Origin of the sequence: Cryobacterium sp. 10C3 (assembly GCF_034314285.1) — a bacterium.
GTDB classification, from domain to species: domain Bacteria; phylum Actinomycetota; class Actinomycetes; order Actinomycetales; family Microbacteriaceae; genus Cryobacterium; species Cryobacterium glucosi.
In genome coordinates, this window is record NZ_JAVIWF010000002.1 from 1,378,517 (window position 1) to 1,434,998 (window position 56,482).

Below are 56,482 nucleotides of genomic sequence, written 5' to 3' on the forward strand. Positions count from 1 at the left end.
CTGCGAGACCGCGAGGCCCGTCGCACCGACGAACCCGGTCGCGACGAGTTCGACGTCACCGGAGTCCGGATCGACCCGGTACACCGAGCCGCGCGCGCCGAGGCTCGCGTCCTCCGGCCCGCCTGGGAGCGACGTGACGTAGAGCCAACCGTCCGGGCCGAGCTCGACATCCGTCGGAACCGGTTCGAAGCGGTAGTCGTGCCCGGCTGCACAGGCGGGGAAACCGATATCCGCGATCATCGCCGCATCGATCGTGATCGGGTCGCTCGGCGGAAGAACCGCGGTGGTGGACACCGTGCCGTCCCAGTCGACGTGCAGGATCGCGTTCCCGCCGGCATCCGCGACGTACACCCCGTTCCAGAGGGCGAGCGACGCGTACGGGTGCGTGTCGACGACCCCCGTGTACGCCGCCGGAATGAACGGCGGCTGGGCGGGATCGAACTGGGCGGCACACGCCGGGTCGAGGTCGACGAACCCGTAGCTGTTGTCCTGGTCCGGGTTCGCCGAATTCTCGTAGGCCCAGATGTCGGCGAGCTGAGCGTCGGTGCCGTCCGGCGCGATGGACCTGAGCGTGGCCGCGCTGTGGTCCTGGGCCACCCGGGCGTAGTAGACGGTGCCCTTCCGCGCGGTGACCGCGGAGATCTCGTCGCCCGGGGCGCTCGCGATGGTCGCTGTCGTTCCGTCGCGGGCCACCCTCGTGAGTTCGCCGGCGAAGTTCTGGCTGACGTAGACGGTGTTGTGCCGGCCGACCTCGAGGCTGAGCGGGCCGAGCAGGCCCTCCGCGAGCGTCACCGGCGCGCCTGTTCCTTCCCCGTCGCCGTCGCCGTGTCCGGATCCCTGTCCGGCCGATGCCGGGGTGGCGCCGAAGAACGCCACCGCGAGGGAGGCGCACGCCACCCCCGCGAGGAGCCGCCTGCGTAGTCCTGTTCCGTGCCGTGCTGTTCCGTGCCGTGCCGTTCCGTGCAGTCCTGTTCCGTGCAGTGTCCTGGTCATGATCTCTGTTCTCTTCACGATCGGCTCTCGCCACGACCGCTGGGACAGAAGCACCGGAAGACAAGCGCTGCGCAGGTACGCCGAGAGCAGATGACGGTTGCATGTTGTCAAGCACCGCGGAGAGAACGTGTGATGCACAGCGTCTCCCGGGGAGGCCGGCACACACACGGGTGCCGACGCTGGCAGATTAATCCGAAGCCTGTGCGTTGTCTAGGTCTTTGCCATGAACCGAAAGGAAATGCCCGATCGGCGGGTCATTGACTTCGCTGGGGCCCGGGGCCACTATGTGTGGTATCCAGTGCCCCCCATTCCGCAGGGCATGCCTCAATGGGGAGGGTCCGTGCAAATTCCGGCACCATTCGAATACGCCCGCGCCGACACGGTCGACGACGCCATCGCACTGCTCTCCCGGTACGGCCCCGAGGCCCGCATCATCGCGGGCGGTCACAGCCTGTTGCCGATGATGAAGCTCCGGCTGGCCAGGCCGGAATGGCTCATCGACATCAACGACCTGTTCGAACTCGACTTCGTGCTGCGGGACGGAGACCGGTTGCGGATCGGCGCCCTCACCCGGCACACGACCCTCCTCGAGTCCGCTGAGATCGCCGCGCTCTTCCCGATCGTCGGCGACGCCGAGCGAGTGATCGCAGACCCGATCGTCCGCAATCGCGGCACGATCGGAGGTTCGCTCTGCCAGGCCGATCCTGCGGAGGACCTCGCGACCGTCTGCGATGTGCTCGGTGCCGAGGCGATCGTTCGCGGTCCCCTCGGCGAGCGGATGCTGACCATGACCGAGTTCCATCGCGGAGCCTACGAGACGGCGGTCGCCGCGGATGAGCTGCTCTGCGAAGTGCGCATCCCGATCCGGCCGCGCTCAGGAAGCGCATACGAAAAGGTCGAGCGCAGGGTCGGCGACTGGGCCGTCGCCGCGGCAGGAGCCGCGCTCTCGTTCGCGGAGGACGGCACGATCGCGGAGGCATCCGTCGGCCTGACCGCCGTGGGGCTCGACGGCACCGTCGGCGCGGTCACGGAGCTGCTCCGCGGTGAACGCCCCGGCGAGCAGCTCTTCATCGAGGCCGGCCGCCTCGCAGCACTCGCGGCCGACCCGGTCGCCGACCAGCGCGGACCGGTCGACTACAAGCGGCACCTCGCCGACGAGCTCACCCGCCGCGTCCTTCGCCGCGCGACAGATCGTGTCGCGGAGTTCGCCGGCCCGACCGGGCACCCCACCACACCGCAGGAAGGCTGAATCCATGCAGATCACCATGACGGTGAACGGGACCGACGTGACCAACGAGGTCGAACCGCGCGTCCTGCTCGTGCACTACATCCGCGACGTGTTGAGGCTCACCGGAACCCACTGGGGCTGCGACACCTCCAACTGCGGTACCTGCGTCGTGCTCATGGACGGGCAGCCGGTGAAGTCGTGCACCGTGCTCGCGGCGATGGCCGATGGTCATGCGATCACGACGGTCGAAGGCCTCGCCACCGGTGGCACCCTCGACCCCGTGCAGCAGGGCTTCATGGAGGAACACGGGCTGCAGTGCGGGTTCTGCACCCCCGGCATGATGCTCACCGCCCGCGCTCTCCTCGACGTGAACCCGCACCCAGACGACACCGAGATCCGCCGGGCGATCTCGGGGCAGATCTGCCGCTGCACCGGCTACGCGACGATCGTCCGTTCGGTGCACTGGGCAGCAGACCACCCGGCGGGCATGACCGAAGCGGATGCCGCAGGTGGCGACCCCGCAGCGCTCGACGACTCGGCGGGCACGACCACGGAACCGGGCGCCGCCGCCGCGGAAGCGGCCAGGGCGATCCCGGCCTCGCAGACGGAACCGGAAGAGGTGACCGCATGACCATCCTGCAGGAACACGCACCCAACCCGGCGGCGGACGACGAGGGCCGCCCGATCGGCTACGGCCGGCTGCAACGCAAGGAAGACCCCCGTTTCGTGCGCGGCCGCGGCCACTACGTCGACGACATCACGCTGCCCGGAATGCTCCACGGCGCGATCCTGCGCTCACCGGTCGCGCACGCCCGGCTCGTCTCGATCGACACGACCGCAGCCCTCGCCCACCCGGGCGTCGTCGCCGTCATCACGGGGGCCGACCTGCTCGCCCTCGGCCTCGCGTGGGCGCCGACCCTCTCCGCCGACGTGCAGGCGGTGCTCGTGACCGACAAGGTGCGCTTCCAGGGCCAGGAGGTCGCCTTCGTCGTCGCGGAGGACCGCTACGCCGCCCGGGACGCACTCGAACTCATCGAGGTCGACTACGACGTGCTCCCGCCTGTCGTCGACGCCAGGAAGGCGCTCGACGCAGACGCACCGGTCGTGCGCGACGAGATGGAAGGGCGCACCGACAACCATATCTTCGACTGGGAGGCAGGCAACAAGGCCGAGACGGATGCCGTCTTCGCCGCAGCAGACGTCGTCGTCAGCCAGGAGATCGTCTACCCGCGATCGCACCCGGCTCCCATGGAGACCTGCGGCGCCGTCGCAGACTTCGACGCGGTGACCGGCAAGCTCACACTCTACGAGACGAGCCAGGCCCCGCACGCCCACCGGACCCTGTTCGCCATGGTCGCGGGCATCCCGGAGCACAAGATCCGGATCGTCTCCCCCGACATCGGCGGCGGCTTCGGCAACAAGGTCGGAATCTACCCGGGCTACATCCTCGCCGTCGTCGGCTCGATCGTGACCGGCAAACCGGTGAAATGGATGGAGGACCGCTCGGAGAACCTGATGTCGACCTCCTTTGCCCGCGACTACATCATGCAGGGCGAGATCGCCGCGACGAAAGACGGCAGGATCCTCGCCGTGCGCACCAACGTCCTCGCAGACCACGGTGCCTTCAACGCCACGGCGCAGCCCACGAAATACCCCGCCGGCTTCTTCCACATCTTCACCGGAAGCTACGACCTCCAGGCCGCGCACTGCTCGGTAACCGGCGTCTACACGAACAAGGCGCCCGGCGGTGTCGCATATGCGTGCTCCTTCCGGGTCACAGAGGCCGTCTACCTCGTGGAGCGGCTCGTCGACATCCTCGCCGCGAAGCTCGAGATGGACCCGGCGGAACTGCGCCTGAAGAACCTGATCAAGCCGGAGCAGTTCCCCTATCCGAACAAGACCGGCTGGGAGTACGACTCCGGCGACTACGAGCGTGCACTGCGGCTCTCGATGAAGATGGCCGGGTACGACGACCTGCGCCGGGAGCAGCAAGCCAAACGCGACCGCGGCGAACTGATGGGCATCGGTATCTCGTTCTTCACCGAAACGGTCGGTGCCGGCCCGCGCAAGCACATGGACATCGTCGGCCTCGGCATGAACGACGGCGCGGAACTGCGCGTGCACCCGACCGGCAAGGCGGTGGTACGCATCTCGGTGCAGAGCCAGGGCCAGGGCCACGAGACGACCTTCGCCCAGATCGTCGCCGAGGAGATCGGCATCCCGCCGGAGGACATCGACGTCGTGCACGGCGACACCGACCAGACGCCGTTCGGCCTCGGCACCTACGGCAGCCGGTCGACCCCGGTCAGTGGCGCCGCCGTGGCCCTCGTCGCCCGCAAGGTGCGCGAGAAGGCCCGGTTCATCGCCGCCGCCATGCTCGAGACCCGCCCGGAAGACCTCGAATGGGAGAAGGGCCGCTGGTTCGTCAAGGGCGACCCGAGTGTCGGCAAGACCATCGCCGAGATCGCGATGGGCGCATACGGCACCGTAGCCCTGCCGGAGGGGATCGACGGCAACCTCGACGCCGAAGTGACCTACGACCCGCCGAACCTGACCTTCCCCTTCGGCGCCTACATCTGCGTCGTCGACGTCGACCCCGGCACCGGGCACGTCACGGTGCGCCGGTTCGTCGCCGTCGACGACTGCGGTACCCGGATCAACCCGATGATCATCGAGGGGCAGGTGCACGGGGGCCTGACCGACGGCGTCGGCATGGCGCTCATGCAGTTCATCGAATTCGACGAGTCGGGCAACAACCTCGGCGGCTCCTTCATGGACTACCTCATCCCGACGGCGATGGAGGTGCCGGACTGGGAGACCGGGTACACCGTGACCCCCTCGCCGCACCACCCGATCGGAGCGAAGGGCATCGGAGAGTCCGCGACGGTCGGTTCACCCCCGCGATCGTCAACGCGGTCGTCGACGCCCTCGCCCCGTTCGGGATCACGCACATGGACATGCCGTGCACGCCGGCACGGGTGTGGGCGGCCATCCAGGGTCGTCCCCGCCCGCCGATCTGATTGCCGTGCCGATGCCACCGATTCCGGACGCCCTCGCCCGCAGGGCGCACGAACTCACCGAACGCCGCGAGCCGTTCGTCCGCGCCACCGTCGTACGCGCCCAGCGTCCGACGAGCGCGCACGCCGGCGACACCGCCGTTGTGGATGCCGCCGGCCGGATCGACGGGTTCGTCGGCGGTGCCTGCGTCGAGGCATCCGTTCGGTACTACGGGCTCAGGCAACTCGCCGCACGCGAGCCCGTCCTGCTCCGGGTCGTGCCAGGGGACCCGTCCGGCGTGGCGGAGGACGGCGCTGTCGAGGTGCGGAACCCGTGCCTCAGCGGGGGCGCTGTCGAGATCTTCCTCGAGCCGTGGCATCCGGCACCGCGGGTCATCGTCGTCGGCGCGACACCGGTCGCGCGGGCCCTCGCCACGATCGGGGTCGACCTCGGCTTCGACGTCGAGCTCACCGAGACGATCGGCGCCCCCGGCACGGCCACGACACCGCGCCGGGACGACGCCGCACTCATCGTCGCGTCCCATGGCCGGGAAGAGGAACCCGCCCTCGAGGCGGCCCTCCGCGCGGGGGTGCCCTATGTCGCGCTCGTCGCGAGCCCCACCCGGGGCTCCGCAGTGCTCGCCTCCCTCAACGTCGACGCCGAGCAACGCGCCAGGGTGTTCAACCCTGCGGGACTCGACCTCGGCGGCCGGACCCCCGGCGAGATCGCGGTCTCGGTCTTCGCGCAACTCGTCGCCGAACGTTTCAGGCTCCGGTCGGCGGGGCTCGCCGGGGCCGCGGGGGCCCTGCCGCTCCCGGTGTCCCCCGGGGAGGCCGACGCGACGTTGGAGCCTCCGAGCGCCATCGATCCGGTCTGCGGGATGACGGTTGCCGCCCTGCCCACGAGCCTGCACTACGAGCACGCGGGGGCAACACACTACTTCTGCTCCCCCGGCTGTCGCGCGGCCTTCGTCGCAGATCCAGAGCGCTTCGCCCTCACGAAGACCCACGTCCACACCTCGACCGTGGAGCACTGACCATGGCACCGAGCGTTGAGGGAATCCCCTCGAGCCCGGCCAGGGGCGGGGCGACGTCCGCGGTCCGGGCACTGGTCCCTGACGTGCCTGCACTGCAGGCTGCGCTCGCCGCGGAGGACTACCTCGCAGACGAAGGCCTCGCGACGGCCCTCTTCCTCGCGGTACGCCTGCCGCAGCCGATCCTGCTCGAGGGCGAACCGGGTGTCGGTAAGACCGAGGCGGCCAAGGCGCTCGCGAGGGCTCTCGACACGCCCCTGTTCCGGCTCCAGTGTTACGAGGGCATCGACGCGGGCGAGGCCCTCTACGAGTGGAACTACCCGCGCCAGCTCCTCGCGATCCGGCTCGCGGAGGCCAGCGGATCAGGGATCGACGAGGATGCGCTGTTCGGGCCGGAGTACCTGCTGCGACGCCCCCTCCTGCAGGCCATCGAACACCCCGGTCCCCGGCCCGCCGTGCTGCTGCTCGACGAGATCGATCGTGCGGACGCCGAGTTCGAAGCCTTCACCCTCGAACTCCTCGCCGAGGCCGCCGTGACGATCCCCGAGCTCGGCACGATCAGGGCCGCGGTGCCGCCGATCGTGATCCTGACTTCGAACCGCACCCGCGACCTGCACGACGCCCTCACCCGGCGGTGTCTGTACCACTGGATCGACTACCCGAGCCCGGAACGGATCGCCGAGATCGTGCGCCGCCGGGTGCCCGGCAGTACCGAACGCCTCGCCCTCGACGCCGCGACCGCGATCACCCGGTTGCGCTCCCTCGACCTCGTCAAACCACCCGGCATCGCCGAGGCCATCGACTGGGCGGCTGCGCTCGCCGTTCTCGGGGCCGACCGTCTTGATCCGCAGTACGTCGCCCAGACCTGGGGTTCCCTGATCAAGAACAGGGACGACCTCGATCTCGCGCTCGTGCGCGGGGCCGACTGGATGGCCGGGAGCTGACATGGCAGAGATCACCGAGCGCGCACCGGCGGATGCCGCCCCGCGGGTTGAACCGGCCGCATTCGCCGCGGGGTTCGTCACCGCGCTCCGCCGCGCGGGCCTGCCGGTTTCGGTCGACGGGGCTGCCCGGCTCGCTGACGCGGTCCAGGTGGTGCCGCCGACCCATCGCTCGGCACTCTATTGGACGTGCCGCATCGTGCTCCTCTCGTCGAGAGACCAGTTGCCGGTGTTCGACGCGGTCTTCTCTGCCGTCTTCGACGGCCTGCTCGACCCGGCGGACCAGCGCGGTGACCCGAACGCGCCGCCGGCCATCGGCTCGGAGGCCAGGACCCGCCCGGCGCCACACGACGACCTCGCCGCAAGACGGCAGGAACCGCGCGAAGGACCAGAGACCCGGGCTCCGACGCCTGCTCCCGCAGCAGGGCCCTCAGATCCGGGCGCCGTCGAACGCGAGACGATCCTGATGCTCGCCTCGCTCGAACGCCGCCTGCACGAGACCTCGTTTTCGCTCCTGAGCGCTGAGGAGACAGAGCAGGTTCGGAACCTCGTGCGCCGGATCTCGCTCTCGACCCCGCTTCGGCGCAGCAGGCGGGTTCGGCCGACCCGAGCGGACGGTGCCCGGCTCGACCTGAGGCGCACCGTCCGGGCCGCACACCGCACCGGCGAGGAGCCGATCCTTCTGGTCTCCTCCCGCCGCAGGGAACAACCGCGCAGGCTCGTCCTGCTCTGCGACGTGTCGGCGTCGATGGAACCGTACACCCGGGTGTTCCTCACCCTGCTCCAGGGCGCCGTTGCGGGCGCGCACGCGGAGGCCTTCGTCTTCTCGACCGGGCTGACCCGGCTGACCCGCCAACTCGCCGTCCGGGATGCGGACGCCGCGCTCGCGAACGCCGCGGCGAGCTCCTCGGACTGGGCCGGCGGCACCCGGCTCGGCGACAGCATCCGCCGGTTCATCGACGACCACGGTCGGCGCGGACTGGCCAGGGGCGCTGTGATCGTGGTGCTCTCCGACGGTTGGGCCCTCGACGACCCCGCTTTCGTTGCCGACCAGATGGCCCGTCTGCGCCGCCTCGCGTACCGGATCGTCTGGGTCAACCCGCGTACGGTCGCTCCCGGATTCCAGCCGCTCGTCGGAGGGATGAACGCCGCCCTGCCCTACATCGACGCCATCGTGAGCGGCCACAGTTACGCGGCGCTCGGCGAACTCGCCGACCTGATCCGCGCAGAACGGCTCGACCCCCGCACCCGTCCCTGCACCGCATCCAGCACCGATCCCCGTACTCGACCCCACCCGACGACCAGAGGACATGACCATGCAGCTTGACAGCACCTTTTCCGTCACCGCGCCGATCGAGGAGGTCTGGGCGACCCTGATGGACTTCGAACGTGTCGCCGGTTGCGTACCGGGAGCGCAGATCCTGAACCGTCTCTCCGACGACGCCTATCAGGTCGGCATGAAGGTGAAGCTCGGACCTGTGGCAATGCAGTACAAAGGAATGATGAACGTGATCGAGCGGGATGCAGATGCCCACCGGGCGGTCTTCGAGGGGCGCGCCCAGGAGGCGCGCGGCCAGGGCACCGCGCAGGGCACGGCGACGCTTGTCCTCACCGAGGCGGACGGGACGACCCACGGCACCGTGAACGCCGACGTCGACCTTTCCGGGAAGGTCGCCGTGATGGGCAAGAGCATCATCGGCAGTGTCACCGACCAGATGATGGCGCTCTTCGCCGAGAACCTCCAGGCGATGCTGAGCGAGGCGCCCGCGCCGGCGGACACCGTGCCTGCGAACGCAGTGCCTGCGAACACCGTGCCCGTGGACGCCGAGCCGGGCGCGACGGCACCGATCGGCATCGTGCACCCGGCGGACGTTCCCGCCCGGCCGGTTCCCAGGACTCCGCCGCCTCCGGCCGCCGGATCGAGCCTCGACGCCTTCAGCTTCGCCAGGGCGATGATCATGGAGCGCCTCAGCAACCCGGCCACACTCCTCGGCCTGCTCGCCGTCGTCGGCTTCGTCGGCTACCGGCTCGGCCGGCACGGTGCAGCCCGCTCGGCCGCAGACATCCGCCAGGGGCGCCGACCGTGAGACTCCGCAATGCGTGACGTCATCGAAGAACTGGTTCCCGCCTGGGAACGCGGGCGGACGGCGGCGCTCGCCACGGTCGTACGCACGTTCCACTCCGCGCCCCGGCCCGCAGGAGCATCGATGCTCGTCACGAGCGACGGCGCCGTCGTCGGCTCGGTATCGGGAGGCTGCGTCGAGGGCGCCGTCTACGAACTCGCGCAGGAGGTGATCCGCACCGGACGGCCGGCCCTCGCGCGCTACGGCATCAGCGACGACGACGCCTTCGCGGTCGGCCTGACCTGCGGCGGCATCCTCGACGTCTTCGTCGAACCGGTCTCCCGCGAGACCTTCGCGGAGCTCGACACAGTCCTGCGCGACCTTGCGACGTCCGTTCCGGTCGGTATCGTGACCGTCATCGAGCACCCCGACCCCCGCATCCTCGGCCGTCACCTCATCGTGCGCGGCGACGGGGTGACCGGAGACCTCGGTTCCGAACGGCTCACCCACGTCGTGGGCGACGATGCCCGCGGCCTCCTGGCGGCGGGACGCACCTCGACGATCGGCTACGGGCCGGACGGAGAACGCGATGGCGCTGAACTACGCGTCTTCGTCACGAGCTTCGCCCCGCGGCCACGGATGCTCGTGTTCGGCGCTGTCGACTTCGCCGCGGCCCTGACCCGGCTGGCCGACTTCCTCGGGTACCGGGTCACCGTGTGCGATGCCCGCGCCGTGTTCGCGACTCCTGCACGGTTCCCCGGAGCCGACGAGGTCGTCGTGGCCTGGCCGCACAGCTACTTCGCCGAGCAGAGTGCTGCCGGCCTCCTCGACGCGCGCACCGTCGTCTGCGTACTCACCCACGATCCGAAGTTCGACGTCCCTCTCCTCGAGCTGGCCCTCGCCGACGACAACCTCGCCTATGTCGGCGCCATGGGTTCCCTGCGCACCCACGACGACCGCCTGGACCGGCTGCGCGCGGCAGCCGTGCCCGAGGTCGCACTGGCGCGGCTGCACAGCCCGATCGGCCTCGATCTCGGCGCCCGCACGCCGGAGGAGACCGCGGTCTCGATCATGGCCGAGGTCATCTCCGGAATGTGGGGTGGCACCGGTGAACCGCTCGGCGACCGCCGGACACCGATCCACCACGACCTGGCCGCCCACGACATCGTCGACGTGCGCGACGAGGATGACGCCCGAAAGCTCGTGTGACCATGGACCAGACTCCGGGCCGTGCCGTTCGTCCCGAGATCCCCGCGAGCGTTCCGAGTCCGATCCGCACGAAGGCAGCATACGGGCCCCTGGGCCGGTGGCTCCTGGCCAACCGGGTGCAACCGGTGGGCCTCGAGAGCGCAGAGGGGACGGCATCCACCCACCCCTGGTGGCAGGTGATGTGCCTCACCGGCGTCGACTACTTCTCGACCCTCTCCTACCTGCCCGGTATCGCGGCCCTCGCCGCCGGCGCGCTCTCACCCGTTGCGACCCTGCTCATCGTCGCGCTCACCCTCCTCGGCATGCTGCCGATGTATCGCCGCGTCGCGAAGGAGAGCCCGCACGGGCAAGGGTCCGTCGCGATGCTCGAGCGGCTGCTGCCGTTCTGGCGCGGCAAGGTGTTCGTGCTCATCCTGCTCGGCTTCGTCGCGACCAGCTGGATCATCACGATCACGCTGTCCTCGGCGGATGCGACGGTGCACATCCTTGAGAACCCGTTTGCGCCGAGCTTCCTCGCGGGCCAGGCCGTGCCGATCACGGTCGTGCTGCTGCTCATCCTCGGCGGAGTCTTCCTGCTCGGTTTCAGCGAGGCCGTCTCCGTCGCCATTCCCCTCGTCGCGGTGTATCTGCTGCTCAATGGAGTCGTGATCGGCGTCGGACTCCACGACGCCTTCACCGAACCCGGGGTGATCGCGAACTGGACGGACGCACTCACCGCACGGGGAAGCGGTTTCGGCGATATCCTCGGGCCCGCCGTGATCGCGTTCCCGCTCCTCGTCCTCGGTCTCTCGGGTTTCGAGACCGGGGTCAGCATGATGCCGCTCGTCGCCGCGGACGGCAGGAGCCCCGAGGAACGACTCGCCTCGCGGATCCGCAACACCCGCAGGCTCCTCACGACCGCGGCCCTCATCATGAGCGTCTACCTGCTCTCGAGCAGCTTCGTGACGACCGTGCTCATCCCACCGGCCGAGTTCGAGGCGGGCGGCGCGGCGAGCGGGCGCGCGCTCGCCTTCCTCGCCCACGAGCGCGTCGGCGAGGTCTTCGGGACCGTCTATGACGTGAGCAGTATCCTGATCCTCTGGTTCGCGGGTGCGTCCGCGATGGCCGGACTGATCAATATCGTGCCGCGGTATCTGCCGTCGTACGGGATGGCGCCGGACTGGAGCCGCGCCATCCGCCCGGTCGTACTCGTGTACACCGGGGTGAGTGTGCTGATCACGATCGGTTTCCGGGCGGATGTGAACGCGCAGGCCGGCGCGTACGCGACCGGGATCCTCGCCATGATGGTGTCCGGCGCCGTCGCCGTGACCATCTCTGCCGTCCGCCGCAGGCAACGCCGCGCGAGCATCGGCTTCAGTGTCCTGTCGCTCGCGCTCCTCTACGCCCTCGGCGCGAACATCGTCGAGAAACCGGACGGGATCACGATTTCAGTGTTCTTCATCGCGGCGATCATCGCCGTGTCCCTGATCTCACGCGTGACACGGACGACCGAGCTCCGGGTGGACAGCGTCGAATTCGACGGGATGGCCCGGCAGTTCGTCGCCGATTCCCTCGTCTATGACGGCGCCCTGAACATCATCGCGAACAAGCCCCAGAGCGGCGACCGCGCCGAGTACGCGGCGAAGGAGGCCGACCAGCGTGGGATGAATCCGGTTCCCGGAACCGCGGACGTGCTCTTCCTCGAGATCGAGGTCATCGACCCCTCCGGCTTCAGCAAGATCGTGCACGTCCGGGGAGTTGAGATCGAAGGCTACCGGGTGCTGCGCGCGCAGAGCCCGGCGGCGCCGAACGCCATCGCTGCGATCCTGCTCGCCCTGCGGGATGCCTCCGGGGTACGCCCGCACGTCTACTTCGAATGGTCGGAGGGGAACCCGCTCTTCCATCTGATGCGCTACCTCCTGCTCGGCCAGGGCGACACCGCCCCCGTCGTGCGGGAGATCATGCGCGAGGTCGAACCCGACCCGCTCCGCCGTCCGGGCACCCACGTCGGCGGCGGCTGAGGGGTTCGCCGTCGACTAGGTGGCGGCGAGGATGTCGATCAGGCTGATGTCGGGGTCCCTCACGAGCAGGGTCGGACCATGTTCGGCGAGCGCTGCCGGGATGGCCCCCGTGAGGTGTGCCTGGCGATCCTCCTCGGTGTCGAAGGTATCGAAGATGCCGAACGTATCGTCATTGACCCGGAAGGCGTACCAGGTCCGGGTGCCCGGCTCGGCGGCCGCCAGTGCCTGTGCACCGGCGAGGAAATCCGCGACGGCCTGTTCCTGCCCGGCCCGGGCCTCAACGACAGCCAGCACACCGTATTTGAGCGTCATCGCATTCTCCTCTGTACGTCGGCCCGCCTGGGCGGCGGTCCCGTCGTGAGCATAGGAAGAGACGCCCGAACCGGCAAGGGGGCACCCGTCAGGAGTCAGTGTGTGAAGCCCGGATGCTGCCCCTCGACGGGCATCGGACCTTCGAGCCGGTCGAGATACGCCGTCTCCTCCTCGATCACTGTGAGCAGGCGCGCAGCGAGGTCCATGCTGAGCCCATTCCGTACGACGATCCGCTGGACGGTCATCTCGGACAGGTTGTCGGGCATCCAGTACGCGGGAACGAGCCAGCCGTGGGAGCGCAGCCGGTCCGACAGGTGGAAGAGGTTCCAGTTCCGGGTGTGGCCGGGGGTGAGGCGCCAGGCGAAGACCGGGATGTCCGACCCGTCATTCCACAGTGTGAAGGCACCGATCTTCTCGATGCCGCGCGCGAGGTACCGCGCAACGTCCTGGGCGGACTGCTGCACGGCACGGTAGCCGTCGAATCCGAGCCGAAGGAAGAGGTAGTACTGCAGGAGCACCTGCGCGCCGGGACGCGAGAAGTTGAGCGCGAACGTGGGCATGCTCCCGCCGAGGTAGCTGACATGGAAGACCAGGTCCTCTGGCAGTGAATCCTTCGACCGCCAGACGATCCAGCCCAGTCCCGGGTAGACAAGGCCGTACTTGTGCGCGGAGGTGTTGATCGAGTGCACCCGTACCAATCGGAAGTCCCACTCGAGCTCCGGCTGCAGGAAGGGTGCGATCATCCCGCCGGAGGCCGCGTCAACATGGATGGGAACGGACACTCCGGTTCGCGCCTCGATCTCGTCGAGGGCGGCGCTGATCGCCGCGACCGGCTCATAGACCCCGGTGTACGTCACACCCATGATCGCCACGACGCCGATGGTATTTTCGTCGACGTAGCTCGCCAGGTCGTGCCCGTCCAGGCTCGGATGCTCTTCGCTGATGGGCACGAATCGAGGCTCGACGTCCCAGTAGTTGCAGAATTTCTCCCAGCACACCTGTACCGCGGAACTCATCACGAGGTTCGGCTGCGCGGTCGGCTTCCCGGCCGCTCGCCTGGCCTGCTGCCAGCGGCGTTTCAGGGCGAGTCCGCCGAGCATGCAGGCCTCCGAGGAGCCGATCGTCGACGTGCCGATGGTCTCCATCGGCTCGGGCGCGTGCCAGAGGCCGGCGATCATCCGCCAGCAATACTCCTCGATCGCGGCGGTCTGCGGATATTCGTCCTTGTCGACGATGTTCTTGTCGAAGGACTCCGCGTAGAGCCGCCCGGCGTGCTCGTCCATCCAGGTTCCGACGAACGTGGCGAGGTTCAGCCGGGCGTTTCCATCGAGCATGATCTCGTCGTGGATGATCTGGTATGCCGTCTCCGGTTCCATCGGGCCCGCGCCGAGGACGTACCGCGGCGCAACGCTGTCCTCCCCCGGGCGAGAGAAGAGTGGGTTGATCTCGAAGAACTCCGGATTGAACTCTGGGTCGGCCTGCATGTGGTCCATGCTGCCGCACTCACCGCGCATCACGCTCGACCTCCCGGCTGCGTATTCACTGAGAGTCATTGCTCAGGACTATTCACCGATATATCTTTAAACCATCGCCGATCCTCTCGACCGTCGACCACCCGCTTCCCGATTGGACACCACCATGCACAACGATTTTCGCGAACCCCATACCCACGACTCCGGCGACCGGCACGAGCGCCGCGGCTTCGGCCGGGGCGCCGGGCCCGGTTTCGGAGCCGGTTTCGGCCCGGGCTTCGGCCCGGGCTTCGGCGGCTTCGGCCCGCGCGGCTTCATGCCGCCGGGTGCCCAGCGCAAGCTCAAGGGGGATGTCCGCCTCGCCATCCTCTCGCTGCTCTCTGAAGCGCCCTTCAACGGCTACGGACTGATCAAGGAGATCACCGAGCGCTCGGGAGGCACATGGCGCCCGAGCCCCGGATCGGTGTACCCGACGCTGCAGCAGCTCGTCGACGAGGGCCTCATCGCCCCGACCGGTGACGGCACCGGCACCGAATTCCAGCTCAGCGAGCCCGGCCGCGCCTACGTCACCGAGAACGCGGACGCCCTTGCCCGCGTCTGGGACAGTTCGACGGCACGCGTCGAAGCCGAAGCGAATCTCCACGAGAGCGTCGCCAAGCTCATGGGCGTCATCCACCAACTCCGCTTCGCCGCGACCCCGGAGCAGCGCGCGAAGGCCGTCACCCAGATCGACGACCTCCGACGTTCCCTCTACGGAATCCTCGCCGACTGACGGCAAGGTCCCTGCCGGCAGTGGTTGGTGGCGACAGGGTTCAGTCGAGGTGCTCCGCGGCCGCGGCCCGGATCGTCTCGTAAATCGTCGCGAGGACGGGCGTGTGCAGCGTCCACTGCTGCCAGTAGAGCACCACATCGATGTGCCGGCCCGGCGCGAGATCGACGAGCACACCGTCGGCCTCGCCGCTGAGGATCTGCTGGTTGGGCACCATGCCCCAGCCCAGCCCGAGGCGGACGGCCTCCGCGAAGTCCGCGGACCCCGGGATCGAGTGCCGGGGAGGCGTGAGCGGCCGACGGCTCCGCCCCCGGAGGAAGCGGTCCTGCAGGTCGTCCTTGGCGTCGAACACGACCATGGGCGCGCGGGACAGCGCATCCGCTGTGGGCCCCGCGGCGAACCATCGAGCGGCGAAGCGCGGGTGCGCCATCGGCCGGTAACGCATGCTGCCGAGCCGGGTGACGGAGCAACCGTGCACCGGACGCGCGTCGGTCGTGATCGCGGCCATCACCGTTCCCGCGCGCAGCAGTTCGGCCGAGTGATCCTCGTCCTCACGGCGTACGTCGAAGGTGATCGAGTCGGGCAGGCCGGCGAGTGCCGGAAGCACCCAGGTCGCGAGCGAGTCGCTGTTGACGGCGAGCGGAACGCCCGCGCGCGCTTCCGACTCCGACCCGGAGACGACGTCCTGGACGAGAGCGTCGATCTGCCGGGCCAGCCTCAGGTACGGCAGGCCGGCATCCGTGATCTCTGTCGGTTTCGTCCGCCGCACCAGCACCCGGCCCGCGGAGGTCTCGAGGGCCTTGATCCGCTGGCTGACCGCGGACGGCGTGATGTGCAGGGTCGCGGCGGCGAGGTCGAAGGAGCCACAATCGATCGTCGCCGCGAGGGCCCTGAGCTGCGCATTGTCAATCGTCATGATTAGCCAGACTAATGCCTGCTAAGAAAGTTTCGTTGTACTCATCCTTCGCCGCCGAGGTACGGTCGGAGAATGATCCTCACCACCCTCGCCGGCCTCGGCTTCGGCCTGTCCCTCATCGTTGCGATCGGCGCCCAGAACGCCTACGTGCTGCGGCAGGGACTGCGCCGGGAACATGTGCTCGCCGTGGTGATCGTCTGCGCAGCCTCCGACGCGGTCCTGATCCTGGTCGGTGTCGCCGGATTCGGGGCGCTGATCCGCACGGTGCCGTGGTTGCTCGTCGTGGTCCGGATCGTCGGTGCCGCATTCCTGCTCGGCTACGCGGCGCTCGCCGCACGTCGGGCCGTTCTCCCTCGGCCGCTCGACACCTCGGTCGTCGGCACTGCCGCGAGCCTCACCCAGGTCCTCGCGACGACCGCGGCGCTCACCTGGCTCAACCCGCACGTCTACCTCGACACCGTTGTCTTCCTCGGCTCCGTCGCCGCCGCCCACGGCGACGAACGCTGGTACTTCGGTCTCGGGGCGGTGCTCGGCAGCGTCATCTGGTTCACAGCGCTCGGTTTCGGCGCCCGGCTGCTGCGCCCGGTCTTCGGCCGGCCGGTGTCGTGGCGGATTCTCGACATCGGAATCGCGGTGATCATGACCGTGATCGCGGTGAGCCTGCTGCTCGGGATCGGAACCTGAGTCCCGGATCGGAGTGTGCCGGGCCTCATCGGCTTCACATCGGGCCCCAAGGCAACCGATAGGAACCGAACCTACGGTCGGTTCATGTCGAGGAAAGGACCCACCATGATCGCCGCCGCACTTCAGTCCCGTTCGCCCAGCGACGTCCAGGTGCGCGCGCTCTCGAGACGGGAGTGGCGGGTCAGCGACTCCCGGATCGCGAAGGACAACGCGCTGAGCGTGATCGGCTTCATCGCCAGGAACCGCGACGGCTACGAGGTCATCGAATTCGGCACCCCGGTCGCCCGGATGGTCCGGCCGGACCTCGCGAGTGCAATCTCCTGCTTCGTGAGTGAGGCCCCGCCCGCATAGGCCGACACCTCGCTCAGCGGCCACAGCAGCCTCGAAAGCGCGACAGGATAGGGAGATGACTCCTTCCCGCGCGGACCCGGAACCGCCGGTGGAGGACGAACGCACCGGTAACGGCCGATCCGAGGTGGAATCCGGTGCCCTGATCGCCGCTGCGGTCGGCGCGCTCGCGGGGCTCCTCGCTGCCGTGATCGTGTTCGGTGGCCGTGCCGTCGGCCTCGCCGGCGAAAATTCCGTCGGCGGGCTCTCGGCCCAGATCGCCGGACTGATCGGACTGCTGGTCTTCGGATGGTCCTATGTCCGTTTCACCCGGCACTCTCCGCGATGGCGCAGTCGTGCCCGCATCCGACGCATCCTCGACACCATCGGGCTGTCGGTGACCGGTGCCGCAATGGCCGGCCTCCTGATCAGCTCGGTCTACGCGGTGTTCCAGCTGGCCTTCCGCGAACTGCTGCTCGACCCGTTCGCGGCGACCCTGTTCGTCACGCTGACGGTCGCAGCGAGCACCTTCGCGCTGTTCCTCCTCGCCGCGGAGATCACGACGACCCGCCTCGCCTCACTCCTGGGCCTCTTCCTCGCCGCCGGGGTATTCTCGAGCATGCTCACGGCGGCCGACCCGCGCTGGTGGCAGGCGAACTTTAGCGCACTCGGAATGGGGGACGCAACCTCCGCATACGCGTTCAACCTGACGATCCTCCTCGCCGGACTCGTGATGACGACCCTCGCGGACTACCTGACCCTCGACCTGCGTTCGCGGCGGAGCGCCGCAGGCAGCGACCTCCGCGGCGTCCCGCTCGTGCGGATCATCATCATCATCGTCGGCGTTGCGCTCATCGGAGTCGGCCTCGTGCCCGTCGACGTCAGTTTCGTCGTGCACAACACCTTCGCGACCTCTGCCGTCGTCGGCTTCGTCGCGCTCATCGTGCTGGTCCCGCTCGTCCTGAAGGACCTCCCCGGAGCTTCGTCGTCACGACGACGGTCTTCGTACTCGCGATCGGCGGTGCGGTGCTGCTCTGGTACCCGATCGGGTACTACAACCTCACCGCCCTCGAACTCGTCGCCGTGCTGATCGTGTTCGCGTGGTTCGTGCTGTTCGTGCGCAACGCGTCCGTCGTCGCCCCGGCAGCGGATGCCGCGGTGCCGCTGGCAGAGGCGGCTTCCGTGGCCATTGTCGGGGCGGGGGCGACGGAGGCCGCGTCGCCGCATCCGGTACCGGACGCGGCAAGAGGGCCGCGCCGCGGGCTGGGTCGCCCTCGGCGGGCTCATCGGCGTCGTCGGGTTCGCCATCGGTCGGCTGGGCCGCCGCTGAGGCAGTGCAGCCATCGGTGCCGAGAGCGGCGCCGCGAGCACGGCGGCACCCCGACCGTCCTGTGCTCGGAATCCGCGGACCGGTTGTCAGATCGCTTTCGCGTCAGTGGTGGCTCAGGTGGTCGTTGTCCTTCCAGATGCCGTCGCCGGGCATGTCGAGGCGGTCGGTCAGCGGCACTCGCCAGAGAGGCGTGTCGGTGGGTTCGCCCCAGTAGTCCGTGACGCGCACGGCTTCCCCGTTCTCGAGTTCGCCGATGGTCACGTTGCGGTAGAGGCGTCCGTCGCCGTAGTTGCAGGTCCACTCGACCACCAGGACATCCCCGAGGCGCAGGCGTCTGCCGACTTCCAGTGTCAGTTCCGCGAAGTTGCCCTCGACGCTGCCGATGAGTGTGCTGGTGCGCACGATTTCGCCCATTTGCGGCCATTGGCGCACGACATTCTCGGCCAGGGGTACGCCGAGAATGTAGGCCAGGCGGGTCTCGCCATTGGACTCCTGATTCGCATTCATGCAGATCACGTTCCTTCCGTGGTTCAGTTCAGTCGGCGCCTCTCACCGCGCCACATTCCGGTTGTCCGATTAAAACTCGTCCGGGGCGTTGAGGGAACGCCAGAGCAGCGCTGCAGCCTAGGTGCGGAGTGGCCGCCAGTGTCAACGGAACGGTCCTTGTCAATCGGTCAACGCGAGGTTGCGCGGATAAGGGGTGTGAGTGATCTCCCGGACCGGAAGAACCTGGCCGGCCACGAGGCGTTGCAGGGTGAAGCGAGCAATGCGGCCTGTATGTCCGTCATCTCCGGGCCGACCGGGTTCACCCCATTCGATCTGGGTCGTGCCGGATAGCTGCAGCGACTTACCGGTCGCGAAATCAATGAACAACAGGGCGGCTTCGGGGTTGACGGTGATGTTGCCGAAACTGTTGAAGAGGTTGTTGCCCTTGTAGTCGGGCCACCACAGCCCGTGCCCGTCTATGCGGACGAACCCGGACGGACCGCCACGATGGGACGCGTCGGACCCCCGCTCGGGAGTCACTGTGCCGAGGAAGAACGTGTCGGCGGCACTGATGAGCTCACGGTCTTCCATCGAGAGCGTGCTGCCGTGTCTGACGTGCTCGCTGCCCGCCCCATCGATTTCATCGGGCACGAGAACACGTTGCTGGATATATTGCGGGCAATTGCCGAAGGCCTGTTCGACGTCCACGACAAGGAGATCGCCGCCGCTCACCGTGAGTGCGCCGTTGATACGCACCCGGCGCCGGGTGGCGAATTCAACCGTGACCATCCCGATCTTCTGACCGGCCTGCAGCCCGCGGAGTGGGTCGCCCGGCGGGATCACGGCATGAACGGCAACGGAGGTGTCGGACAGCACCTCCAAGAAACCGGGACGGCCGACCAGCGGGGACGTCCAGAGGCGTCCGGAGCGATCCCTCCCGGAGATGACGAGAAACGTTCGATCGCTGAGAAACCCGGCCATCCCGGCGGTCAGAGTGACAGGCCCGAGCATCCCTGACAGGCGGGCCGCGTCGATTGTGACACCGGCCTGGCGCTGCACGGCCAGTTCGCCGGCGTGAAAGCCGACGTCGGCGAGTTGGGGCGTCGCGATCATCGTCATCATCTCCTGGAGAATCGAGTCGAGGATTACAGCCCGACGACGGGCCAGTCGTTTTCCACGTGAGCGAGCACGTTGAAGTAGTTGGTCAGAATGTTCAGCGCGAGGTTCGCGACGACCTCGCCGATCTCCGCGTCGCTCACACCAGCGGCACGGGCTGCACCAAGCGCGTCATCGCCGACGTCACCGGCATTCTCCGCGATCGTGTTGGAGAGGGTCAGCAGTGCGGCCACATGCGGGTCACGTGACTGCGCTCGGCGTGCGGAGTCGAGCTCCGCAGCATCGACCTTGGCGATGTTGCCTCCGATGAAGGTATGGGCGGAGAGGCAGTACTCGCAACCGTTCAGCTGAGCGGTCGAGATAGCGAGGCGCTCGCGCACCGCAGCAGAAAGGCTGCCGGATCCGACTGCGGTGGAGAGAGCGAGGTAACCCTTCAGCAGGGTGGGGCTGTTGGCCATGACCTTGGCCATGTTCGGCACGAGACCCAGTCCCTTCTGGACCTGGTCAAGCAGGTCCCTGGCGACGCCCGTCGCGGTTTCGGGCTGGATCGGGACGATAGCAGTGATGGTGGCAGTCATGGTTCTTCTCCTCGTTTTCTAATGCATGAACTCATGTTCATCCGTGACAATTTCTATCACGATCTTTCTAACGTATGCAAGTGATTTCTTCCGTGATAGTTTGTCCGCATGGGAAACAGGAGCTTGGACCGCAGCTGGGCGCTCGCCGACGAGCCGATGCCGGTCCGCCTGATGGCGACTATCTGGGCAGACACGGAGGGCCTTCACGACGACTTCGCGACACCGACAGGCGTAGACGCCTGGCTGGATGCCGTCCGCATCGATCGGGCAGGCGCGGCAACGACTCGGGACGAGTTCCTGACGGCACGGAATCTGCGAGACGCGGTGCGCCGATTGGCAGCCCACGTGACGGACGATGATCGTCGGACTGCCGAATCGCCCATGGCGAGCGTGGAGGACGCGCTGCTCACTATCAACGCCGCCGCCAACCAGCGTCCGATCCCGCAGCTGCGGCTGAGCGGAGCGGCTCTCGCGCTCTCCCCCGAATCCGCGGTTTCTCCGGTGGTTGCCGGCCTCGCCGACGTCGCCTACCACGCCCAGCACCTGCTGGGCGAAGACGGTTCGAATCTGCGGGCATGCCACGCGCCCGGATGCGTGCTCTACTTCGTGAAGACACACCCCAGACGGGAATGGTGCTCGGTCGCTTGCGGCAACCGCGCTCGCGCTGCGCGGCATTACCAATCGGTACGCTCCGCGCGTACGGCACACGAACTCACGGCTCGCTGATGCGCCCGGGCCGGAGACGATGCGCCGACGAGATGATCCTTCCGGCTGCTTTCCTCCGCCTGTGGCCTGTATGGGAAGTACGAATATGAGACTCCTCCTTGTTTCGGGCAGCACTCGGCAGTCTTCAACCAACAACGCGGCGCTGACCACGGTGCGCGACCTGGCGCCAGCAGGCTCGATCGCACTGGTGTACCAAGGCTTGTCTGCACTACCCGCCTTCAACCCGGACGATGACCACGACCCGGTTCCAGGTCCGGTCGCGGAGTTGCGACAACAGATCAACAACGCCGACGTGGTGGTGTTCAGCACGCCAGAGTATGCCGGGACACTCCCGGGCAGCTTCAAGAATCTTCTGGATTGGACTGTCGGCAGCAGCGTTCTGACCAGGAAGCCGGTCGCGTGGATCAACGTGGCCTCACCGGGACGCGGGCACGGTGCACTCGCCACATTGAGATCGGTACTCGGCTATGTCGACGCACAGGTACTCGATGGAGCGTGCATCGACCTCCCGATCGGGCGGGACCTGGTTGCAGCCGGTGCTGTCACGGCGCAGCCGGAACGCGAAGCACTGGCCCGCTGGTGGGCGACAATGCAGGAGCATTGGCCCGCGGAAGAACTCGACGAGAAGCGTTAGCGTTCGGACCGGCTTGCGCGCTCGCCACCCACTAGTACGCTGACGAGAATTCATCGATTCGGCTGGCGCAGGACGGGAACAACGATGTCAACTTTTCGGCAACTCCACTACCGTGACTCACCGCTCGTGCTACCCAATGCCTGGGACGTCGGCTCGGCCCTGGCATTCGCGGACGCCGGATTTCCGGCCGTCGGCACGACGAGCTTTGGCATCGCGGCCAGCGCCGGCCTGCCGGATGGTGGCGGGTCCAGCAAGGCGGCAACCGTCGCACTTGCGGCGCGACTGGGCCGCATGTCGGTCCACATCACAGCGGACGTCGAAGACGGCTACTCCGACGACCCAGCGGAGGTTGCGGAGTTTGTGGCCGAGCTAGAGGTCCTGGGCGTGGCCGGCGTCAATCTTGAGGACAGCCGGGATGGGCATCTCGTGGATGCATCGACGGCTGCCGCCAAAATCAGCGCCGTCAAAGACCTCAGCCCCGACATCTTCGTCAATGCGCGGGTGGACAATCTCTGGTTCGGCGAGCACGCGACTGTCGAGGCCGTCCTGCTTCGAGCACGCACCTATGCCGACGCCGGGGCCGACGGAATCTTTGTGCCCGGCCTCGTGAATCCTGAGGACATCCGGAGGATCACCGCGGTTGTGGCGCTGCCGGTCAATGTGCTCGCGCACCCCTCCCTGACTGTGGCCGAGCTCGGCGATCTGGGGGTGAAGCGTGTGAGCTCGGGGTCGCTGCCGTACCGTGCAGCCATAGACAGGGCCGTGGACACTGTCACGGCCCTGCGCGATAACCGTCAGGCACCGACCGCGACGTCCTACTGGGAAATGCAGGCTAGCCTCGTGGCTTTCAGTCGAGCCAGCGGGAACTGATCAGAAATTCAGGCCGTCCTGGTCGTGGCGGGTGCACGGAGCACCTTTTCCAACGGTTTACCCTTCGCAATCTCGTCGACGAGCTTGTCGAGATAGCGAATCTTTTGCATGAGCGGGTCCTCGATGGTCTCCACGCGGATGCCGCACACCACACCGGTGATCAGCGACGCGCTGGGATTCATCGGCGCCTCTGCGAAGAACTCCTCGAACGTTGTTCCACCCTGGGCGTGACGGCGAAGCGTCGTGTCGTCGAATCCGGTCAGCCACATGATCACCTGATCGAGCTCCATCTTCGTCCTGCCCTTGCGCTCCACCTTCGCCACGTAGAGCGGATACACCGCGGAGAACTGGGTACCGAAGATCCTGGACACGATGCCAGCGTAGGCGAGGGGTGTCTCAGGGTCAATCGTCTCCGAAACCAGAACGACGCCGAGCTCTGCGCGCAATCCGTGCCCGCCGATCAGGTGACGAAAGATCCAGGCCGGCATTCTTGGGCGCACGATCGCCGACCGCAGGACCGGGCGGGTCGACGACGGTAAGCAGGTCTGCTCGGTCGCCTTGTCGGATCGTTCAACCCTGCGGCCGACCGACCAGATCGACGACGGCGGACTGCCCCCCGTGGATTCACAGTGAGTGCCGCACGGTCATGCACAGTCCACGTGGGATGCTGATCCTGTGGATCTGAACACAGGTGCCGGCACGCCGGCCGTTATCATCCGGCCATATTGTCAAGCGGATGCCGCAGACACGTTAGCGATCTTCCTTGCCGCAGTGACAGAAACCGCTGCCGCCGACTACTCGCGGGAGCAGATTCAGGCGTGGGCGCGGCCAGAAGCGCGCGAGCTGTCCGCTTGGCATACGGCGATGCAGGCGCGGAACAGTTGTGTGGCAACCGTGGATGGTGCGCCGGCGGGTTTCTCCGACGTGGACTCTGAGGGACATATCGACATGATGTTCGTCGCCCCTCGCTACCTGGGACGCGGGGTGGCACGGCAACTGATCGGCCACGTGGAGGCCCGCGCGCGCCAGGAGCAGCTGACAGAGCTGACAGCTGACGTCAGCATTACAGCCCGCCCCTTCTTTGAGCGCTCCGGATTCACCGTCGAGGCAGAACAACATCCGGTGACGGCCGGCGTGCAGCTGACCAATTTCAAGATGAAGAAGAAGCTAGTCGGCGGCGAGGTGTCCCTCAGCGGGCAGCTTGTTTGTCGCACCCAGGACCAAGCGGAAACTGTCCGGGAATACCTGCAACTGCACCTTGCCCTCACCCGCGCCGAACCGGGATGCCTGTCGTTCAACGTCACCCGGACGAGCAATCCCCTGGTGTGGCAGGTCGAAGAGCGCTTTGAGCACGCATCCGCCTTCGAAGCCCACCAGGAACGTGTCGCCAGCAGCGAGTGGGGTCACGCCACCGCGGGAATCGAACGCCGCTACTCCGTGATCGGACTCTAGCCGCTCGCCCGTCGCAACAGCTCCCCCGGCACCACATGTGGGCAACCTCGAGCCTCCGCAATTCACGCTTGGTGCATGTCACTCAGGGCAGAGAATCGATCGTCAACTTCCAGCCAATCCATCGGTCCTGGTCGATCGCACTTCCGCGCTGAAATGTCACCGTGGCCGTCCGGCTACCGGAGACCCTGCTCTGTCGAGCTACTGCCCAAGGCGGCCTGAATCCTCCGAATGATCGACCCGAGGATGCCCGACGCGAGAAGACCTGAACCGAGTGGGCCCGCGGAATCCTCACCAAGGGGCGGCAACTGCCGAAGCGCCGCCCTGACTTGGGCATTCATGTGCTCGAGCTGCCAGGAGACCTCATCGGAGACTGCCGTAGCCTGATCAGCGGCGGCTAGCCCGGCGGCTTTCGCTGCGTATGCGGCTGCGCCGAGTGCGTGCGCGCCCATGTGCGCGACGCCGGAAGCTTGTCCGGCAGCCCGAGCAGCTGCCACTGCCGAGGGAGAGTTCACTGCCTGCGCGGCCCGACCAGCAACGAAGCGCCTGCGAATTTCACCGGCGGTATCAAGATCACCCTGAGCAAATGCCCGAGTACGAGCGATGGCATCACGTGGCCGGCCGTCCGTTGGCGCCTCCGTTTCGAAATGGACCAAGACTCTCTCAGCACAGTCAGCAGCCCAGGTTGCGACGAGGCGTCGGTCAGCTTCGCTGAGTGACTGCGGGGAAGGCACGTCTCACCTGCTCGTGCGGCCGTGCCCCGGCCGTCGCAGGCCGAGCCAAATCAGGATGATGCCAACGATTGCGAGGATGAGCCCGATGGAAAGCCACATCCGGCTACCCGTCATGAAACTTCCCGGGATCAGATTCATGCCCTGCCCGGTCCAGACGCCACCAAGGATCAGAGCGATCACGCCGACGGCGATGAGGGCGATGCGTCCGCTTCGGCTAGTCACGTCTCCCAACGTACCCCGGCTGACACGCACGTCGCCCGGTTGAGGTTCCCCAGGAAACGGGGAATCCGTCGAGATCAGGTCTCGGAGCGAATGACAGAGACTCCGCAGTCGGGGTTCACGGGTTCCAGTGAACAGGTGGTCTCATGCAGCTCCAGGAGTGTCCTGTTCTGTGAGAAATTACAACTGACACAACCCCTGAGCAGAGTCATCTAGTCGAGGGGCTCCACCCATTCAGACCGCCATCCGGGTGCCTCCGACTTTCGCGTGTAATAGCGGGTATCCCGGATGATCGACCCGTCCGCTCCGAACTCCAGGATGACCACCACGTGCCACACATCCCCGGCATAGTCATTCGTCCCCTCGACGACCCAGATTTGCCCCGACCCCACGACTCGGCGCAGGGTGATCGAGGGGGAACAGGAAAAGCCTCCTGCATTGCCCGCATGGCCTCACGTCCACGGATGCGCTCCCCCGACTGCGGCATCTCCATCACGTAGGTCTCATCACGAAGCCGAAACTCAGCGTCAGGTGAGAGCCCCTCCTTGGTGAGGCCGAACAAACGCTCGAGGCCCTCGCGCATGGCCTCCGGATCGTTGTCTGTGATTGCCCGCAGAAAAGATTCGCGCACATCGAGGTCGCTCATTCTTCCTCCCGGTCAACGTTGAAACTCGACTACGAGCATTCTGCTCCTCTGCCGAGGAAGCGGCACGCTCGTCGTGCCTAACGGCGTCGGTGTGCTCCGGCAGGCGCATCCCAAGACGTTCATTGGCGGCCCCGGCTGCGAACGCGCTCCCACTCTGACGGAGTCAGCTCGCCCGGTTTGGACCACACCTGGTTGGAGACGCCCAGACAGCCGAGGTCGTGCACGTATCCCACTCGTCGAAGCGTTCGGAGGTTACCGGCGTCGAGTCCCAACAATTCGCCTGCCTTCGCCGACAGCGTGGCCACGCGCCGGGAGTGGCCGAAGGCGAAGCGGCACTTGAGGTCAACGAAGTCGCCTATCGCGCACACCAACCGGTCGAGACTCTCGTCGGTGAGTCGGACCTCCCGATCGGGTGCATAGCCAAGAGCATCACTCCAGGAGTCACCGGCGGGCACGGGCGCAAAGATCTCGTCGGGCGAGCCAAGCGCAGCATCGACGACGTCGGGATCGAGGTGTCCGCCCCGCCTGCTTCTGGCCATCGCGATCACGGCGTCGAGCCCGTATATCCGGTAGTGAACTTCGGCGACATCCGCGAACTGGGCGACTCTCATTTCGATCGGGATCTTGTCGCAGGAAACTGCCGCCGGCAGGCCCTCGCCGTCGAATCGCTCGAAGGTGTACGCGAGCGTGTTCTCGACATCCGCGGAAAGCCCAATGTGCCGGGCCAGGGCAGCTGCCGAGGTGCAGTGCGAGTGGATCAGGCTCGCGAGTTGGCCACGGGTATCCCGGAGCAGAGTGCCCATCACCTTGAGCCGTTGCGGGAGGGATTCTCCCTTTGCGATGTTGCCTAGCAGGAATCGCATGTAGGGCATGCCTGACCAGTCGACCAGATACGCCTTTGCAGGTCCCCTGGGACAGAGGCTCAGCTTCCAGTGACAGTCACCCACACCTCGGCGAGAGGAATGAAGCCTTCACGACTCTCGAGTCGACCACGGCGCCTGTGTCTCAGCGCTCCTCGCTTCCCAGATCAATGCGTTCCGCAATCTCGGAGACGTCGTCAAGCCGCCCGGAAGAAACGTCCATGATGAATTCATAGGCCTCATCATTCGACCAGGTCAGCCGTCTTCCATTCATACCGAGGAATGCGAGCAGAGCAGCGAGACTCAGGCGTTTATTGCCGTCAATCAAGCCGTGGTTGCGGGCCAAGGAGTGCGTCAGCGCCGCGGCCTTCTCGTTGAGGCTCCCGTAGGCATCCCTTCCGAATGCGCTCGCGCGCGGACGGGCCAGCGCCGACTCAAGCAACCCCTGGTCACGGACCGGCATGTCTCCTCCGAGGGCCCGCTGCCCGACGTAGAGGAGATCAGCGTAGGTGAGATAGATCACTTTCCCAAGCGTTCAAGCGCTTCGGCGTAGCGCGGGAGCTCCTCGTCAAGGACACGACCCAGAAGGTCCTGTCGGCTGTGGTTCTCGACGTATTCACGGACCGCCTGTTTGGCGATGTCCTGCATGGACCGCCTCTCGTACTCGGCACGGCGACGCAGGGCGTCCGCCTCGTCGTCGGTCAAGCGAAGGGTCATTGGCATGCACACACGGTATCACCCGTGACACCGTTCTCGATAGCGTCCCGATAAGGGTTGGGCTCGCGGGCCACGCAGTGGAACCTTTCAGTTGCCTGGCCTGCCCGGATCGGACAATCGTCGCTGGCTTGCCGCTTGACGTTGCCCGAGCATCCAGCCGGCACCGAATGCGAGGACTGCCAGCCCGACAATGAACAGCGCGATCCCAATCTGACTCCGTGGCGAGAACTGTAGGCCTCGTGGAGAGAACGTCGCGTTGCTGAGCGGCGCGCGTGTCGCTGTGCCGAGCATCACCTCGATGATGTCCACCCGTAGGTGTTCGAGGTCACTCCAGACCGAGCGAACTCGGTCGCGCACCTTCTCCATGAGCGCCGTCAGTAGGCGGGCACTTCGGAATAAACAATGGATAAAGACTGCATGCATCGAGTCTTGCCCCTTCAGCGAGAACAAGAATACCTGATCAAGACAGATTTCGAGTAGGGCGGCCGGGACTTGAACCCGGGACCGACGGATTATGAGTCCGCTGCTCTAACCAGCTGAGCTACCGCCCCCAACCGCAGTCACTCCGTGGAGCGGGCGGCGGCATCTGAGGTGATCGTGTCGACCACCGGTTCCCCACGATACAGGCTCTCAAAAGTGTCGAGGGTGCGATTGATGTCGTGGGCACCGATCAGCCGGAGCGACTCGTGCTTGAGGGCGTCGAGCACTTCGGGGCCCGCAGTGAGTACACGGGTCAGCTTGTCCGCAAGGTCCTGGGCGCCTCCTGGCTCGAAGAGGAAGCCGTTCTGTCCGTCGTGGACGAGGTGCGGCAGCGCCATGGCGTTGGCGGCGACGATCGGCAGGCCCGAGGCCATTGCCTCCATAGTCGCGATACTCTGCAGCTCAGCGATCGACGGCATCGCAAACAAGGTGGCGCGGGTGTATGCCGCGCGCAGTTCCTCATCCGTCACGTAGCCGCGGAAGACGACGCGGTTGCTGATGCCCAGGCTCTGGGCGAGGTGTTCGAGGTTGCGCTTCTGGTCGCCACCGCCCACGATCTCGACCTGGGTGTCCAGTTCAGGCGCGAGCAGCGTCACGGCGTGCAGGAGCACATCGATCTGCTTCTCGCTCGTCACTCGGCCGACGAAGAGGATCCGGTTCTCCGTGCGCGGCTCGAAGGACGGTGAATAGTTATGGGCGTCGATGCCGCACGAGATGGCGAGCACGCCCTCGAGTCCGGTGTACTTCTCCAGGAACTCGGCGGCGCGCACGGTCGGCGTCGTGACGGCTTCCGCCCGGCCGAAGGTGCGGCGAGCCGCCTTCCAGGCCATCTTGATCAGACGCTCGTGCATGCTCTTTGGAATGAGCGTGAATTCGAGCATGTTCTCGGGCATGAAGTGGTTCGTCCCGATGATGCGGATGCCGCGCTTCGCGGCCTCGATCGTGACGCCGCGCCCGATGTTGATGTGGGACTGGAAGTGCACGACATCCGGTTTGAAGGTGTCGAGAATTCGGCGGCTCTCCGCATGGATCAGCCACGGCAGCGCGTAGCGGAGCCAGTCGTGCGGGTACCAGCGCCAGCTCTTGATCCGGTGCACGAGGAACGTCTGTCCCTCGTGCTCTTCGGTCCAGGTGCCGTGCTTGGCCGAGGCAGCCGGCGCGAAGACCTGCACCTCGTGGCCGCGGGAGGTCAGGCCGGCGGCGAGACGCTCGGCGAACTTCGCCGCGCCGTTGACGTCAGGGGCGAACGTGTCGCAGGCAATGAGGACCTTGATCGGCTTTTTCGAACCCGGAGCCACAGGGGTCGAACCTAGTGGCGAAGCGGTCGAGTCTGACAAAGTGAGGGTGTCCCAACGTGTGTGGGCCGGAGGTCGTCATCCGGCGGTATTTCAGGTCTTGGACGGCGCGAACGCGGCCGACATCTCCTAGCACCCTATTCTAAATCCGCGTGTTCTCGCCCATCCTCGGCGACGGCGCGCCCTATTCCGATACGGTAACGGATGCCTGCGGGTGGTGCCGCGACAGCAGGATGACACCCCAGATCGCGATGGCACCTGCGAATGCGAACGCTACTCCCGCCCACGCTGGAGCCTGTGCGATCTCGCCGAGGACGACGATGCCGATTCCGACCGCCACCAGCGGATCGATCACGGTCAGGCCGGCGATCACGAGATCGGGCGGTCCCGACGAATACGCGTTCTGGACGAAGTAGGCGCCGAGAGCTGCCGCAAGGAGCAGGCCGGCGACGCAGGTGAGCGTCAGCCACTCGAAATTGCCGTTCTGAGTGCGGTTGATGATCACCTTCGCCAGGGTCGCGACGAAGCCGTAGACCACACCGGCGCCGGTGATGTAGAAGATCGCCTTGAACTGGGTGTGCAGCAGCGCGAACGCGACGACGAAGGAGACGAGCACCGCGCCGAGCACGATCAGGATGGTGATGAGGTTCTTGTCGGTCACCGGCTTATCCACGGCGAAGAAGGCCGCGACGGTGACGAAGAGCCCGATGCCGCCGACGCAGAGCGCGATGGCGATCTTGGAGGCCCGGTTGACCGGGGTCCTGGTCACCCGGGCGTTGACGATCGACGTGATCACGAGGGCGACGGCGCCGAGGGGCTGCACGACGATGATCGGGGCGAAGGCGAGGCTCGAGAGCTGGAAGACGATGGCGAGGCCGAGCATGAGGGTGCCGATCACCCAGGACGGCCGGCGCAGCAGGAGCAGCAGCTGGTGCGGGTCGAGGCCTCCCGTGACCGCAACGGTGTTGGCCTCGACCTTGTTGACGCCCCGGTGCTGGAACTGGGCTCCGAGCGACAGGAACACGCCGCCGATCAGGGCGAGCGGTATGCCGATCGCCTGGCGAGGGTCGACGGGGAGGTCGACGGTGAAGTCAATCAGGTCGAGGTGCACTCAACGACCCTACGACGGAACGGCCCGATATCCTTGCTGAATGGCCGTTCGCTCAATTGTTATTTTCGGGGACCCCGTCCTCCACACCCCCGCCAAGCCCGTCGAGACCTTCGACCAGGAGCTCCGCGATCTCGTCCAGGACATGTTCGAGACGATGGACGCCGCTCCTGGAGTCGGTCTCGCCGGCCCGCAGGTCGGCATCCCGCTGCGTCTGTTCACCTACGCCTACCTCGACGACGACAACCGACAGTGGCGCGGCGTCGCGATCAACCCCGAGCTCTGGATCACTCCGGTCCCCGCCGGAGAGGCCGACGAAGACGAGGACGTCGAGGGGTGCCTGTCGTACCCAGGCGAGCGATTCCCGCTGCTCCGCTCCCCCGGGCGATCCTCCGCGCCGTGGACCTCGACCAGAAGCCGTTCGAAATCCACGCGGACGGCTGGCTCGCCCGGATCTTCCAGCACGAATTCGATCACCTCGACGGCACGGTGTATGTGGATCGCCTCGAGCACTTCTACGCGAAGATCGCAACGAAGGTCACGCGCAAGCGCGGCTGGGGCGGTCCCGGCCTCGCCTGGCTGCCGGGCGTAGACAACCTCGACGAATAGGCTCAGAAGAGGGCTCGAAGGCCTGCCGCCACAAGCGCGGCCACGATCACGACGACGATGAAGGGCACCCGCAGGGCGAACAGGACGACCGCGACGAGGACCGCGGGCACCCGGGCGTCCAGGGCAACGCCCGTCCCCGCGCCGAGCGTCTGCACCGCAATGAGGGCCGCGAGCAGGGCAACGGTCACGAGTTCGCTGATTCTCGCCAGGGTCGGCTTCTTCAGCACGGAGGCCGGCACCAGATAGCCGGCGAGCTTCAGCACGACACAGGCGATGGATGCCGCGATCACGATCTGCCAGAGGGTCACCTGCCGCTCCCCCGCGTTGGAGTACCAGAGGGGGTGCCGGAGCGCGCGCCGGCCCAGTTGGACCAGCCGACGACGATGGCGACGAGCGCAGCCGCAAGCACGGGCAGCCCGGGCGCGAGAACGGGCGTCAGGGCTGTGGCCACGACGAAGGCGGCCACCGCGACGACGAGGGCCTGCCGCCGCTTCAGCCGCGGCCAGAGCAGGCCGACGAAAGCGGCAGCGGCCGCGGCGTCGAGGCCGTACGAGCGGGTGTCGCCGAGGGTGTTGCCGATCAGGGCGCCCACGAAGGTCGTCAGGTTCCAGCCGGCGAACACGATGAGGCCGGTCACCCAGAACCCGCGCCGGCTCGACCGCGGGGTCGGCTGGGCGAGCGCGACGGCCGTCGACTCGTCGATCGTGATCCACGCCGCCGCGAACCGGCGCAGCCAGCCGCGGCCGACGATGGGCGCGGTGCGAATGCCGTAGAGGCCGTTCCGGGTGCCGGAGCAGCGCGGCACCGGCGATCGCCGATGGCCCCGCCGCGACCCCGCCGGCCGCGAGTACTCCGATCAGGGCGAACTGGGATCCCCCGGAGAACATCACCAGGCTGAGGAACGCCGTCTGCCAGAGCGTGAGGCCGGACGCGACGGAGAGCGCCCCGAAGGAGACCCCGTATGCGGCCGTCGCGACGCCGACGGCTATGCCCTCGCGCGTCGCGACGCGGTCGAGAGCCCGGGCGGCGATCTCCTGGGAGGCGGCGTCCTCGGCAGTGTCGTCCTTCGAGGTGTCGTCCACGGCAGCGTCGTCGTCGACAGCGTCGTCTTCGGGAGGGAGCTGCGCGGGCATCCCGCTACCGGGAGAGGTTCACGCCGTGCACACCGTTGTGGTAGCGCAGGAACGGGAAGACTACGGACACGGAGAAGCCGACACCCGGGACGGTGCCCGCCGTGAAGGTGCCGCCGAAAAGCTCTGCGCGCTCACGCATCTGGGTGATGCCCGCACCGGACACGCTCTCGCTGAGCGCGTGCAGGTCGTCGTCGATCGTGTACCGGGTGCGCGCGGCGACCTCGTCGGGGTCGGAGCTCACCCTGCGGGCGGCCGCGCGGATGCCGTCGTCGTCGACGAGGAGCTGCAGGCCGTCCCTGGTCCAGGTGAAAGAGACGTTCGCCGCCGTGCCGCGGCCGCCGTGCGTGAGGGCGTTGGCGAGTGCGCCCTGCAGGATCCGGAAGATCGCGAGTTCGGCGCCCGGCTTGAGCGGGAAACGGTCGCCGGACTCGGCGAAGCTCACCTCGAGGCCGGCGTCGCGCATCACGCGGAACAGGTTCCGCGCGGACTGCAGGCCCGGCTGGGGCGTGTCGACGGTTTCGCCCTCGCGCACGATCGTGAGCACCCTGCGCATGTCCGCGAGGGCGACCCTGCCGTCCTCGACGAGGGCCGTCGCGACCCGGACCGCGCTCGCCGGGTCGTTCTCCGCCGTGTACCGCGCACCCTCTGCCTGCGTGATCAGCCGGGCGACGTTCAGCACCGCACCGTCCTGAAGCTCCCGGATGATGCCGAGGCGGCCGTTCTGTTCGGCGAGGGACAGTTCGAGGTCGATACGCATCCGTTCGGCCGCCGTGCGGTCGAAGATGATGCGGCGAAGGCGCAGAGCCGTGAGGAGCCACAACAGCAGCAGGACGACGGCGACTGCGGCGAGCACGCCGGCTGCGAGAGGCCAGAACTCCACGGTGTCGCCTTTCCAGAACTTCCGGACGAAAAGAGAAAACAGAACGAAATAGAAATAGAAAAGGCCACCCGGGGTGGAGCCCTGAGTGGCCTTTCGCTCCCCGACTTGGACTCGAACCAAGAACCGTCGCATTAACAGTGCGATGCTCTGCCAATTGAGCTATCGAGGAAAAGCTGGAACAGCGTTTCCGCTTGAACAGCGTTATTACTTTACCAAGAATCGGCCGTTCGCCAAATCGGGGCCGGGAAGCGGTCGCCTCCCTGCGCTTCGGCACCGGCCCGGCACGGGCTCAGTACCCGCGCTGCGGGTCGACGACGCCGACGAAACGGCCATCGCCGAGGAAGGCCAGCACGTTGAGCCGGATCCGTTCGGCGAGCAGCGGAGCGGTCATCTCGGGCGTGTCCGCCGAGTGCGGCGTGATCAGGCAGCGCGGCTCCGTCCAGAGCGGATGCCCGTCGGGCAACGGTTCCGGTTCCGTGACGTCGAGTGCTGCGCCGGCGATGCTCCCTGCGGCGAGGGCCGCGACGAGGGCATCGGTGTCGATGAGCGGACCGCGGCCCACGTTGACGAGGTTGGCGTTGCGGTTCATCAGCGCGAGCTCGGGGGCGCCGATCAGATGCCGGGTGTCCTTGGTGAGCGCTGCCGCGACGACGACGACGTCGGCGTCAGGGAGGACCTCGTGCAGGGCGCTCGTCTGCACCGTGCGCGCCGCGCCGGCCACGGGCTGTGCGGACCGGCGCACAACGGTCACCGTCGTCCCGAACGGTTCGAGCAGCCGGATGAGTTCGAGGGCGATGCCGCCTGCGCCGATGATCACGACATGGCGACCGTAGAGGGAGCGCCCCTCCGGCAGGGTGCTCCAGCTCAGGGCCCTGGCACGCTTGGGCAGCACGCGCAGGAGCGCGAGGGTGAGCGTGAAGGCGTGCTCGGCGACGGGCTGGGCGTATGCGCCCTTGGCGCTCGTCCAGAGCAGTCCGGGCCGGTCCTGCTCGGCCAGGAGGTCGCTGAACGCGTCGACTCCCGCCCAGGGCAGCTGGACCCAGCCGATGCCCGGGTTGTCGTCGAGAGCGGCGCGGAGCTCGTCCGCACGCCCGTAGGAGAGCCAGATCAATCCTCGGGTGGCATCCGAGAGCGGTCCGAGGACTCCCCGGCCGCCTGCACCGCCCACGTGGCGGTGTCTGCGGGGTGCGGGAGGATCGCGATCGGCCCGCTCGGCGGCCGCTGCCCGAGCGGAACGGCCGTGACCGTGCCGGCCAGGACGGCCTCATGCTGGGCGTGCTCAGGTATCGCTGTCATGCTGTCCGTCCTGGGTGAGTGCCGAAGCAAGCTCGGCGACGTAGGGATGCCACGGGTCGGCGAAGACCTCGTCGATCGTGCCGAGGCCCACGATCACGCCCTGGTGCAGCACGGCGATCCGGTCGGTCACGCGCCGGAGAACGGCGAGGTCTGAGCTGATCACGACGGCCGTGAACGCGCGTTCGCGCTGCAGTTCGCCGATCAGGTCGACGACGGCGTCACGGACGGTGACGTCGACGCCCGCGAGCGGTTCGTCCGCGATCAGGAGGGTGGGGCCGAGCACGAGCGAGCGGGCAAGCGCGACGCGTTGCCGCTGGCCGCTGCTGAGCTCGTACGGGTATTTCGTGAGCACGGTGAGCGGCAGGCGCACGGCATCCACCATGGTCGCCACGAGCGCCCTGAGGGCACCGGCCTGGTACCGGGCGTCGCGCTCGAGCACGGGCTCCGCAACGAGCTCGCTGACGGTGAGTGTTGCCGGAAGCGTCTGGCCGGCGTCCTGGGCGAGCATCCCGACCTCGAGGGTCAACCGGGCGAGCTTGCGGCGGCTGATGCCCCGCAACCGCAGGCCGAGCACGGTCGCCTCGCCGCCGGTGATCAGCGGTCGTACGTCCGTGCCGGCCGATCCCCGCTCCCGGAGAGCACCCTGGCGAGGGTGCTCTTGCCTGAGCCGCTTTCGCCGAGCACACCGAGCACCTCACCGGGATTGACCCGGAGGGTGATCCCGCGCAGGGCGGCGAAGGAGTCGCTCGCACCGTGGGCCGGATACGAGACGGAGAGGTCGTCCATCGCGATGGGAAAGGTCCATGCCGCGCCGCGAGTCATGGTTCCTATCCTGCCGTACGCAGCTCCCGCAGCTTCTCACGGCGTCCGGCCTGTTCCACCGGGTCCGGAACGGGCAGCGAGGCGAGCAGGCGCTGCGTGTACGGATCTTTCGGGGCGCCGAGCACCTCTGCGCTCGTGCCCTCCTCGACGAGCTTGCCGTGGTAGAGCACCGCAATGCGGTCGGCGAGGATATCCACGACGGCGAGGTCATGGCTGATGAAGAGTGCCGCGAAACCGAATTCCCGCTGGAGCTCTGCGAAGAGCTCGAGGACGCGGGCCTGCACCGAGACGTCGAGCGCCGAGGTGGGCTCGTCGGCGATCAGCAGGCTGGGCTCGAGCGCGAGTGCCCTCGCGAGGCTCGCGCGCTGGCGCTGGCCGCCGCTCAGCTCGTGCGGGTACCGGTCGCCGTAACTGCGCGGGAGCTGGACGGCCTCGAGCAGTTCGTCGACCCTGGCCCGTGCCTCAGCAGGGTTCTTCGCCCTGCCGTGCACGATGAGCGGCTCCGCGACGCAGTCGGCGATGGTCAGCAGCGGGTTGAAGCTCGATGCCGGGTCCTGGAAGACGAAGCCGATGTCGCTGCGGAACTTCTTGAAGGCGCGTTCTTTGAACCCGTTCATCTGGTGGCCGTGCACGGTCAGGGAACCGTCCGTCACCCGGGTGAGGCCGGCGATGGCGCGGCCGATGGTGGTCTTGCCGCTTCCGCTCTCGCCGACGAGGCCGAGGACCTCGCCAGGGCGGATGCTGAAGCTCACGCCGTCGACGGCGGTGAAGCCGCCGCGGCCCATCCGCCCCGGATACTCGATGCGCAGGTCCTTCGCGACGACGACGGGCGTCTCGGCGGTCCAGCCGGGCGTCCGCGCCGCCGCGCGGTCTGCGGCGTGCACGACGCCCTGGCCGAGGTGCGGAACGGCGGCGAGCAGCTTCTTCGTGTAGTCGTTCTGCGGGGAGGCGAACAGGGTGCGCGCATCCGCTTCTTCGACGACCTTGCCCTGGTACATCACCGCGACCCGGTCCGCGAGGTCGGCGACGACGCCCATGTTGTGGGTGATGAGGACGATCGCTGTGCCGAAATCGTCGCGGCAACGGCGCAGCAGGTCGAGGATCTCGGCCTGCACGGTGACGTCGAGCGCCGTGGTCGGCTCGTCCGCGACGATGAGTCCGGGGTCGAGCACGAGGGCCATCGCGATGACGACGCGCTGCTTCTGGCCGCCGGAGAACTGGTGCGGGAAGTAGTTGACCCGGATCTCAGGGTCGGGGATGCCGACCCTGCCGAGGATCTCGACGGCCTTCTTCTTCGCCTCGGCGCGGCTGAACTGGCCGTGGGCGCGGATGCCCTCCATGATCTGCCAGCCGACGGTGTAGACGGGGTTGAGCGCGGTGGACGGTTCCTGGAACACCATCGAGACGTCGGTGCCGCGGAGCTGGCGGAGTTTCTGCTTGCCGACGGAGATCACGTTGTTCGTGCTCGAGCCGTCCTTGCTGCTGAGGAACACGGCTCCCGATGACGTCGCGGTCTCCGGAAGCAGGCCGAGGATCGTCTTGGCCGTCACGGTCTTGCCGCTTCCGCTTTCGCCGACGATCGCGAGCACCTCGCCGGGCGCGACCCGGAGGCTGACGCCGGCGACGGCGTGCACGGCGCCGGCGTCGGTCGCGAAGGTCACAGTGAGGTCAGTGATGCTGAGCACGTCGGAGCTTCGCGCGGTGCTGGACACGGCTCCGGCGGACTCGGGGGTGGTGGCGGATGCCGCGGTCATGACCGGTCCTCGAATCCTTCGTCGGTGAAGCTGTCTATGTCGGCGTCGATGCCGTCGGCGCCGCCCTCGAGGCCGTCGAGGCCGCCAGGGCCGCCCGTGAGCGTACCGCCGGGGACGACGGACGTCGCCGCGACGACGGAAACAACCTTGCCGACCGAGCGGCGACCGCGGAGGCGCGGGTCGGCGAGGTCGTTGAGGCTCTCGCCGACGAGGGTGATGCCGAGCACGACGAGCACGATCGCGAGACCGGGGAACAGCGAGGTCCACCAGATGCCGCTCGTGACGTCGGAGAGGGCCTTGTTCAGGTCGTAGCCCCACTCTGCTGCGGCGCTCGGCTCGATGCCGAAGCCGAGGAAGCCGAGCCCGGCGAGGGTGAGGATCGCCTCGGAGGAGTTGAGCGTGAAGATGAGCGGCAGGGTGCGAGTGGCGTTGCGCAGCACGTGCCGGAACATGATCCGGCCGTTGCTCGCGCCGAGGACCCTGGCGGACTCCACGTAGGCCTCCGCCTTGATCCGGACGGTCTCCGCGCGGATCACCCGGAAGTACTGCGGGATGAACACGACGGTGATGGAGATGGCCGCCGCGACCACTCCGCCGACGAGGTCGGACTTGCCGCCGGAGATCACGATCGACATCACGATCGCGAGCAGCAGGGACGGGAACGCGTAGACCGCGTCGCAGACGACGACGAGGATGCGGTCGAGCCAACCGCCGAAGTAGCCGGAGACGAGGCCGAGGAACACGCCGGCGAAGATGGAGAGCAGTACCGCGACGACGATCACGAACAGGGCGGTCTGGGCACCCCAGAGGACGCGGGACAGCACGTCGTAGCCGCCGACGGTGGTCCCGAGGATGTGAGCGCCACCCGGGGCCACCTGGGCGCCGAAGGGGCCGTTCGCGTCACGCAACTGGCTGTAGCCGTACGGCGAAATCACGGGGGCGAAGATGGCGGTGAGCACGAACAGGCCGGTGATGACGAGGCCGGTGACGAGCATTCCCCGCTGCAGGCCCATGCTCTGCTTCACCTGGTGCACGACGGGGAGCCGGTTCCAGAGTGCGGCGAGGCCGCCGCGGCGGACGGGGGCACTGGTGGTGTCTGGCGTGTGGCTCATGGTCAGTACCTCACCCTCGGGTCGATGATCGCGGCGATGATGTCCACGATGAAATTGGACAGCGCCACGATCACGGCGAGCAGGGCGACGATGCCCTGCACGGCGACGAAGTCACGTGCCTTGAGGAATTCGGAGAGCATGAAGCCGAGGCCCTTCCATTCGAAGGTCGTCTCGGTCAGCACGGCACCGCCGAGGAGCAGGGCGATCTGCAGGCCGATCACGGTGATGATCGGGATCAGGGCCGGCCGGTACGCGTGCTTGGAGACCAGCCGGAACTCGCTCACCCCCGCGACCGGGCGGCATCCACGTAATCGGTGCCGAGGGTGCCGATGACGTTGGTGCGTACGAGACGGAGGAAGACACCGGCGGTGAGGAGGCCCAGGGCGATCGCCGGGAGCACGGCGTGCGCGAGCACATCCATGAGCACCGCGGGGTTGCCGGTCATGATCGCGTCGATCGTGTAGATCCCGGTCTTGCTGGGCAGGAACTGCATCTGCAGCTCCGAGCCGGTCGTCGCCCGTCCCGCGACGGGCAGGACCTTGAGCCAGACCGAGAAGATCAGCTTGAGAAGCAGGCCGGAGAAGAAGACCGGGGTGGCGTAGCAGAGGATCGCGAAGATCCGGAGGGAGGCGTCCTGGCCCTTGTCGCGGAAGTACGCGGCCACCATGCCGAGCGGGATGCCGACGATGAATGCGACAAGGAGCGCGTAGAACGCGAGCTCAGCCGTGGCGACGCCATAGGTGAGGAGGACGTCGACGACGGGCTTGTTCGTGCTGATCGTCGTGCCGAAGTTGCCGGTGAAGATCTGGCCGAGGTACTCGAAGTACTGGACCAGGATCGGCCGGTCGTAGCCGGCGGCGTGGATGCGTTCGGCGAGCTGGTCGGCGGTGAGGCGGCCACCGAGGGCGGCCGTGATCGGGTCGCCGGTCGCGCGCATCAGCCAGAAGACCATGGAGACGAGTATGAAGATCGTCGGGAAGATGAGCAGGAAGCGGACCGCGATGTAACGACCGATGCCCCCGCCGGGGAGGTTCGTTTGCGCCGGATTCCCTGGGGGGCGGTCGGGCGCGCTGCCACTGTTGTCATCACTGCCTATCGATCGAGAATTGAAAGGGGGCACCCAGCGCTCTGGCTGAATGCCCCCCGGTTACAACTGGTGAAACAGGCCGGACTTAGCCCTTCTTCAGCGCCGCGTAGCGGAACCTGAAGGATGCGTCGAGCGTGTCGGTGGTTCCGGTGACCGTGGTCCCGGTGACGGCGACCTGGGCGCCCTGGAGGAGGGGCAGGGTCGACAGCTGGGCTGCGACCTTGTCCTGGATCTCCTCGATGAGCTTGGTACGGGCGTCCTTGTCGGTCGTGACGGCCTGCTGCTTGATCAGGTCGTTGACGACAGAGTCGCTGTAGTGGTTTCCGACGAAGTTACCATCGGCGAAGAACGGCGTCAGGTAGTTGTCCGCGTCCGAGTAGTCCGGGAACCAGCCGAGCTGGTAAGCGGGGTATGCGTCCTTCACGCGCTCCTTGGAGTACGTGACGTACTCGGTCGAAGCCAAGTTGACCGTGAAGAGGCCGGAGGCGTCGAGCTGGTCCTTGACGAGCGCGTATTCATCGCTCGAGCCGGGGCCGTAGTGGTCGGTGTTGTACTGCAGGTTGAGGGCGACAGGGCTCGTGATGCCGGCGGCTTCGAGCGTTGCCTTGGCCTTCGCCTTGTCGGGTCCTCCGTTGCCGTCGCCGTAGAGGCCCTTGAGGGACTCGGTGGCACCGGTCATGCCGGCCGGAACGTAGGAGTAGAGCGGCGTGTACGTGCCCTTGTAGACCTGCTTGGCGATTTCGGCACGGTCGACGAGGTCGGCGACGGCCTGGCGCACGGCGAGCGACTTGGCCGGGTCGGCCTCGGGCGTCTTGGCGCCGAACGGCTGGGTGTCGAAGTTGAAGACGATGTAGCGGATCTCTCCGCCGGGTCCGTCGACGACCTTGACCTTGTCGTTGCCGCGCAGGTCATCGATGTCCGTCGACGACAGGCTGCGGAAGGCGACGTCGATATTGCCTTCCTGCACATCGAGCTTGAGGTTCGACGCGTCGGCGTAGTACTTCACGTTGACGACATCCGACTTCGCCGCGCCGAGGTTGCCCTTGTAATCCTTGTTGGCCTTGTACCCGATGAGGTTGTTGAAGTCGTAGCTCGTGATGACGTACTGGCCTGCGAAGGCGTTCGCCTTCACGATGTCGGCATCGGGCGTGATCGCGGTCGCCGAGAAGGTCTCCTCGTCGACGATCACGCCGGCAGGGCTCGACAGGATCTGCGGGAAGACCTGGTCGTTCGCGGCCTTCAGGGTGAAGACGACGGTGGTGTCGTCCGGAGCCGCGACGCTCGCGAGGTTGTACAGCAGGGTCGACGGGCCGTTGGCGTCCGCGATCGACAGCTGGCGGTCGAAGCTGAACTTCACGTCTGAGGACGTGAGCTTGTGACCGTTCGCGAAGACGAGGTCGGGCTTGAGCGTGACCGTGTACTCGGTGGGGGTCGTGAACTCGGCCTTGGTCGCGATGTCCGGCGTCACATCGGCGGTGCCGTATGCGCTGTTCATCAGGAACGGGAAGACCTGGTTCATCACGGCGAACGAGCCGTTGTCGTACGAGCCGGCCGGGTCGAGCGTCGTGACCTTGTCGGTCGTGCCGATCAGGAGGGTGCCTCCGGCGCTTGCGGTGGTGCCGCCTGCCGAGCAGCCGGCGAGGACGAGCGCGGAAGCGGCGACGAGCGCCAGTCCCCCGATCAGCCTGGTGCGCCTGGTGGGTGAAAATGCCATGTGCGTGAGCCTCTTTCTCTCGAAATGCGGCAGAGGCGGCATGCGAGGGAGCCGCACCTCTGCATTGCTGTACCGAAAGGAATATCACGAAAAACGCAGTTTGCCCGAATTCTCGCCAGAATATTTACCCAGCTGCAACACGCGAGGTGTGCTCAGTTACTCATCCCTCAGGTTGCGCCGCTCGAGTTCGACCCGCATGAGTTCACGCTGCAGCGCCGTGTACGGCACACGGTCGGTGGGGTCAGCACGCTGCAGCCGGCCGAGCAGCTCGGCTTTCTGGCGGAGGAAGTCCCGGTCGATGAGCGCGACGGTCACGTCGCGCACGTAGCGTTCGACTTCGCGTTCGGTGCGTTCGGGAAGCGGCGCCATCGCCAGGTCGGTGACCAGGTTCTGCAGGGAAACCGGTACGTCCGCGACAACGCGCTCGATCCAGTCCGGCGCCGAGAGGGTATCCAGGTTCGCCGCGATCGCGTCACGCACGACAGCGAGGGACTGGTGGGAGAATCCCGTCTGCACCGCCCGCTGCAGCAGTTCGACACCGACGAGGGCAGGACGCTGGAGCATGGCCATCAGCCCGTCGCGTTCCAGTCGGGTGACCGGGTCCGTCGGCAGTTCGACCATCGAGAACGGGCGTTCGCGCGCGGGCTCGCCGGTCTCACCGCCTCGGGCGGCGGCGGATGTCCCCGGCGCGGTGCGTGAGCGGCTGAGCGCGGCCGAGACGGCCCGGCCGACCTCGCCGAGCTCCATGCCGAGCATCCGGGCGAGCTCGTGCGTATAGCCCGGCCGGAGGGCGGGGTCGCGAATATCGCTCACGAGCGGGGCCGCCGCCCGGAGTGCGGAGACCCGCCCTTCGACAGTCTCGAGGTTGTACTGGGCGAGCAACTGCCGGATCATGAACTCGAACATCGGCTTCTTGGACTCGATCAGCCGTTGCACGGCCCCATCGCCCTTGTGCAGCCGCAGGTCGCACGGGTCGAGGCCCTCCGGGGCGACGGCGACGAAGGTCTGCGCGGAGAAACGCTGCTCCTCGCTGAACGCGCGGACGGCGGCCTTCTGGCCTGCGGCATCCGGGTCGAAGGTGAAAACGACCTCGCCGACACCGCTGTCGTCGCCGAGGACCCGGCGGAGGACCTTGATGTGGTCGACTCCGAAGGAGGTTCCGCAGGTCGCGACGGCGGTCGTCACCCCGGCCAGGTGGCACGCCATCACGTCGGTGTACCCCTCGACGACGACGACCTGGTGGCTGCGGGAGATGTCCCGCTTCGCGAGGTCGAGCCCGTAGAGCACCTGCGCCTTGTGGTAGATCGGGGTCTCCGGGGTGTTCAGGTATTTCGGGCCCTTGTCGTCGTCGAGGAGCTTGCGCGCCCCGAAGCCGATCGTCTGGCCGGTGATGTCGCGGATGGGCCAGACCAGCCGGCCGCGGAAGCGGTCGTAGACGCCGCTCGATCCCTCCCGGCTCGACACCAGTCCGGCGAGGGTCAGCTCCTCATCGGAGTAGCCGCGACCACGGAGGTGTTTGGTCAGTTCGTCCCAGCTCTTCGGGGCGAAGCCGATCCCGAACCGGGTCGCCGCGTGGGCGTCGAAGCCGCGTTCGCCGAGGAATGTTCGGCCGACGGCGGCCCCTGCGCTGCCGAGCTGCTCGACGAAGAAGTCGGCGGCGGCCTGGTTGGCCGCGTAGAGCCGCGCGCGGTTGGTGTGGTCCGGCGCATCCGCCCCGCCGCCCTCGTAGTGCAGTTCGAGGCCGACCCGGCCAGCGAGTCGTTCCACGGCCTCGCTGAAGGTGATGGTCCATCTTCTGCAAAAGGAGTAGACGTCGCCGCTCTCGCCGCAACCGAAGCAGTGGTAGAAACCGACCTGCGGGCGGACGTGGAAGCTCGGGCTGCGTTCGTCGTGGAAGGGGCACAACCCCTTCAGGGAGCCGACGCCGGCCGACTTGAGGCTGACGTAGTCGCCGACGATGTCGGCGATATTGGTTCGGGCCTTGACCTCTTCAATGTCGCTTTGTCGAATCAGGCCTGCCATAGCTGAATGTTATCCCGCCGCACGCCCGACTTCGGCACGGGCCGGGTTCTGCACAGGCTCAGTTCTGGATCAGGCGTTCGTACCACGCGAGCGCGGACTGGTCGGTGAGGCTCGCGACCTGGTCGACGACGACGCGCTTGCGGGCGGCATCGTCCGCGGCGGCGTGGAAGTCTTCCTTCGAGCCGGCGTCGAGGTGTTCGTCGCCGGTGGCGAGCAACCGGTCGGCGAGCAGCGTCAGGACCTGGCGCTGCTGCTGGTAGATCGGCTGCCGGGTGTTCTTCGACATCACGAAGGCAGCGACGACGCCCTTGAGCACGGCGATCTCGGCTGCGATATTCGGCGGCACCACGACGTGGGCGCCGAAGCGCGCGATGCGCTCGGCCGGGTAGGCCTGGCGGGTGGCATAGACGGCTGCTCCGGAGAAACGACCGATGAGCTGGCTCGTCAGGTTCTTGAGCCGACCCTGGTCACGCCGCCCTGCCGTCCAGCCGCGCAGCCAGGAGTCGAGGGCGCCGAGGCGGTCGTATGCCGCCGCGAGGTCGGCGTGGGAGACGGCGCCGCCGATCCAGGCGTGCATCGAGGAGACGAGCTCGGTGCTCGCGCGGCCGTTCAGGGCGGCGAGGTCGAGGTAGCCGTTGACGACGGCATCCTCGAAGTCGTGCACGGAGTAGGCGATGTCGTCGGAGAGGTCCATGACCTCGGCTTCGATGCACAGCATCCGGTCGGGGGCGTCGGTGCGCATCCACGCGAAAGCGGGCAGGTCGTCGGGGTAGTACCCGAATTTGGCGCGGCCGCTCGGGTCGGACACGGATTCGCCGGCGGGCCACGGGTACTTGCAGCTCGCGTCGAGGCTCGCGCGGGTGAGGTTGAGCCCGTAGCTGCGGCCGTCGGGGCCGAAGACCTTCGGTTCGAGCCGGGTGAGCAGGCGCAGCGTCTGGGCGTTGCCCTCGAACCCGCCGATGTCGAGGGACCAGGCGTTGAGCGCCTTCTCGCCGTTGTGGCCGAACGGAGGATGCCCGATGTCGTGCGCGAGGCAGGCAGTGTCGACGACGTCGGGGTCGAGGCCGAGGCGTTGGGCGAGCTCGCGTCCGATCTGCGCGACCTCGAGGGAGTGGGTGAGCCGGTTCCTGGCGAAATCGAGTCCGGCGGTCGGGCTCAGCACCTGGGTCTTTGCGGCGAGGCGGCGGAGGGCGCTCGAGTGCAGCAGCCGGGCGCGGTCGCGCGCGAAGTCGCTGCGGCGTGAGCTGTGTTCCTCCGGGAAGTAGCGTTCCTCGTCGAAGCTCGTGTACCCCGATCGGTTAGCCACCGCTGGTGTCCCCTTCGCCCTCGGTGAGCCGAGCGCGTTCGGAGCCGACGAGTTCCTGCGAGTCGAGCCAGTGCTCGGGCAGGCTGGTCTTCTTGGGGCTGCCTGCCCGGCCGCGGGGACCCTCCGCGCCGATGCCCGGGTACTCCTGGGTCGGGTCGAGGGTGCCGAGAAGGTCGTCGAGCTGGGCGAGGGAGACCACGGAGGCAAGGCTGGCCCGCAGTTCGCCGCCGACCGAGTAGCCCTTGAAGTACCAGGCCACGTGCTTGCGCACGTCGCGGCAGGCACGTTCCTCGCTGTCGAAGAATTCGGTGAGCAGTTCGGCATGCCGACGGAAGGTGTCTGCCACGACGCCGAGGTTCGGCTGGATGAGTGCGGCCCCGGCACCCTCTGCCGGACCGAAGGCCGCCGCGAGATCGCCGAACAGCCAGGGCCGGCCGAGGCAGCCTCGGCCGACGACGACGCCGTCGCAGCCGGTTTCCGCGACCATGCGAACCGCGTCCTGGGCCGACCAGATGTCGCCGTTGCCGAGCACGGGGACACTCGTGATGGCCTGCTTGAGGGTCGCGATCGCCGTCCAGTCCGCCTGCCCGGAATAGTAGTCGGACGCCGTGCGCGCGTGCAGTGCTATGGCGGAAACGCCGGCGCCTTCTGCTGCCCTCGCTGCCTCGAGGTAGGTGAGGTGGTCGGAGTCGATGCCCTTGCGCATCTTGATCGTGACCGGAACGGCGCCTGCCGCGTTCACCGCGGCCTCGACGATGCTCCGAAAGAGGCCGAGCTTCCAGGGCAGGGCGGCTCCGCCGCCCTTGCGCGTCACCTTGGGGACCGGGCAGCCGAAGTTGAGGTCGATGTGGTCTGCGCGGTCCTCGGAGACGAGCATCGTGACAGCTTCGCCGATGGTCTTCGGGTCGACCCCGTAGAGCTGGATGGAGCGGGTGGTCTCACTCTCGTGGTGGTCGATGAGGCGCATCGAGCCCGGGGTGCGCTCGACGAGCGCGCGCGAGGTGATCATTTCACTCACATAGAGCCCGGCGCCGAATTCCCGGCAGAGCCGGCGGAACGCGGTGTTGGTGATGCCGGCCATCGGTGCGAGGACGACGGGCACGTCGAGCGTGAGCGGGCCGATCCGCAGCGCGGGGACCGGCGACGGGTCCGTGCGCGAAGCGGTGAGTTCAGGAGTCATTGGTTCAATTCTCCCAGATGCGGGCGGCCCTGCTGACCCGTGGGAGCGACCCGCACCGATCGAGGCCTAGATTCCGCAGGAATCGCCCTCGCAGCTCCCGGCGCCGGACTGGCCGAGGAGCTGGATGAACGGGGTGACGCGCGGTGCCGGGGCCGCGGTGACGGGGACGGCGGGGACGACGCTGGCATCGGTCATCAACGGTCCTCCCCTGCTGCTGCGGTCGTTCCTGCGGCCTCGTTCTGGTCGGCCTGGGCCTGGCGGAGTGCGCCGGCGAAGGCCTCGGGGTCCTGGGCCCCGGAGATGCCGTACTTCCCGTCGATCACGAAGAACGGGACGCCCTGGATTCCGTAGGCATTTGCCTGGGCTACGTCCGCCTTCACGTCGGCGAGATAGTCGTGGGCGGTCAACGCGCGGACGACATCCGCTCGGTCGAGTCCGATTTCGGCGGCGAGGTCCGCGAGGTCTTCGATGCGACCGACGTGCCTTCCGTCGACGAAGTAGGCCTTGAGCAGGCGTTCCTTCATGTCGAGCTGGCGACCGTGGGCCTTGGCGTAGTGCAGCAGCTCGTGGGATATGACGGTGTTGGTCTGGTGCACCGAGTCGTAGTCGTAGTGCAGGCCGACGCTCTCAGCGATTCCAGTCACGCGGGCGAGCATCTCGGTGACCTGGGCGACGGGGATACCCTTGCGCTCGCTCAGGTAATCGATGGGACTGCCGGCGAAGTCGACCGGGGTATCGGGGGCCAGCTCGAAGCTGTGGTATTCGACCTCGACCGAGCCGTCGAAGAGGGCGGCCCCTGCCTCGAACTTGCGCTTTCCGATGTAGCACCAGGGGCACTGCACGTCGGACCAGATGTCGACCTTGATAGTTTCGCTCACACCCGGTCCAAGCCGCCGGTCCCCCGATCTATTCCCCCTGCCGCGTGAGTGGATCAAACGCTTGGGGTGTCGACCGCCCCGCCGTAGCGGCGGTTGCGGGCGGCGTAGAGCTCGATGGCATGCCACAGCTCCGCCCTGCCGAAGTCAGGCCAGAGGGTGTCGAGGAAGACCATCTCGGCGTATGCGCTCTGCCAGAGCAGGAAGTTGCTCGTGCGCTGCTCCCCCGAGCTCCGCACGAAAAGGTCGACGTCCGGGAGGTCTGCCGTGTAGAGCTGGCGCTGGATCGCCTTCTCGGTGATTCCGGAAGGCTTCAACCGGCCGGCGGCGACCTCCTCGGCCAGCGCGCGGACGGCATCCGTGATCTCGGTGCGCCCGCCGTAGTTGACGCACATCGTCAGGGTGAGTCCGGTGTTGCCCGCCGTGAGGCGCTCGGCGTACTGCAGTTCGTTGATGACGGATGCCCACAGGCGCGGCTTGCGGCCAGCCCAGCGCACGCGCACGCCCCAGTCGTTGAGCTGGTCGCGGCGCCGGTGCAGCACGTCCCTGTTGAAGCCCATCAGGAAGCGGACCTCGTCAGGGGAACGTTTCCAGTTCTCTGTCGAGAAGGCGTAGACACTCAGGTGCTTGACGCCGATCTGGATGGCGCCGGCGACGACGTCGAGGAGCGCGGCCTCGCCGGCCTTGTGGCCTTCGACCCGCGGGAGTCCGCGCGCGTTCGCCCAGCGGCCGTTGCCGTCCATGACGATCGCGACGTGCTCGGGAACGACCTTCGCCGGCAGCGCCGGCGGGTACTGGCCGGTCCATTCGAGCGGTCGGAAGGGCATGGCGTCCTTGTGCGTGAACGGCTTCGGGGTCATCGACTGACGTGCTCCAAGGATCGGAGGCCCCGGCCGAGGTGCCACTGCGTGTATGCGGCGACGACTCCGTTGGCCTGGTTCCTGGTCTGCTCTGGCATGGATTCGGCCTGGTCCCAGTCCCCGGCGAGCAGGGAGCCGAGGAGCAGGATGGTCGCCTTGTCCAGCCGGGGCGACCCGGGGGCCGCGCAGTCGTCGCAGACGATTCCGCCGACTTGCACGACGAGCGCGGAGTGATCGCCGAGTGCGCCGCAGCGCGCGCAGCCCTGGAAGCTCGGCGCCCAGCCGGCCATCGACAGGGCACGCAGCAGGTAGGAGTCGAGGGTGAGGCTCGCGCCGTGTTCCATCCGGGAGAGGGAGCGCAGGGCCCCGACCAGGAGCAGGTACTGCTGCAGGGACCCCTCGGCCTCCGTGAGCTTGTCTGCGGTCTCGACCATGGCGCTCGCCGCGGTGTAACTGGCGTAGTCGCCGGAGATCAGGGCGCCGTATGAGCCGATCGACTCGGCCTGGGTGACGATGTCGAGACTGCGGCCCTCGTAGAGCTGCACATCCGCCACCATGAACGGTTCGAGCCTGGCCCCGAATTTGGAGGCCGTGCGGCGGACGCCTTTGGCGACGGCACGGACCTTGCCGTGCTGGCGGGTGAGCATGGTGACGATCCGGTCGGCTTCACCCAGTTTGTGGGTGCGCAGCACGACGGCTTCATCACGGTAAACAGGCACGTCCTATTCTCCCACCCGAGCGGGCTTTGTGGGTCCGGTCCCGGCCGACGCGCCGGTCGAGCGGTTCCTGCCTCCACGCGCCTGTCGACGGTCAGGAAACCCCGCGGCGGATGGTTTCATTGGAGGGTGCCTCCCATCCTGTTCACGATCCCGCTCTGGATCGACCTGACGGCGGTCGCCATCGGCGCGATCCAGGGGGCCATGTTCGCCGGGCGATTCACCGATCGCCGCTTCGACCTGCTCGGCATTGCGATCATCGGTGTCACTGTCGGCCTCGGCGGCGGACTCCTGCGCGATATCCTGCTCGGCGGGGTGCCCGCTGCCCTGCAGAGCAACTGGTACCTGCCGATCGCAGGCGGATCCGCTCTCCTGGGCATGCTGTTGCAGAGCCTCTTCAACCGCCTCGGCCCGTTCATCATCGCGCTCGACGCTGTGACGATCGGCCTGTTCGCCGCTCTCGGGACGAGCAAGGCGCTCGCGCACGGCCTCCCGGAGATTCCGTCGCTGTTCGTGGGCGTGATCACGGCCGTCGGCGGCTCGGCGCTCCGGGACATGATGCTCAACGTTCCGATCGCCGTCATGCACGTCGGTTCGTTCTACGCCATGGCCGCCGGATTCGGTAGCGCGCTCCTCGTCGTGCTTTTCGAACTGCACGTGGACATCACCATCGCCGCGATCGCCTGCGTGATCGTGACCACGGTGATGCGGATCCTCGCGGCCCGGTACGGCTGGAGCCTGCCAGAACAGCGTGCGATCGGCAGCTGGCCGCGTTGGCGGCGTCGCGTGCGCCCCGCAACGCTCCGCCGCCGTCGCACCCACGACTGAATCCCCCGACCAGGTCCGGAGCTCGGAATTCCGCGGCACCGCAGCTGCAGGGCGGGAATGTGCGGGAGTTGGGCCCACCCAGACGGCGTGGGAGGGACGGAGAAATCGGCGGGATTCCCTCTCGCATTTGTGGGCCCGCGGGGAGACACTAGTGAGGAGTACTCACTTGTCTGGAGGATCCATGAATATGCTGAAGGGCAACTCGCCCGATCCGATGCCGGTGCCCAGCCTGATGCCGGTCCTGTCCCGCGGCAAACACCGCACGCCGCGCTCCGGTGCCTGCTTCATGGAGTTCGCGTCCTACCTCGCAGGCGAAGCGTGGAGTGACCATCCGGCGTGCACGCACCCCTGGTCGCCTCCCTCGCCCGCATGGTCAACGACTGCACCTCGGACAGTTCCCGGGCCCGCCTGGTGCCCCTGATCCCGTCGGTCATCGGCCTCAAGGGCGACAACCCCCGGGTGCGGCTACTGATCGCGGTCAGGGCCGCGACCGCGGCGCTTCCCGTGAGCAGCTCGGATCACCAGCGTGCGCTTGCCGTCGGGATCCTGAATTGCGAGCGCCAGCTGGAGGGGCTCGATGGCGAGTTGCCCGAAGGACTCGAGGCCCGTATCCGCACCGCGTTCGACGCGGCGCCGGAGACCGAGCGGTGGGCGCGCGAGTTCATCTCCTCCATGGGGGCATGGTCGCGTACCAAGTTCACCGATCGCACGGCGGAGACGATCATCCGGGTCTCGGTTCAGGGTATTGCTGAGGCATGCACCCCGAATCCCGACGACCGCCTGTTCGAGTTGCTGTCCGGGGTGATCGACGATGCGACGCGTGTGCTTGTTTCGACGCAGCCGGCGCAGATGGCGACGTCGGTAGTCGAGCGACCGGCCGAGACACGTCCCGCAGGGGTGCGTGTTCACAGCTGAATCCGGAAAGAAACCAGCCCTTCGGATGTGCAGTTGAACGCAGTTAAGAAACCACAGCGATCGGGGCGATCCGCCGTTGGGCGGATCGCCCCGATTCGCATGCCCCGACTCACATCCCATGGATCCGTATCGTCAAGGGGCGCTATCGTCCAGGGGCGCTGAGAATCAGACCTGCCGGGCGGTTCGCGGATTGAGTTCACGGTATTCGCGGTAGACGAGAACGACGATTGCGGCATCGAGCGCGGTGATGACGGCCATGCCCACTGTGGGGCGGAGGACGAAGGCGTAGAGCTGGTAGCCGAGGAAGGCGATCAGGATCCCCAGCGCGTACGGATAGGCCCGGTGCCATTTGCGCAGGAGGCAGTAGACGAGAGCCACCTTCACGGCTCCGTGGGTGATGAGGAAGGCGATCAGGAAGCCGGCTCCCGTTGCGGCAAGCTCGGAATCCTGCCGGGCTACGTACTGCGCCAGGAAGCGCATGGCGGAGGAGTCGCCCTCCCCCGCCTCGCCCGCTACTCCCGCGAGCAGGGCGTGGACGAGGGCGGGTGACACCCACAACACGAGTCCGGCGGCGAGTTCGATCACGCCGTCGATGCCCTTGATGCCCACTCCGACGGAATAGAGGCGATCCGTGACCGTCCGAGAACGTCGGGACTCAGTGGGAGTCGAGGCCACCGGATACCTGCCTTCCCGCTGATCGAGCCGGTTCCTAGGCCGGAACACCCGCCAGGGCGAGGTCGCCTGCCACCGCACGGATGCCGCGGTTGACCGCGGAGACGACGGCCTTCAGCGAGGCGGTCGAGATATCGGCGTCGATGCCGACACCCCAGTAGCGCCGGCCGTTGACGTCGAGTTCGACGTAGGACGCAGCCAGGGCGTCTCCGCCGGCGGACATGGCGTGTTCGACGTAGTCGTAGAGCGTGATCGCGATGCCGCGCTCGGCCATGATTCCCAGGAACGCGGCGATCGGACCATTGCCGGCCCCCTCGACGCGCTCGACTCCGTCGTCGTCCCGGAGGTCGACCGTGAGGTCGACACGGCCGCCCAGATCGCTCGAGGTCCGCGTGGAGAACAGTTCGAACCGGCCCCACTTGTCGTCGGGCTGCCCACTGGAACTCGGCAGGTACTCGTCGTTGAAGATCTCCCAGATCTGCTCGCTCGTGACCTCGCCGCCCTCGGCATCCGTCTTGGACTGGACGACCCCGGAAAACTCGATCTGGAGCTTGCGGGGCAGGTCGAGGGAGTGGTCGGTCTTGAGCAGGTAAGCGACGCCGCCCTTGCCGGACTGCGAGTTGACCCGGATCACGGCTTCGTAGCTGCGACCGAGGTCCTTCGGGTCCACCGGCAGGTAGGGAACCGCCCACTGGAGTTCGTCGACGGATCGGCCCTGCGCCGCGGCATCCGCCGCCATGGCTTCAAAGCCCTTCTTGATGGCGTCCTGGTGCGACCCGCTGAAGGCGGTGAAGACGAGGTCTCCTGCCCAGGGACTGCGTTCGGGAACGGGCAGCTGGTTGCAGTATTCGGCGGTGCGCTTGACCTCGTCGATGTTGCCGAAGTCGATCTGCGGGTCGATGCCCTGGGTGAACAGGTTGATGCCGAGGGCGACGAGGTCGACGTTGCCGGTCCGTTCGCCGTTGCCGAAGAGGCAGCCTTCGATCCGGTCTGCGCCGGCGAGGTAGCCGAGCTCCGCCGCCGCGATCGCGGTGCCGCGGTCGTTGTGCGGGTGCAGGGAGATCAGGACGTTCTCACGCTGGTCGAGGTGCCGGGACATCCACTCGATCGAGTCGGCGTAGACGTTGGGACTGGCCATTTCGACGGTCGCAGGCAGGTTGATGATGACCTTCGCTCCGGGGTCGGCTCGAGGACGGCGATGACCTGGTTGCAGACATCGACCGCGAATTCGAGTTCGGTGCCGGTGTAGCTCTCCGGGGAGTACTCGTAGTAGATCGTCGTGCCGGGGACGGTCGCTTCGAGAGCGCGGCAGGTGCGTGCGCCGAAGAGGGCGATGTCGATGATGCCCTGCTTGTCCTCGCGGAAGACGACCTCGCGCTGCAGCACGCTCGTGGAGTTGTAGAGGTGCACGATGGCCTGCTTGGCGCCGGCGATCGATTCGTAGGTGCGCCGGATCAGGTGTTCCCTCGCCTGGGTGAGCACCTGGATCGTGACGTCGTCCGGGATGGCATCCTCGTCGATGAGGCTGCGCACGAAATCGAAGTCGGTCTGGCTGGCCGACGGGAAGCCGACCTCGATCTCCTTGTAACCCATGCGCACGAGCATGTCGAACATGATGCGCTTGCGCTCAGGGCTCATCGGGTCGATCAGCGCCTGGTTGCCGTCACGCAGGTCGACGGCGCACCAGCGCGGTGCGACTTCGATGTGCTTCGAGGGCCAGGTGCGATCGGGCAGGTCGACCGCGAACTGCTCGTGGTACGGACGGTACTTGTGGATCGGCATCGTCGATGCGGACTGGTTGTTTCTCATGATCGTGATCTCCTCGCTGGGGTTGGGATAGCCAACAACAAACGCCGCGACGAGGGAGGCCTCAGATTAGGACTCGTCGCGGCAGCGAAGGAGGAGCTGACCGAACAACACAAGGGAATGCTAACACCGATTTCCGGCCGGCATCCTGAGAAGAGTCTGAAGCGGCGGTCGACGGATGCCGCGCTCCCGTCGCGGGCGCGGCATCCGTCGCAGGACCACCGGTCTCACCCGGCGGCGAGGGCCGCAATCGGCGCCAGTGACACCGCCCGACGAGCGGGCAGGATCGTCGCCCCGACGGTGAGCACGGCGGTACCGACCACGCAGAGGGTGACGAGGAGCCACGGAATCGACGGCGCCACCAGACCGGCATGGGTGACGGATCCGAACAGTGATTGTGCCGCCGCCCACCCGTATGCGACCCCGAGCACCAGGCCGAGGGTGACGGCCGCCACGGTCATCTGCACGCTTTCGGCGAGGATCATCGCGCGAACCTGCCTGCCGGTGAAACCGAGGGCCCTGAGCAGGCCGATCTCGCGAGAACGCTGCAGCACGCTCAGTGCCAGGTTGTTGATCATGCCGACTGCGGCGATCAGGGCGCTGAAGCCCACGAGCACTGAGATCACGGCGAGGCTGGTCGACACCGTCTCGGAGACGGCCGCACGCGTCACCGGGTCGTCCATCAGCGGCTGCATCATGGTTTCGAAGGTCGATCCCGCGACGGCGAACATGGTGATGAGCGTCACCCCGATGACCAGTCCGATAGTGGTGCGGGCACTGCGCTCCGGGTGTTGACTGGCGTTCGCGACAGCAAGCCGGGCCGGCGCGCTGCCGCCCAGGAACCGGCCGACCAGGCTCAACATGGGCGGCATGATCAGATGCGACCCGAGCACAAGGCCGGTGAACGAGAGCAGGCCGCCGGCAAGTCCCAGCAGCACGCCGTACTCCGTGACCTGCCCGGCCCAGACTCCCCCGGCGAGAAACAGTACGCCCGTGGCCATCAGCACGATCGCGAAGGCATTGCGGCCCGGGCGCCGAGCCGACTCTTCGAGCGTGCGCTCCTGTGCTGCACCGACAGCCTGCATCGGGCTCACGGTGAGGACCCGGCGAGACCCGACCCACGCTGCGCACCAGGTGGACAACACGACGATGACGACGGGCAAGGCGAGCAAGGGCTCGAGGAGACGGTAGCCGAGATCCGGGATCAGCCCGGCGCCGAAGGCAAGCCGGACACCGGCGAAACTCAGCAGGATGCCGGCGGCGGCGCCCAGCACGGCTCCGGCGAGCCCCACCTTCAGCCCGTCGAGGGCCACGGCGCGGCGCTGGTCACCCGCGCTCGACCCGATCAGGTGCATGAGCGCGATCGTGCGGGTCCGACCGGCGATGACGGTGGCCACCGTGTTGGTGGTCACGATCGCACTCACGTACACCGCAATCGTGATGAACAGGAATGCGACGATCGAGAGGGCTGCACGGACCGCTGCAATGCGGGACACGTCATTGCCACTCACGACGGTGGCGAGCACGCTCGTCGTTTCCAGGAGCAGCACCCCGAAGGCCGATGCGAGCGCCGCCACGACCAGGCTCGCACCACGGCCGGCGTGCCCGGTGGCGCTGGCGGTTTCGCTGCCGCTCATGCGCACTGCTCCATGCCGAGCATGATGCCGGAGATCTCTTCGGCGGTGGACCGTTCCCGGTCTTCGACGACCCTGCCGTCCGCGAGGAAGAGGATGCGATCGGCGAAGCTGGCCGCGATGGGGTCGTGGGTGACCATGGCGATGCTCTGGCCGTAGCCGGTGCTCGCCGCCTTGAGCAGGGTGAGCACTTCGCGCCCGCTCCGGGAGTCGAGGTTCCCGGTCGGCTCGTCGGCGAAGACCAGCTCGGGCCTGGTGGCCAGGGCCCGCGCGATGGCCACTCGCTGTTGCTGGCCACCGGACAGCTCGTGCGGACGGTGCCTGAGCCGGTCGCCGAGGCCGAGGGAGTCGGTGAGCTGATCGATCCAGTCCTTCTCCGCCGCATCCGGCCGCCGCCCGTCGAGCGCGAACGGCAGGGTGATGTTCCCCCGCACGTCCAGCGTCGGGACGAGGTTGAACGACTGGAAGATGAAGCCGATCCGGCGGCGGCGCAGGACCGTCAGTTCCGAGTCGCCCAGGCCGGTGATCTCGGTATCACCGAGCCAAACCCGACCGGAGCCTGCCTCGTCCAGTCCCGCCATGATGTGCATCAGGGTGGACTTGCCCGAGCCGCTCGGTCCCATGATCGCCGTGAACTGGCCACGACGGATGCCGATGGACACGTCGTCGAGCGCCGTTACCGAGGTGGTGGCTGATCCATAGGTTTTACAGAGGTTGGTGACTCTGGCCGCGAGGCCGAGTTCTGCAGATGTGATTTCCATGCTTCAACGCTAGGAATCGCTCCCCCTCACCGCATCGGGCAGCAGAGGTATCCCGGATGCCGAGGGGATGACTACCGGCCGGACCGGGTCATCCGCTCGTTACTCCGTGAGGCCGTGCTGGAAGGCATACACGACGAGCTGAACCCGGTCGCGGAGGATGAGCTTGGAGAGGATACGGCTGATGTGCGTCTTGACGGTGGCCTCGCTGAGGAATTCACGCGCCGCGATCTCCGCGTTGCTGAGGCCCAGGGCAGCAAGGGCGAAGATGTCGCGTTCGCGGCTGGTCAGTGTGCCGAAGGCCTCGGGTTCCACCGGCTGCGCGGGGGCCGGCGCGTCGAAGTGGGCGAAGAGTTCGCGGGTCGCCGATGCTGCGATGACGGCGTTGCCCGCGTGCACGGTACGGATTGCGGCCAGCAGGAACTCGGGATCCGCATCCTTGAGCAGGAAGCCGCTCGCCCCGCCCCGGATAGCCCTGCTCGCGCTTTCGTCGAGTTCGAAGGTCGTGAGGACGACGATGCGCGGCGGCATCACGCCGGCAGCCTCGGCCGCGGCCAGAATGGCGACGGTCGCGTCGATCCCGTCCATCACGGGCATCCGGATGTCCATCAGGATCACGTCCGGACTGACTGCGGCCGCCATGGTGACGCCAGCGGCGCCGCTGCCCGCCTCGCCGACGAACTCGAGGTCGGCCTGCGAAGATACCAGCATCCGGATCCCGGCACGGAAGAGCGCCTGGTCGTCGACCAGGGCGACACGGATGCGCGGGGCGTCCGCCGCCGCGACCTCGCTCATGCACGCACGTCCGTGGCCTGGACCGGACGCACGACGGGCCCCGCCATGATGGCCGGCAGGTGTGCCGCGACGCGGAAGTACCCTTCGTCGGGCTCTGCGGTCAGCGAACCGCCGGCGAGGAGCGCCCGTTCCCGCATGCCGGGCAGGCCGTGGCCGATCTCCACCGCGTGCGTCTCCCCGACGCCGGCCACCCCTGGGGCCACGGTGGACGGCGCGATCCGGAGGGCATTGTTGATCGTCACCGCGACCCAGTCGGTGGTCCAGTCGAGTCGGAGAGCCACGGTCCGGCTGGTGTCACCGTGCCGGAGTGCGTTGGTGAGCGCCTCCTGCACGATCCGGTAGACGGCGAGCTGGGCGCCGGAGCCGAGCGTGGCCGGCGTGCCGGTCGTCGTCCAGTGGATGTCGAGTCCCGTGCCGCGCATCTGCTCGACGAGGCGGTCGAGGTCGGCGAGCACGGGTTGCGGTCCGCTGACCACGTCCTGCCGCAGCCGGGCGAGCAGGATCCGGACATCTCCGAGGGCCTCCCGTGCGGTTGTGGAAATGGTGATGAGCGCCTCGTCGACGGCGTCCGGGTTCTTCGCCCTCGAGTAGCGGGCGCCGTCGGCCTGGGCGATCACCACGGCAAGCGAGTGTGCGACGACGTCGTGCATGTCCCTGGCGATGCGGTTGCGCTCCTGTTCGACGACCACGGCACGCTGGGCCTGGCGCTGCTCCTCCTCGGCGCGGTACTGGGTGAATCTGCTGTCCCTTGCGGCCTGCCGGGAGCGCTTCAGCAGACCCAGGGTCCAGGAGAGGCCGAGAACGGCCAGGCTGACAAAGGTCAGCATCGCCGTCGACCAGACCAGGGCGCCGATGTCCCCCTGCGCGAGCACTGTTCCGAGGTGTCCCACGCCGCGTTGTGCGACCGCGAGGTAGACCCCGGCCACCAGCGCGCCGACGGCGACCGAGATCAGGCCGGCCCTGCGCGTGGCCGGTCCGGCATAGGCCGCCGTGACGTAGAGCACGGCCAGGACGGCCACGTCACCGCCGAGCACCGGCTCGCCCGCGAGCATCTGTCCGGTCGCGGCCAGCCAGGCGAGGGTGAGGGCCAGGGCCGGCGAGAACCGGCGCACCGCGAGCGCCGCAGCGAACCCGACCAGGACGAGGACGGTCGCGGGGCTGCCCGAGTCGACCAGGAGAAGGAGCAGGAAAAAGAGGCCGGCGATGACGATGTCGAGGGCGAGCGAACGACGGGGAATCACACGGATCCAGCGGTACCGTGCGACACGCGTGGACACTCCCGGCTCGACCATCCTCCCAGCCTACGACCCCGTGCCGGACCGCCAGGGGGCGCCGCAGGAACGTCATCCCTGAGTGAACCGGAAATCCTCCGAGCGATGTAGTCCCGGCAGGTCAGGTCAGGTCAGGTCAGGTCAGGCTCCTGGCGAAAGCAAGGGCTTCCCGCACGGAGAGAGCCGGCAGATACGCGCGTGCAAGTGCGAGCCCGATCGCAGGAAGGGCGACCGGGTCGGGGTAG

56 protein-coding genes, 2 tRNA genes and 5 pseudogenes (2 of these 63 cut by a window edge) are annotated in these 56,482 nt (G+C 67.5%); 20 read left to right on the forward strand and 43 right to left on the reverse strand.

The features are described 5' to 3' along the window. On the reverse strand, positions 1–993 hold the 5' portion of the coding sequence (locus RGU41_RS07240; protein WP_134446462.1) for a ScyD/ScyE family protein. The gene continues 273 nt to the left of window position 1, outside the view; only the first 993 of its 1,266 coding nucleotides appear in the window; it begins with the start codon at positions 991–993; the stop codon falls past the left edge of the window. Positions 994–1,333: 340 nt separating this feature from the next. On the opposite strand from RGU41_RS07240, the gene RGU41_RS07245 reads away from it, so the two are divergent. From RGU41_RS07245 to RGU41_RS07285, 9 genes and pseudogenes are all read left to right on the forward strand, one after another. Beyond that, the gene (locus RGU41_RS07245; protein ID WP_322135879.1) at positions 1,334–2,242 is read left to right on the forward strand and encodes a xanthine dehydrogenase family protein subunit M; all 909 of its coding nucleotides are present in this window, start codon (positions 1,334–1,336) and stop codon (positions 2,240–2,242) included. 4 nt (positions 2,243–2,246) lie between these two features. Next, positions 2,247–2,852, forward strand: a complete 606-nt coding sequence (locus RGU41_RS07250) for a (2Fe-2S)-binding protein (RefSeq protein ID WP_134446460.1) — start codon at positions 2,247–2,249, stop codon at positions 2,850–2,852. Positions 2,853–2,992: 140 nt separating this feature from the next. Continuing rightward, a pseudogene (locus RGU41_RS07255) lies at positions 2,993–5,068 on the forward strand (aerobic carbon-monoxide dehydrogenase large subunit); the annotation flags it as partial. 184 nt (positions 5,069–5,252) lie between these two features. Then, positions 5,253–6,254 (forward strand): XdhC family protein, encoded by a 1,002-nt coding sequence (locus tag RGU41_RS07260; RefSeq protein ID WP_322137315.1) that lies wholly within the window; start codon positions 5,253–5,255, stop codon positions 6,252–6,254. A gap of 2 nt (positions 6,255–6,256) precedes the next feature. After that, a complete protein-coding gene (locus RGU41_RS07265) occupies positions 6,257–7,195 on the forward strand; it encodes a MoxR family ATPase (protein WP_322137316.1) in 939 nt (312 codons plus the stop codon). Position 7,196: 1 nt separating this feature from the next. Beyond that, the gene (locus tag RGU41_RS07270) at positions 7,197–8,519 is read left to right on the forward strand and encodes a vWA domain-containing protein (protein ID WP_322135880.1); all 1,323 of its coding nucleotides are present in this window, start codon (positions 7,197–7,199) and stop codon (positions 8,517–8,519) included. After that, positions 8,509–9,279 (forward strand): SRPBCC family protein, encoded by a 771-nt coding sequence (locus RGU41_RS07275; RefSeq protein WP_322135881.1) that lies wholly within the window; start codon positions 8,509–8,511, stop codon positions 9,277–9,279. The genes RGU41_RS07270 and RGU41_RS07275 overlap by 11 nt, the downstream gene beginning before the upstream one ends. Positions 9,280–9,288: 9 nt before the next feature. Then, a complete protein-coding gene (locus tag RGU41_RS07280; protein ID WP_322135882.1) occupies positions 9,289–10,464 on the forward strand; it encodes an XdhC/CoxI family protein in 1,176 nt (391 codons plus the stop codon). 2 nt (positions 10,465–10,466) lie between these two features. Then, positions 10,467–12,464: an amino acid transporter gene (locus RGU41_RS07285; RefSeq protein WP_322135883.1), complete on the forward strand. Its 1,998-nt coding sequence runs from the start codon at positions 10,467–10,469 to the stop codon at positions 12,462–12,464. A 15-nt stretch (positions 12,465–12,479) separates the two neighbouring features. Here the strand turns inward: RGU41_RS07285 and RGU41_RS07290 are convergent, their stop codons facing one another. Together RGU41_RS07290 and RGU41_RS07295 are read right to left on the reverse strand one after the other, a co-directional pair. Next, positions 12,480–12,776 carry a putative quinol monooxygenase gene (locus tag RGU41_RS07290; protein ID WP_134446454.1) on the reverse strand — a complete coding sequence of 99 codons (297 nt, stop codon included), beginning with the start codon at positions 12,774–12,776 and terminating at the stop codon, positions 12,480–12,482. A gap of 95 nt (positions 12,777–12,871) precedes the next feature. Further along, positions 12,872–14,269, reverse strand: coding sequence for a glutamate decarboxylase (locus RGU41_RS07295; protein WP_370362653.1), 1,398 nt, complete (start codon positions 14,267–14,269; stop codon positions 12,872–12,874). Positions 14,270–14,414: 145 nt separating this feature from the next. On the opposite strand from RGU41_RS07295, the gene RGU41_RS07300 reads away from it, so the two are divergent. Further along, positions 14,415–15,020 carry a PadR family transcriptional regulator gene (locus RGU41_RS07300; protein WP_134558443.1) on the forward strand — a complete coding sequence of 202 codons (606 nt, stop codon included), beginning with the start codon at positions 14,415–14,417 and terminating at the stop codon, positions 15,018–15,020. A gap of 40 nt (positions 15,021–15,060) precedes the next feature. On the opposite strand, the gene RGU41_RS07305 is transcribed toward RGU41_RS07300, so the two are convergent. Beyond that, entirely contained in the window at positions 15,061–15,933 is an 873-nt protein-coding gene (locus RGU41_RS07305; RefSeq protein WP_322135884.1) for a LysR family transcriptional regulator ArgP, read from the reverse strand. A gap of 72 nt (positions 15,934–16,005) precedes the next feature. On the opposite strand from RGU41_RS07305, the gene RGU41_RS07310 reads away from it, so the two are divergent. The 3 genes from RGU41_RS07310 (at position 16,006) to RGU41_RS07320 (ending at position 18,034) form a co-directional block, all read left to right on the forward strand. Continuing rightward, entirely contained in the window at positions 16,006–16,617 is a 612-nt protein-coding gene (locus RGU41_RS07310) for a LysE/ArgO family amino acid transporter (RefSeq protein ID WP_134558445.1), read from the forward strand. Between the two features lie 105 nt (positions 16,618–16,722). Further along, positions 16,723–16,968 (forward strand): hypothetical protein, encoded by a 246-nt coding sequence (locus RGU41_RS07315; RefSeq protein ID WP_322135885.1) that lies wholly within the window; start codon positions 16,723–16,725, stop codon positions 16,966–16,968. Positions 16,969–17,023: 55 nt separating this feature from the next. Continuing rightward, on the forward strand, positions 17,024–18,034 hold the full coding sequence (locus RGU41_RS07320) for a hypothetical protein (RefSeq protein ID WP_322135886.1): 1,011 nt from the start codon (positions 17,024–17,026) through the stop codon (positions 18,032–18,034). A 342-nt stretch (positions 18,035–18,376) separates the two neighbouring features. Here RGU41_RS07320 and RGU41_RS07325 read toward each other — a convergent pair whose 3' ends face one another. The 3 genes from RGU41_RS07325 to RGU41_RS07335 all read right to left on the reverse strand — a co-directional run bounded on the left by RGU41_RS07325 (position 18,377) and on the right by RGU41_RS07335 (position 20,454). Then, complete coding sequence (locus RGU41_RS07325; protein WP_134446448.1) at positions 18,377–18,781, reverse strand: hypothetical protein; 405 nt, start codon at positions 18,779–18,781, stop codon at positions 18,377–18,379. A gap of 159 nt (positions 18,782–18,940) precedes the next feature. Then, positions 18,941–19,882 (reverse strand): pyridoxamine 5'-phosphate oxidase family protein, encoded by a 942-nt coding sequence (locus RGU41_RS07330; protein ID WP_322135887.1) that lies wholly within the window; start codon positions 19,880–19,882, stop codon positions 18,941–18,943. A 23-nt stretch (positions 19,883–19,905) separates the two neighbouring features. After that, the gene (locus tag RGU41_RS07335; protein ID WP_322135888.1) at positions 19,906–20,454 is read right to left on the reverse strand and encodes a carboxymuconolactone decarboxylase family protein; all 549 of its coding nucleotides are present in this window, start codon (positions 20,452–20,454) and stop codon (positions 19,906–19,908) included. 108 nt (positions 20,455–20,562) lie between these two features. Between RGU41_RS07335 and RGU41_RS07340 the strand changes: the two genes are divergently transcribed. From RGU41_RS07340 to RGU41_RS07350, 3 genes are all read left to right on the forward strand, one after another. Next, positions 20,563–21,180: a CGNR zinc finger domain-containing protein gene (locus RGU41_RS07340; RefSeq protein ID WP_322135889.1), complete on the forward strand. Its 618-nt coding sequence runs from the start codon at positions 20,563–20,565 to the stop codon at positions 21,178–21,180. Positions 21,181–21,265: 85 nt separating this feature from the next. Continuing rightward, complete coding sequence (locus RGU41_RS07345) at positions 21,266–21,814, forward strand: NADPH-dependent FMN reductase (RefSeq protein WP_198413351.1); 549 nt, start codon at positions 21,266–21,268, stop codon at positions 21,812–21,814. Positions 21,815–21,898: 84 nt separating this feature from the next. Then, a complete protein-coding gene (locus RGU41_RS07350) occupies positions 21,899–22,684 on the forward strand; it encodes an isocitrate lyase/phosphoenolpyruvate mutase family protein (protein WP_322135890.1) in 786 nt (261 codons plus the stop codon). Between the two features lie 8 nt (positions 22,685–22,692). Here the strand turns inward: RGU41_RS07350 and RGU41_RS07355 are convergent, their stop codons facing one another. Next, on the reverse strand, positions 22,693–23,055 hold the full coding sequence (locus RGU41_RS07355; RefSeq protein ID WP_134561208.1) for a DUF2200 domain-containing protein: 363 nt from the start codon (positions 23,053–23,055) through the stop codon (positions 22,693–22,695). 304 nt (positions 23,056–23,359) lie between these two features. Here RGU41_RS07355 and RGU41_RS07360 point away from each other — a divergent pair, with 304 nt between their 5' ends. Further along, positions 23,360–24,136 carry a GNAT family N-acetyltransferase gene (locus tag RGU41_RS07360; RefSeq protein ID WP_322135891.1) on the forward strand — a complete coding sequence of 259 codons (777 nt, stop codon included), beginning with the start codon at positions 23,360–23,362 and terminating at the stop codon, positions 24,134–24,136. Between the two features lie 173 nt (positions 24,137–24,309). Here RGU41_RS07360 and RGU41_RS20785 read toward each other — a convergent pair whose 3' ends face one another. The 9 genes from RGU41_RS20785 to RGU41_RS07400 form a co-directional block, all read right to left on the reverse strand. After that, positions 24,310–24,867 (reverse strand): putative immunity protein, encoded by a 558-nt coding sequence (locus RGU41_RS20785; protein ID WP_134446442.1) that lies wholly within the window; start codon positions 24,865–24,867, stop codon positions 24,310–24,312. Between the two features lie 3 nt (positions 24,868–24,870). Continuing rightward, positions 24,871–25,089 carry a hypothetical protein gene (locus tag RGU41_RS07365; RefSeq protein ID WP_198413350.1) on the reverse strand — a complete coding sequence of 73 codons (219 nt, stop codon included), beginning with the start codon at positions 25,087–25,089 and terminating at the stop codon, positions 24,871–24,873. Positions 25,090–25,851: 762 nt separating this feature from the next. Then, positions 25,852–26,604 carry an HD-GYP domain-containing protein gene (locus RGU41_RS07370; RefSeq protein ID WP_322135892.1) on the reverse strand — a complete coding sequence of 251 codons (753 nt, stop codon included), beginning with the start codon at positions 26,602–26,604 and terminating at the stop codon, positions 25,852–25,854. 133 nt (positions 26,605–26,737) lie between these two features. Then, entirely contained in the window at positions 26,738–27,115 is a 378-nt protein-coding gene (locus RGU41_RS07375; protein ID WP_134446439.1) for a type II toxin-antitoxin system death-on-curing family toxin, read from the reverse strand. Next, complete coding sequence (locus tag RGU41_RS07380; protein ID WP_322135893.1) at positions 27,112–27,297, reverse strand: hypothetical protein; 186 nt, start codon at positions 27,295–27,297, stop codon at positions 27,112–27,114. The genes RGU41_RS07375 and RGU41_RS07380 overlap by 4 nt, the downstream gene beginning before the upstream one ends. Before the next feature lie 99 nt (positions 27,298–27,396). Beyond that, a complete protein-coding gene (locus RGU41_RS07385; protein WP_322135894.1) occupies positions 27,397–27,618 on the reverse strand; it encodes a hypothetical protein in 222 nt (73 codons plus the stop codon). A 168-nt stretch (positions 27,619–27,786) separates the two neighbouring features. Next, positions 27,787–27,860 (reverse strand) — tRNA-Ile (locus RGU41_RS07390). A gap of 9 nt (positions 27,861–27,869) precedes the next feature. Next, positions 27,870–29,087 (reverse strand): glycosyltransferase, encoded by a 1,218-nt coding sequence (locus tag RGU41_RS07395; protein WP_322135895.1) that lies wholly within the window; start codon positions 29,085–29,087, stop codon positions 27,870–27,872. 181 nt (positions 29,088–29,268) lie between these two features. Continuing rightward, positions 29,269–30,195, reverse strand: a complete 927-nt coding sequence (locus tag RGU41_RS07400) for a DMT family transporter (protein ID WP_322135896.1) — start codon at positions 30,193–30,195, stop codon at positions 29,269–29,271. Between the two features lie 40 nt (positions 30,196–30,235). Here RGU41_RS07400 and def point away from each other — a divergent pair. Then, positions 30,236–30,801, forward strand: a pseudogene (def, locus tag RGU41_RS07405) (peptide deformylase). A 2-nt stretch (positions 30,802–30,803) separates the two neighbouring features. On the opposite strand, the gene RGU41_RS07410 reads toward def, so the two are convergent. The 19 genes and pseudogenes from RGU41_RS07410 to recO form a co-directional block, all read right to left on the reverse strand. After that, positions 30,804–31,109 (reverse strand): AzlD domain-containing protein, encoded by a 306-nt coding sequence (locus RGU41_RS07410; protein ID WP_134446027.1) that lies wholly within the window; start codon positions 31,107–31,109, stop codon positions 30,804–30,806. After that, positions 31,106–31,934: pseudogene (locus RGU41_RS07415) on the reverse strand (AzlC family ABC transporter permease). The gene RGU41_RS07410 and the pseudogene RGU41_RS07415 overlap by 4 nt, the downstream one beginning before the upstream one ends. Before the next feature lie 4 nt (positions 31,935–31,938). Then, entirely contained in the window at positions 31,939–32,814 is an 876-nt protein-coding gene (locus RGU41_RS07420; protein WP_134558457.1) for a sensor histidine kinase, read from the reverse strand. Positions 32,815–32,910: 96 nt separating this feature from the next. Further along, positions 32,911–32,983: transfer RNA gene (locus tag RGU41_RS07425), tRNA-Asn, on the reverse strand. 120 nt (positions 32,984–33,103) lie between these two features. Beyond that, entirely contained in the window at positions 33,104–33,925 is an 822-nt protein-coding gene (locus RGU41_RS07430) for a D-isomer specific 2-hydroxyacid dehydrogenase family protein (RefSeq protein WP_322135897.1), read from the reverse strand. Continuing rightward, complete coding sequence (locus tag RGU41_RS07435; protein WP_322135898.1) at positions 33,922–34,110, reverse strand: hypothetical protein; 189 nt, start codon at positions 34,108–34,110, stop codon at positions 33,922–33,924. Before RGU41_RS07435 ends, RGU41_RS07430 begins: the two co-directional genes overlap by 4 nt. Further along, complete coding sequence (locus tag RGU41_RS07440) at positions 34,094–34,684, reverse strand: ATP-binding cassette domain-containing protein (protein ID WP_322135899.1); 591 nt, start codon at positions 34,682–34,684, stop codon at positions 34,094–34,096. The genes RGU41_RS07435 and RGU41_RS07440 overlap by 17 nt, the downstream gene beginning before the upstream one ends. 20 nt (positions 34,685–34,704) lie before the next feature. Next, positions 34,705–34,932: an ATP-binding cassette domain-containing protein gene (locus tag RGU41_RS07445; RefSeq protein WP_322135900.1), complete on the reverse strand. Its 228-nt coding sequence runs from the start codon at positions 34,930–34,932 to the stop codon at positions 34,705–34,707. A 5-nt stretch (positions 34,933–34,937) separates the two neighbouring features. Continuing rightward, positions 34,938–36,686, reverse strand: coding sequence for an ABC transporter ATP-binding protein (locus tag RGU41_RS07450; protein WP_134446032.1), 1,749 nt, complete (start codon positions 36,684–36,686; stop codon positions 34,938–34,940). Further along, positions 36,683–37,798 (reverse strand): ABC transporter permease, encoded by a 1,116-nt coding sequence (locus RGU41_RS07455; protein WP_134558461.1) that lies wholly within the window; start codon positions 37,796–37,798, stop codon positions 36,683–36,685. Before RGU41_RS07455 ends, RGU41_RS07450 begins: the two co-directional genes overlap by 4 nt. 2 nt (positions 37,799–37,800) lie before the next feature. After that, positions 37,801–38,813: pseudogene (locus RGU41_RS07460) on the reverse strand (ABC transporter permease). Between the two features lie 157 nt (positions 38,814–38,970). Further along, positions 38,971–40,599, reverse strand: coding sequence for an ABC transporter substrate-binding protein (locus RGU41_RS07465; RefSeq protein ID WP_322135901.1), 1,629 nt, complete (start codon positions 40,597–40,599; stop codon positions 38,971–38,973). Positions 40,600–40,755: 156 nt separating this feature from the next. Further along, entirely contained in the window at positions 40,756–42,621 is a 1,866-nt protein-coding gene (gene dnaG, locus RGU41_RS07470) for a DNA primase (RefSeq protein ID WP_322135902.1), read from the reverse strand. A gap of 58 nt (positions 42,622–42,679) precedes the next feature. Further along, the gene (locus RGU41_RS07475; protein ID WP_241975263.1) at positions 42,680–43,927 is read right to left on the reverse strand and encodes a deoxyguanosinetriphosphate triphosphohydrolase; all 1,248 of its coding nucleotides are present in this window, start codon (positions 43,925–43,927) and stop codon (positions 42,680–42,682) included. Then, positions 43,920–45,107 carry a tRNA dihydrouridine synthase DusB gene (gene dusB, locus RGU41_RS07480; RefSeq protein ID WP_134558464.1) on the reverse strand — a complete coding sequence of 396 codons (1,188 nt, stop codon included), beginning with the start codon at positions 45,105–45,107 and terminating at the stop codon, positions 43,920–43,922. The genes RGU41_RS07475 and dusB overlap by 8 nt, the downstream gene beginning before the upstream one ends. 66 nt (positions 45,108–45,173) lie before the next feature. After that, positions 45,174–45,302, reverse strand: coding sequence for a hypothetical protein (locus tag RGU41_RS07485; RefSeq protein ID WP_277612969.1), 129 nt, complete (start codon positions 45,300–45,302; stop codon positions 45,174–45,176). After that, positions 45,302–45,985 carry a DsbA family oxidoreductase gene (locus tag RGU41_RS07490; protein WP_134446039.1) on the reverse strand — a complete coding sequence of 228 codons (684 nt, stop codon included), beginning with the start codon at positions 45,983–45,985 and terminating at the stop codon, positions 45,302–45,304. The genes RGU41_RS07485 and RGU41_RS07490 overlap by 1 nt, the downstream gene beginning before the upstream one ends. 53 nt (positions 45,986–46,038) lie before the next feature. After that, positions 46,039–46,842 (reverse strand): isoprenyl transferase, encoded by an 804-nt coding sequence (locus RGU41_RS07495; RefSeq protein WP_322135903.1) that lies wholly within the window; start codon positions 46,840–46,842, stop codon positions 46,039–46,041. Then, positions 46,839–47,561: a DNA repair protein RecO gene (gene recO, locus RGU41_RS07500; RefSeq protein WP_134446041.1), complete on the reverse strand. Its 723-nt coding sequence runs from the start codon at positions 47,559–47,561 to the stop codon at positions 46,839–46,841. Before recO ends, RGU41_RS07495 begins: the two co-directional genes overlap by 4 nt. 126 nt (positions 47,562–47,687) lie before the next feature. On the opposite strand from recO, the gene RGU41_RS07505 reads away from it, so the two are divergent. Both RGU41_RS07505 and RGU41_RS07510 read left to right on the forward strand, forming a co-directional pair. Next, the gene (locus RGU41_RS07505; protein ID WP_134446042.1) at positions 47,688–48,386 is read left to right on the forward strand and encodes a trimeric intracellular cation channel family protein; all 699 of its coding nucleotides are present in this window, start codon (positions 47,688–47,690) and stop codon (positions 48,384–48,386) included. Between the two features lie 369 nt (positions 48,387–48,755). Beyond that, a complete protein-coding gene (locus tag RGU41_RS07510) occupies positions 48,756–49,301 on the forward strand; it encodes a hypothetical protein (protein WP_322135904.1) in 546 nt (181 codons plus the stop codon). 165 nt (positions 49,302–49,466) lie between these two features. Here the strand turns inward: RGU41_RS07510 and RGU41_RS07515 are convergent, their stop codons facing one another. The 7 genes and pseudogenes from RGU41_RS07515 to RGU41_RS07545 all read right to left on the reverse strand — a co-directional run. After that, positions 49,467–49,976, reverse strand: coding sequence for a DUF2127 domain-containing protein (locus RGU41_RS07515; protein WP_322135905.1), 510 nt, complete (start codon positions 49,974–49,976; stop codon positions 49,467–49,469). Between the two features lie 34 nt (positions 49,977–50,010). Beyond that, a pseudogene (gene leuA, locus RGU41_RS07520) lies at positions 50,011–51,782 on the reverse strand (2-isopropylmalate synthase). Between the two features lie 224 nt (positions 51,783–52,006). Further along, complete coding sequence (locus tag RGU41_RS07525; RefSeq protein ID WP_322135906.1) at positions 52,007–53,416, reverse strand: ABC transporter permease; 1,410 nt, start codon at positions 53,414–53,416, stop codon at positions 52,007–52,009. Continuing rightward, positions 53,413–54,174 (reverse strand): ABC transporter ATP-binding protein, encoded by a 762-nt coding sequence (locus RGU41_RS07530; protein ID WP_134446046.1) that lies wholly within the window; start codon positions 54,172–54,174, stop codon positions 53,413–53,415. Before RGU41_RS07530 ends, RGU41_RS07525 begins: the two co-directional genes overlap by 4 nt. A 99-nt stretch (positions 54,175–54,273) precedes the next feature. After that, complete coding sequence (locus RGU41_RS07535; RefSeq protein ID WP_134446047.1) at positions 54,274–54,966, reverse strand: response regulator; 693 nt, start codon at positions 54,964–54,966, stop codon at positions 54,274–54,276. Continuing rightward, positions 54,963–56,258: a sensor histidine kinase gene (locus RGU41_RS07540; RefSeq protein ID WP_322135907.1), complete on the reverse strand. Its 1,296-nt coding sequence runs from the start codon at positions 56,256–56,258 to the stop codon at positions 54,963–54,965. The genes RGU41_RS07535 and RGU41_RS07540 overlap by 4 nt, the downstream gene beginning before the upstream one ends. 115 nt (positions 56,259–56,373) lie before the next feature. After that, on the reverse strand, positions 56,374–56,482 hold the 3' end of the coding sequence (locus RGU41_RS07545) for a bifunctional lysylphosphatidylglycerol flippase/synthetase MprF (RefSeq protein ID WP_134446049.1). 2,465 nt of this gene lie beyond the right edge of the window; only the last 109 of its 2,574 coding nucleotides appear in the window; its start codon lies off the right edge, out of view; it ends in the stop codon at positions 56,374–56,376.

Coding starts and splice junctions, on each gene's coding strand:
- RGU41_RS07250 (WP_134446460.1), top strand. CDS start 2,247: ATGCAGATCACCATGACGGTGAACGGGACCGACGTGACCAACGAGGTC.
- RGU41_RS07260 (WP_322137315.1), top strand. CDS start 5,253: ATGCCACCGATTCCGGACGCCCTCGCCCGCAGGGCGCACGAACTCACC.
- RGU41_RS07265 (WP_322137316.1), top strand. CDS start 6,257: ATGGCACCGAGCGTTGAGGGAATCCCCTCGAGCCCGGCCAGGGGCGGG.
- RGU41_RS07270 (WP_322135880.1), top strand. CDS start 7,197: ATGGCAGAGATCACCGAGCGCGCACCGGCGGATGCCGCCCCGCGGGTT.
- RGU41_RS07275 (WP_322135881.1), top strand. CDS start 8,509: ATGCAGCTTGACAGCACCTTTTCCGTCACCGCGCCGATCGAGGAGGTC.
- RGU41_RS07280 (WP_322135882.1), top strand. CDS start 9,289: ATGCGTGACGTCATCGAAGAACTGGTTCCCGCCTGGGAACGCGGGCGG.
- RGU41_RS07285 (WP_322135883.1), top strand. CDS start 10,467: ATGGACCAGACTCCGGGCCGTGCCGTTCGTCCCGAGATCCCCGCGAGC.
- RGU41_RS07290 (WP_134446454.1), bottom strand. CDS start 12,776: ATGACGCTCAAATACGGTGTGCTGGCTGTCGTTGAGGCCCGGGCCGGG.
- RGU41_RS07295 (WP_370362653.1), bottom strand. CDS start 14,269: ATGGACCACATGCAGGCCGACCCAGAGTTCAATCCGGAGTTCTTCGAG.
- RGU41_RS07300 (WP_134558443.1), top strand. CDS start 14,415: ATGCACAACGATTTTCGCGAACCCCATACCCACGACTCCGGCGACCGG.
- RGU41_RS07305 (WP_322135884.1), bottom strand. CDS start 15,933: ATGACGATTGACAATGCGCAGCTCAGGGCCCTCGCGGCGACGATCGAT.
- RGU41_RS07310 (WP_134558445.1), top strand. CDS start 16,006: ATGATCCTCACCACCCTCGCCGGCCTCGGCTTCGGCCTGTCCCTCATC.
- RGU41_RS07315 (WP_322135885.1), top strand. CDS start 16,723: ATGATCGCCGCCGCACTTCAGTCCCGTTCGCCCAGCGACGTCCAGGTG.
- RGU41_RS07320 (WP_322135886.1), top strand. CDS start 17,024: ATGACTCCTTCCCGCGCGGACCCGGAACCGCCGGTGGAGGACGAACGC.
- RGU41_RS07325 (WP_134446448.1), bottom strand. CDS start 18,781: ATGAATGCGAATCAGGAGTCCAATGGCGAGACCCGCCTGGCCTACATT.
- RGU41_RS07330 (WP_322135887.1), bottom strand. CDS start 19,882: ATGATGACGATGATCGCGACGCCCCAACTCGCCGACGTCGGCTTTCAC.
- RGU41_RS07335 (WP_322135888.1), bottom strand. CDS start 20,454: ATGACTGCCACCATCACTGCTATCGTCCCGATCCAGCCCGAAACCGCG.
- RGU41_RS07340 (WP_322135889.1), top strand. CDS start 20,563: ATGGGAAACAGGAGCTTGGACCGCAGCTGGGCGCTCGCCGACGAGCCG.
- RGU41_RS07345 (WP_198413351.1), top strand. CDS start 21,266: ATGAGACTCCTCCTTGTTTCGGGCAGCACTCGGCAGTCTTCAACCAAC.
- RGU41_RS07350 (WP_322135890.1), top strand. CDS start 21,899: ATGTCAACTTTTCGGCAACTCCACTACCGTGACTCACCGCTCGTGCTA.
- RGU41_RS07370 (WP_322135892.1), bottom strand. CDS start 26,604: ATGCCCTACATGCGATTCCTGCTAGGCAACATCGCAAAGGGAGAATCC.
- RGU41_RS07435 (WP_322135898.1), bottom strand. CDS start 34,110: ATGACAGCGATACCTGAGCACGCCCAGCATGAGGCCGTCCTGGCCGGC.
- RGU41_RS07445 (WP_322135900.1), bottom strand. CDS start 34,932: ATGACTCGCGGCGCGGCATGGACCTTTCCCATCGCGATGGACGACCTC.
- RGU41_RS07450 (WP_134446032.1), bottom strand. CDS start 36,686: ATGACCGCGGCATCCGCCACCACCCCCGAGTCCGCCGGAGCCGTGTCC.
- RGU41_RS07455 (WP_134558461.1), bottom strand. CDS start 37,798: ATGAGCCACACGCCAGACACCACCAGTGCCCCCGTCCGCCGCGGCGGC.
- RGU41_RS07465 (WP_322135901.1), bottom strand. CDS start 40,599: ATGGCATTTTCACCCACCAGGCGCACCAGGCTGATCGGGGGACTGGCG.
- dnaG (WP_322135902.1), bottom strand. CDS start 42,621: ATGGCAGGCCTGATTCGACAAAGCGACATTGAAGAGGTCAAGGCCCGA.
- dusB (WP_134558464.1), bottom strand. CDS start 45,107: ATGACTCCTGAACTCACCGCTTCGCGCACGGACCCGTCGCCGGTCCCC.
- RGU41_RS07485 (WP_277612969.1), bottom strand. CDS start 45,302: ATGACCGATGCCAGCGTCGTCCCCGCCGTCCCCGTCACCGCGGCCCCG.
- RGU41_RS07495 (WP_322135903.1), bottom strand. CDS start 46,842: ATGACCCCGAAGCCGTTCACGCACAAGGACGCCATGCCCTTCCGACCG.
- RGU41_RS07510 (WP_322135904.1), top strand. CDS start 48,756: ATGGTCAACGACTGCACCTCGGACAGTTCCCGGGCCCGCCTGGTGCCC.
- RGU41_RS07525 (WP_322135906.1), bottom strand. CDS start 53,416: ATGAGCGGCAGCGAAACCGCCAGCGCCACCGGGCACGCCGGCCGTGGT.
- RGU41_RS07530 (WP_134446046.1), bottom strand. CDS start 54,174: ATGGAAATCACATCTGCAGAACTCGGCCTCGCGGCCAGAGTCACCAAC.
- RGU41_RS07535 (WP_134446047.1), bottom strand. CDS start 54,966: ATGAGCGAGGTCGCGGCGGCGGACGCCCCGCGCATCCGTGTCGCCCTG.
- RGU41_RS07540 (WP_322135907.1), bottom strand. CDS start 56,258: ATGGTCGAGCCGGGAGTGTCCACGCGTGTCGCACGGTACCGCTGGATC.